A 53,949-nucleotide genomic window follows, 5' to 3' on the forward strand; every position below is an offset into this window, starting at 1 on the left:
CAGCGTTCGTCCTGAGCCAGGATCAAACTCTCCATTAAAGAAAAGCTGATTTGTGCTCATTTTAAAACTTTGGCTTATTCGCTCGTTGTTCAGTTTTCAAAGAACAATTTGTTTCTTTTTTCGTTCGCCGTGTTTCAGCGGCGACTTTTATAATATACCACACTTGCCTACTGCTTTGCAAGTACTTTTTTTTCGCAATCTTTCGTTTCTTTCGAAAGTCCTTGAAGATCGCGGGTTTGGTGCTTCTCATTACGTTGCCGCCTTTTTAAGGGGCGAGAAATAATATAACATCTAGACGGAAATAAAGTCAAGCATTATTCGACATTTTTTTTGCTCCGTTTAAAAAGCCTTTAAAATAAAGGCGATTCCGCAAATACGGAACCGCCTAACCACTTGCTTATTCAATCATCCCTTCGGCCGGACTGCTTGCCGATGCATATCTTTTCTTAGCGATCCTTCCGGCTAAAAATCCTTTTCGCCCCGCTTCCACAGCAAGCTTGAACGCTTCCGCCATTAACGCTGGATCCGTGGCCCCGGAAACCGCGGTATTCAGAAGCACGCCGTCCGCGCCCAGCTCCATCGCCAAAGCCGCATCCGAAGGAGCGCCGATGCCTGCATCAACGATAATCGGTACTTTAGCTTCCTCAATAATGAATCGGAGGTTATTCGGATTTACGATGCCTTGACCTGAACCAATCGGTGAAGCACCGGGCATAACGGCGGCCGCTCCCGCTTCCTGCAGCTTCCGAGCCAATATCGGGTCGTCCGAGGTGTATGGGAGAACGATAAACCCTTCTTGCACTAAAATTTTCGTTGCTTCCAATGTGCCGACCGGGTCAGGCAGCAGTGTCTTCGGATCGCCGATCACTTCGACCTTAATCATATCGCAAAGTCCGGACGCCTTGGCCAGCCGCGCGATCCGAACCGCTTCCTCCACTGTATATGCGCCAGCGGTATTCGGCAGTAGCGTAAATTTTTTTAGATCTAGCCGCTCCAGGAAATTAGCCGCATCCGGATTGTCGAGCGGTAAACGCCGAATGGCGAACGTGAGTACTTCCGCTTCCGAAACTTCAACAGCCTTCCCTTGCACATCCATGGAAGCGAATTTGCCCGTGCCGAGCAGCAGTCTTGATTTAAATTGATACGGTCCGATTTTCAGTAGGTCGCTCATATGTATTCTCTCCTCGAAGATGATATCGTACTCAGCTAAATCCATAAATACTTGCGCACCTTATCCGCCGCCTACAAAGTGGACGATTTCAACGGAATCTCCGTCATTCAGAGCCGTTCCCTCATGCAAAGATTTATCGATAATTTCCCGATTTAGTTCAACGACAACAATTTTGTGTTCGATCTGAAAATGCTCCAGCAGTTCGGAGACGGTGCTTACGCCGTCTATCTCCCGCTTTTCTCCATTAATCGTGAGTACCACCTGTTCATCCCTCCTCTCCGTAATATCACAAAAAAAAGCCATCCGCAGCGGATGGCTTTTGTGGCATAACGAATAAACTCGTTGATGTTGGTCCACTTCCCTACGCTGGCATGATCCAGAGCTTGCGGCATCGACATGCCGGCGAAGCATAACAGGTTCCAAGGGTCAAAGAAAGCTCGTTTCTTTTCTCAGCCGTATCGGCTCCCCTAGTGGTTTAGCTATTCGATTGCCAATCAGTATAACATAAATGGGCGTTAATGCACATATTTAAGCTCAAGTCGGGACAGGTCGTTCGTCGAAGCGACAGCCACTTCCCGAATTAATGATTTCTTGACAAGTTTCTGCAAAATAAGCGCAAGCTCGACATGCGTTTCGGACAGCTCGGGGTGCTGTTTCAGCTCCATCACGCTCCAAGGCTCGGCGCGGCTGTCCAGAATGCGGAACAGGAGCGTACAGCACTCCTCCATCTTGGACATAATTGAAAACTCGCATGCAAGAAGAACGAGCTGAATGCGCTGCTCTATCGTCTCTACGCTCGTCGTCATTTCCTCGAAAAGTTTGTACACGCCGGAATTGATCGATTTAACCTGCTTCCATACCGTTTCCTCCGGCTGGGTGCCCGTTTCGATGATCGCAATGCGTGCCCAATGGTGCAGCGCCTCTAGAATATTGCTATATGCATCGATCGTGTGCCCGTCGTGCAAAAACTGCTTGCAATGCGAATAACAGCGGAAGAACGAGGCAAATTCGGCAAACAGCTTCTGCTCTCGCATCGGCAAGCCGTATTGAAGGAGTTCCTCGCGTAAATTGCTAATATAGAGATCCCGGTCCAACAAAATCTCCCCTTGTATAATCCAATAAATCATGTTGCGGTTCGCCCGTGCCGCGATCTGCTTCTCCAGGCTGGAACGGTCGATGCGACGTTCTTGAATACGCGAGCCGTCTTTTATATAATGGGTGGTGTGATTTGTGGGTTCGGCAGATTCAACGACGATGAACATCAGCGTATCGTATCCGTCAGTCAGCGGGTTGAACGGTTGTTGGTTTTCGACGATAATTACGCTCGTAACGCTCGAATCGCGAGTTAAGTTGTCGGCATATGACGCGGTAATCGGATTCATAACTTCCCCTTCTCTTTGAGAGATGCTGTCTTTATATTTTTAATTGCGATATAATACATTTCTACACTCATGTTGCGGTTTCCTGCCAACTTTGAAGAAAAGAGGATTGCCATGTTTTTTAAATCGAGCAAAATCAACGAATTTCGACTTTGGGGGCTCCTTCTTACGTTAATAGGAATGGGCTTGATGATTCTCGGTACGGCGGGGATCTTGCTGTGGGGAGCAAGCGGTAAAATTTTTGCCGCGATATTCATGGTTTTCGGGATGATCAGCATGCTGATCAGCGTAGGCATTTATTTCTGGGCAGGCATGCTCTCGACGAGCGCCGTCATTCTGCAATGTCCGGAATGTCTCCGTACGACGAAGATACTTGGCAAAACGGACCGGTGCATGTATTGCAAAACGATCCTAACGCTCGACCCGAACCAAGCGACCGTCGATGCGCCGCAAACGACGGAAGCACACTGACCGCCATACATTCAATTCATTGTATAAGAAAAGCTTCTAATCGAAGCCCTTTCGACGAAGATACATTCGTATTTTAAAGGAAGCTTTTCTTGGTAAAGAATATTCTCTTTCGGTCTAACGCTTTACCGAACTTAAACATTCTTTACCGTTAACAAAAGACCCTGACATTTGTCAGGGTCTTTTGTTTAATGTTTCATGGATGACCGGCCAAATATTCGCCGTTTCAAAGCCGCGCCTCCAAGTCGCTACGCCTGCCAAGTCATACTTCTTAGCCAGCTCAACCCTGGCTTGAATGGATGTCGCGTCCTCCAGCCAAATTCGCTGCTTCGCGCCGGCATCCGTATACTCCACGTAGTTTTGTCCGGTTTCCTCGGAGTAAACGGGCTTCAGTTTCTTCTCTTCGATAATTTTGCTCGCGCTGCTCATCGACAGCGTTTTGGACTTCACTTTGGACTTGCCGCCGCTGCTTGTTTCCGTCCATAGCCGTGTGTAATAAGGCATGCCGAGCACAAGCTTGGAAGCCGGTACGCCGTCCTCGCTCAGTATGCGAGCAATCGAATCTTCCGCCCAAGGCAACGAGGAAACGGACCCTGCCACCGGACTTGCCGCCCAGTGTTCGTCGTACGCCATCAGCATCATATAATCTACGACCTCTCCAATGGCCGCGCGATCGAGAAAAGCAGACCACATTTCGCTATTCGACTTCGGCGTTACGTCGATCGATACGACGAGTCCCGCTTCATGCATGAACGGAACCATTTCCCGTACAAATTGCACCAAATTTGCTTTATCCGACGTATATACGTTCTCAAAATCAATATTTATTCCTTGTAGGTCATACATATCCGCAAAGCTGAGCAGTTGACTGATCATGCGGAAACGGCTGTCGAAGGAAGAAAGTGCCTTTGTCGTCATTTTCGGCTCGAAGCTGTTGCTGAAGAGCGCCCAGACTTGCATGTTTCGGGCATGCGCCCATTTGACATAGCTCGGGTCGGCATTGTTTTTAATGTTCCCTTTACTGTCGAGCAAGCTGAACCAGGTCGGGCTGACGACATTCAGCCCCGGTATGCTGCCGATTGTAGACGTGTCCGGATTTTTGGAATAAACCGCTTCCCATGTCATATTGATTTTTTGGCCGATAAGCTTCCACGCTTCAAAAGGTTTCTTCGCCTTGGGAACGGGGATTGTCTCCGTTCCGTTCAACGTAACATCGCCTTTGCGGACATATCCGACGATCCCATCCTCAGCTTGTACGTAATACCAGCCGTCCGTATCACCCCATATCGCTACTCGCGCTCCAGGCTTAAGATCGGCAACGATCGGTGCTTTGACGGTCGCTTTCGTTCGCATCGCTACCGTATCCTCCGGATCCGCTTCCTTCGGCACGATCGCCCACTGCAGCACGTCCGCCGCCTTGTGGATCGTCACGACGCCCGTGCCCGCATCTTCGTTCAGCTTCAAGCCGTAGAAACGCTGCAGCGGCTCGATCGGAATGTAAACCGTCTTTCCTTTTTTATCGATAGGAACATGCAGTTCGAACGGCTTTGCGTTTATCGTTCCGGTCAACTCGTTCGTCTTGAGACGAATGACTTTATCTTCGGTCGTTATAATAACCGATTCAGTCTTTTCCTCATAAGTCATATTCGGGTCAATTAGGTCCTTCACAACGGAAAGCGGCAGTTTCAGCCCTTCCTTCGTGCCGATTGCCGACAGCTTCTGAATCTCGCCCCGGTAATATACAGGCTTCTCCAAGCCTCCGAAATCAGGTTTGACGTGACTATGATTCGGATAAAAGTTTTTGAAGTAGATGACCGCTGCGGCACTCGCAATGATTAGCAAACAAACGAACAGAACCACAAGTATAGGCCGTCGCTCGGTAGCACGTCTCGGCTTTCTTGGCGGCACATACATTGTATTCATTGCTTCTCTCCTTTTTCGGGTGTTTTCTATTATTCTACTCTTGTATTGACTCTAGTATTCTCGAAAAAGTTTAAATATGCAAAAAAACGTGCTGCAAATTCGATATACGAACATGCAACACGTTTTATTATACAGGATGAAACAAGGACTTACTAACGATTTCAGGGATGTTAATGCTTGGTCGTTCCGACACATTCAGGACACACCCCGTAAAGCTCCATACGGTGTCCGCGAATCCGGAATCCGGTTTCTTGCGCGGCAACGTGCTCTACTTCAACAAGCGGCGGATGTTCAAAATCGACCATTTTGCCGCATTGCTCGCAAATAATATGGTAATGGTCGGACGTATCCGCATCAAAGCGGCTGGAATCGTCCCCATAGGTAAGTTCTCGCACTAAACCCGCATCTACGAATAATTTCAAGTTATTGTATATGGTCGCAACGCTCATGCTCGGAAATTGTCGTTCCAACGCTTTGTAAATATCGTCGGCAGTCGGGTGAGTCATCGAATCCATCAAATACGACAGAATAGCATACCTTTGCGGAGTCATCCGAACGCCGGTCGTTTTTAGTTTTTCCAGTGCTTGCTCGGCTCGGGATGCCATGACGTTCACAGCCTTTCATAATCCATTGTTAGCATCATTGTACGTTCCTTCATTCGGATTTGTCAATGCGGACTAGTCGACCATGACGGCAGAAACACCCGGGATCGATTTTAACCCTTCCACGAGCGGGATCACCAAATCCTTTTTGCGCAGCAATACGGTTAATGCTAAAGAAACATTTTTGGAACCCGCTTCCTCTTCATCATTTTGATCCTCTACCGATATTTTGCGCAAATCGGCATCATACCGCTTCAGCACATCTGTCATCGCGCCAAGCAGCCCTTCGCGGTCCGCGGCGGTTACTTTGATGACATGCATTTGTTTTCCGCCGAAAAACCGTTTCTCTATCTTATTGAACACCCACAGGTTAAGCAGCACAAGCAAAGTCGAAGCAATCCCGGCAAAATAAAAACCCGCTCCGATCGCCAAACCGATTGCCGCGACAACCCACAGCGAAGCGGCCGTTGTCAAGCCGGTGATCGATTTGCCGGTAAACAAGATCGTCCCCGCTCCCAAAAAACCGATGCCGGTAATGACGGAGGAAGCGATACGGGACGGATCGACTCGAGCGTTCGGCTCATCGACGAATGCGGAAAAACCGTATATGGAGAGCAGCATAATCAGCGTAGAGCCTAGGCAAACGAGAATATGCGTCCTGAGGCCTGCAGCATGGTGCGAACGCTCGCGCTCCATACCGACAAGCCCGCCCAGCAGCATAGCCGCTAGCAACCGGATCGTAATATGCAGCTCGTCGATAAACCAGGGGCTTGTCATCGGCGCACTCCTTTTTTAGTTCTTATTGTATTTCTCGAATACAACAAGATGCACACCAGGTTCTGGTTCCATTTCCTTCACGATACAGAAGCCCTCTTGCTCATACAAACGAATCGCCGGCGCATTTAGCGCGGACGTCGATACGGTATACTTGGCAGCGTCGGTTTCCAAATGCTGTAAGTGCTGAAGAAGCTGTCGGCCGATGCCTTGACGGAACCGGTCCGGATGGACCATCAGACGGCATATCGTGACTTCCGACGAATCCCGGGTGTAGGCGATCGCGCCGGCAAGCTCGTCGTCGTCATCCTCATCGAAGCAGCCTACAAAGGTTTCGCGGCAGCTTTGCAGCGACTCCACCGTATCCAGCAGCGGCGGGATGCGATCAAAGCCGATCAGCTCAGCTTCTATGCGGTAGGCGGCGTGCTGCAGCCTCCAGACGAGCGCGGCAATATCGGGATCAGCCAAATTTATCGGACGAATCGTCATTAGTATATCCTCCTTGAAAGTCGCCTAAATGCAATGAAAGCACGTCCTCGAATCGAAGACGCGCTTATTGTGGAATTGTTCTATTGGTTGCCCAGACGTTCAAGCAAGAGCTTGTTCGCAAGCCCAGGGTTCGCTTTCCCTTTGGATTCTTTCATCACTTGTCCGACAAGGAAGCCGATCGCTTTGTCTTTGCCTGCCTTGAAATCGGCGACCGATTGCGGGTTGCGTTCGATCACTTGATCGACGATCGCAAGAATCGCACCTTCGTCGCTAATTTGAACGAGACCTTGCTCTTCAACGATCGCTTGCGGGCTTTTGCCGCTTTCGAGCATCGCTTTGAAGACGGTTTTGGCGATTTTGCTGCTGATCGTCCCTTTTTCCATGAGACCGATCATTTCGCCAAGGCCTTTGCCGGTAATTTTAACCGCGTCCATTTCCAGACCGTTGGCGTTCAAATACCCGAGCAAATCGCCCATGATCCAGTTGGAAACGGCTTTGGCGTCTTGCGTATACTTCAAGCTTTCCTCGAAGAGATCGGCAAGCTTGATGGACGAAGTAATGACCTCCGCATCATAGCTTGGCAGACCATATTCTTCGGTATATCTAGCCTTACGAGCATCAGGCAGCTCCGGAATCGATGCGCGGACGCGCGCCTTCCACTCGTCGTCAATGTACACCTCAACAAGATCCGGGTCCGGGAAGTAACGATAGTCGTGCGCCTCTTCCTTGCTGCGCATCGAAATCGTGCGGCCTTGCGCCTCGTCCCAGCGACGCGTTTCCTGTACGACGCGGCCGCCCGAGTCCAGCACCTCGGCTTGACGCTTTTCCTCGTATTCAAGCCCGCGCTGCACGCCGCGGAACGAGTTCATGTTCTTCAGCTCGGTTCTTGTGCCGAACTTCTCTTGCCCGAACGGACGAATACTGATGTTGGCGTCGCAGCGCAGGCTGCCTTCCTCCATCTTCACGTCCGATACGTCGCAATATTGCATGATCGCTTTCAGCTTCTCCAAATACGCCCGCGCTTCTTCCGGCGAGCGAATGTCCGGCTCCGAAACGATCTCGACCAACGGCGTGCCGACCCGGTTCAGGTCGACGAGGGACGCATATCCGCCGTCCACGTGAGTCAGCTTGCCGGCATCTTCCTCGAGATGAAGTCGCGTGATGCCGATCCGCTTCGTTTCGCCGTTCACTTCGATGTCGATCCAGCCGTGCTCGCCGATCGGTTTGTCGTATTGCGAGATTTGATAAGCTTTGGGAGAATCGGGGTAAAAATAGTTTTTCCGGTCGAACTTGCTTTCCGTTGCAATCGTGCAGTTCAGTGCCATCGCGGCTTTCATGGCATATTCGACCGCCTGGCGGTTCAGCACCGGCAGAACGCCCGGATGTCCGAGACAGATCGGGCACGTATGCGTGTTCGGCGGTGCCCCGAAAGAGGTGGAGCAGCCGCAAAAAATTTTCGATTGCGTGTGGAGCTCGACGTGAACCTCCAACCCGACAACCGTTTCATATTGGGTGGACATGATATGGGAAACCTCCTGCAGGCTTTCGTAAGAAAGCCACTTCGTAAGGATTGGCTAAGCTTTCGTGAGAAAGCTACTTCGTAAGGATAAGCTTATTGCTCAGGATTGCGGGCGAAGCTTGTGATGCGCCGTGTTCTGCTCAAAAGCATGGGCGACGCGCAGCACCGTCGATTCATCGAACGCTTTGCCGATAATTTGCAGGCCGACCGGCATACCGTCCGCCAAACCGCATGGAACGCTAATCGCCGGAACGCCCGCAAGGCTAACCGGGATCGTGCAAATATCGTTCAAATACATCGTTAACGGATCGTCCACTTGTTCGCCGATTTTGAATGCCGTAGTCGGCGCCGTAGGACCGATAATGACATCATACGATTCGAAAGCTTTATCGAAATCTTGCTTGATCAAGGTGCGCACTTTTTGAGCTTTCAAATAATACGCATCGTAATATCCGGAGCTCAGCGCGTAAGTACCCAACATGATACGGCGCTTCACTTCCGCGCCGAAGCCTTCGCTGCGCGATTTGCGGTACAAGTCGATCAGATTGTCCGGATTGGCCGTACGGACGCCGTAACGGACACCGTCGAATCGGGCCAGGTTGGAGGAAGCCTCCGAAGACGCGAGCAAGTAATACGTTGCGACCGCATAATCGGTATGCGGCAGCGAAATTTCCTCCCAAGTCGCGCCCAAGCCTTCGAGCACCTTCAGCGCTTCGAGCACCGATTCCTTCACCTTCGGGTCAATGCCTTTGCCCAAATATTCCTTCGGTACGCCGATGCGCAAGCCTTTGACGTCTCCGCTCAACGCGTTGATATAGTCCGGAATATCAACCTTGGCCGAGGTCGAATCCATTACGTCGTAGCCGGCAATCGCCTGGAGCACGTACGCGCTGTCCTCGACGTTCTTCGTGATCGGCCCGATTTGGTCAAGCGACGAAGCAAAGGCGACGAGTCCGAATCGGGATACAAGGCCGTATGTCGGCTTCAATCCGACAACGCCGCAATAAGCAGCCGGTTGGCGGATCGATCCGCCCGTGTCGGAGCCGAGCGAGAAATAGACTTCGCCTGCGGCAACGGATGCCGCCGAGCCGCCGGAGGAACCGCCGGGAACATAATCAAGATTCCATGGATTGCGCGTCGGATAAAAGCTGGAATTTTCATTCGAGCCGCCNTCGCCTGCGGCAACGGATGCCGCCGAGCCGCCGGAGGAACCGCCGGGAACATAATCAAGATTCCATGGATTGCGCGTCGGATAAAAGCTGGAATTTTCATTCGAGCCGCCCATGGCGAACTCGTCCATGTTCAGCTTGCCGATCGTCACCGATTCGGCTTGCTTCAGCTTCTGGATTACGGTTGCATCATAAACCGGGTTAAAATTGCTTAAAAACTGGCTGGCGCATGTCGTACGCAAGCCTTCCGTAACAATATTATCTTTAATGCCCGCCGGCAAGCCGAACAGCAGTCCGCGGGACTCGCCGGTCGTCAGCTTGTCGTCCAGCTTTTTGGCCGTGCTTCGGGCTTGTTCCTCATCCAATGTCAGAAATGCGCGTACGTTCCCGTCGGTTTCGCGGATACGCTCAAAGGCGTGATCAACCAAATCGGAAACGGCAAGTTCTTTTTTTGCAAGCATGTTATGTACATCCTGCAAGCGTGAATCAAATAAAGACAAAACGGGATCCTCCCCTCAAAATGTAACTATTCCAAAACCGCCGGTACTTTGAACTGATCGTCCTCTTCATCCGGCGCGTTCAGCATGACTTTCTCGATCGGCAGCGATGTGCGTACCTGATCCTCGCGCATGACGTTCGTCAGCTTCATCACATGGCTTGTCGGCTCAACACTGTCCGTATCAAGCTCATTCAGCTTTTCGGCATATTTTAAAATGGCGTTCATTTGTACGGTAAAACGCTCTTTTTCTTCGTCGGTCAACGTTAGCCGCGCAAGCTCGGCCACTTTCTCGACATCCTGTTTCGTAACACTCATCGACCCAATTCCTCCTATTCCGACTCATTCTTCATATTATAGCCTAGACCGTTTTCGAACTCAACGATTCCGGCATATACGACTTGCACAAAAAAGCAGCCGTCCCCGAAAGAGTCCGACTGCACTTACGTTCTATTAATTATAACGACAAAAAATCCGAACGATCAAATCCATGCTTTTAAATTGACTTGCCGGATAAATTCTTCTTGGCTCAAAACTTCCTTCGCCGACTCTTCTTCCTCTTCGATCGTCTCGCCATTCATAATGCGTTTGAACAATTCATGATTTCGAGTCGCGAGAGCATAATCGATCAGTGCTTCCTTCTCCACCCGCTCCACTTCCGACTGAATGAGCGTTTCTTCGGTCTCGACATCGGTCTTCGGAACATAGAACGCTTTATTCGCTTTCGGCACGCGGACAACGTAATCGAACACATTATCGGCATTGCGATCATATGCGATAATATATCCGTGCTCCCCTACTGGAAGGTTTTGTTCGAATTGATCGGAAACAATGTATACTTTTTGGCCCAGTCGCAGCATACTTCCCGCCTCCCCAGTCGTTAACTTTTGATAGAGTTTACTTAAAGTATCTCTATCCTACTAAAAAACGAAAGAGAAGTCCAACGGCGTGTCACATATTTTGACAAATTGATGATCAAGCGGCAAGCTCCTGTCTTCGGAATACGCCAACCGCCCCGGCGACTAAAGCGATGATGAGCGCGATCCCTACGATTGCGGGCAGCCACACTTCCGTTCCTGCTTCGCCCGTTTGCAGCAGATTGCCTCCAAAGCCGATCAACCGGCTTGGGCTCCACTGCATATACCGGCTGAACATGCTCGTTGCGACCGAAAGCGCAATGACGAATCCAAGCGATATGAAGGCGATGCCGCCAGCCGCCCTCAGCATGGCGCTGACACAAAGAGTCACCGTGCAGAGGAACAAAAACCATAATCCGCATAAAACAAAGCTTCCGAGCAATCTACCGAACGGCACCTCGCCGATCAATTGCCCCGTGTAATACCAGGAAGCCAAGCTGCCGAGAAGCAGTGAGACCGTCATTAGCGTCGCCATACCCGTCCATTTTGCCGTCACGTAGGATATATAAGATACCGGCTTCACAAGCACAAGACCGGCAACGCCGCTGACGCGCTCTCCCGATAAAATCGTCATGAAAGACAGCACAAGGATCAGCGAGCCTACTGTATTATATTGCGAGTAAGTTTGCATGATCACCTCGGCCGGAGAAGGCAGCGGGATTTGAATGACGGCGCCTTCCGGCATGTTGCCTGCATGCTGCAATATTTGCGGCATGTAATACGAAGTGACGGGCTGCATGACGCCAAGCAAAATGAAGACGAGCGGCACCCAAATCCATTTGAAGTTGCGTCCCATTTCCAGCATTTCTTTACGGTATAAATTCGCCCACTGCATCAGCTTTGCACCACCTTTATGAACAGATCTTCAAGTGTCGTCCGCCCGACTTCAAACCGGTTCAGTGCGATCCCTTGACCGACGATGTCGCGAAGCAGCTCGTTCTTCGCGAGCTCCAAATTCGTAACGATCAATTTGGCACCGTCTTGGCGCAGTTCCACTTCACTCACGTACGGCTTGCTGGACAACTTCGCCAGCCATTCCTTTGCCGACGGTTCGGCGTCGACGTAGATGACAGGCTGCTGGAATTGCTTCCGTACCTCGGCGAGATCGCCTTCAATCGCTTTTTTCCCTTTGGCCATGATGAGCACATCGTCGCTAATTTCTTCCGCATCGTGCAGGACGTGCGTCGAGAACAAGATCGTCGTTTCATTCTTCAACTGCCGCATCAGCTCCAGCACTTCACGCCTTCCAAGCGGGTCCAGAGCGGATACCGGCTCGTCCAAAATCAGCAGCGCAGGGGAATGTATCAACGCTTGCGCGAGACCGAGCCGCTGCTTCATGCCGCCGGAGTATCCTCCGACTTTCCGGTTTTTCGATTCCGACAATCCGACGCGTTCCAGTATTTTTTCCGCGCGCGAAGCCGCTTCTTTGCTTGATAATCGGGCCAACCTGCCCGCATATTCGAGAAATTCCCTGCCGGACATCCAGTTATAAAAAGCCGGGTACTGCGGCAGAAAGCCGATATGTTGACGATGGTCGCCGGCGGACAACCTGGAGTCGAACGCAATCGTTCCCTCCGTTGGCTTCAGCAAACCCGTAAGCATGCGCAGCGTAGTCGTTTTCCCCGCTCCGTTCGGACCAAGCAAAGCCAGGCATCGCCCTTCCTGGATATTGAACGCAAGACCGTCCACAGCGGTATTTCCGCCATAGCGCTTCGTTAATTGTTGTACAGACAGCAGTGCCATTACGTATTTCTCCTTCCGAAGATGAAGAATAATACGGGACCGAAAATGCTGACGAATACGATCAGCACGGCCCACAACCATTTCGGCCCATTCGTTTTCTCGGCGCGTATACATGCGATTAAAGCAACCAGCATAAGAATCGCCTGAATCACAAGAATCGGCGCGATGATCGACCAGTTGATATCCATTTAAACCCCTCCCATGAATGTTGAGCTTCTACTGTTATTTTTTTTTCTTCCACAAATCTTTGCGCACGATCAACAAATATATAACGAGAGGCCACGGGCATTGAATAAGCCCCCATATTCCCCAGAACCACGGGTATCGGCTATGCTGACGCGCATTGAGAAACAACCATGTGCTTTGCGTTAACATGATAAACGCAAGTCCGATCCAGAAGAGCGGATTATATTTTAAATCTTCCATTTCGTCTTCACCTGCTCTTTTCTCCGTAAAATAAAGGCTACGGGAACGGCTGCTGCGACAACGAAAGCTTGCAACGCGGCAAATATATAAACATTGGCGTAAAGAGCTAAAAATACGCCCGTTAGAATAACCATGGCCACAAGCCAGAAAACGGCCAGCTCGGTCCACATTTTTTTGCGCATGCGGGTTTGCTGGTCCGAGACCATTTGCTCCATCCATTGCAGATTCGGCATTTCGTCCGGAACGAGCGCATCCAGCTTGTGCAATCCGTCTCGCATCAGCTCGGCTAACGCTTGATCTTCTTCATCGCGCTTATTCACTCGTCTCAAGCTCCTTTCGAATTTGTTGAATTCCATTAAACACCCTCGACTTTACCGTACCTGCCGGAATGTCGATCATGGCGGCAATTTCGTCATAAGAAAAACCGTAATAATGCTTGAGCAAAATCGGAATGCGAACGTCGTACGGTAAACGGGCGATCGAGTCCAATACGTCCGGCCACTCGTCGTTGCGGCTCGTGAATTGCCAGCGCAGCGAACGAAGCGATTGCTCCTGTTCCTGCCATGAACGCTCCTGCTTCTTGCGGCGCATCAGATCGACGTATTTATTCGTGGCGATCGTCATAAGCCAGGACGAAAACTTCGATTGCCCGTTGTACAGGCGTATTTTTTCGATGCATTTCAGCATCGTTTCTTGAGTGAGATCTTCTGCGGTAGCCTGGTGCATCGTTATCTTGAGCAAATATTTCAGCAGGAACGAATAGTTCATCTGAAGCAGCTGCGCTAAAGCACCGGAGTCGCCGCGCTGAGCCCGCGCAATCAATTCCGTCTCCTCCATCGGCGCGAATGATACCCCCCTTTTGAGAATCAACCATAATACGAACGAGACCGGAAATCGTTCATCGGATTTCAAAAATTTTTTTAAATCAAAGAAAAATGACGCAGGTCCGAAAATCGTCCTTACGTCATCCATCGTTATTATAGTTTGGGCATATTTTTAAATTTGTACCGGTACGTCTTGCAAAATATCGTCATGCCGTTTCATCCATTGCTCTAATGAGGCGGAAAGTCTCGCTATATGACCTGTATGCGCCGGATCGGCGGAAAGATCGTTCGTCTCCCACGGATCGTTCTCCAGGTCGAATAACTGGACAACGTTCGTTCCGGTATTCGTCGCCGGGGATGCATAATAGCGAATGAGCTTCCAGCGTCCGTCCGTCGCCATCCGTTGTATGTCGCGATACACGGAGCACACGATGTCCCGTACGGGTCCGCTTCCCTGCTTCAGATGAGGTGCAAGACTCATCCCGTCCGCCTCTTCGGGAATGGCTACGCCGCACAATTCCGCAACGGTCGGGAAAATATCGATGTTGCTGGACAACGCGAAATGACGTTTGCCTTCCGGAACGCCCGGTCCGCGGAAAATTAACGGAATGCGTATGCTGTGCTCGTGCATATTTTGCTTGCCCATCAAACCGTGCTGCCCGATCGCAATGCCGTGATCCGCCGTGTAGACGATCAGCGTATTCTCGTAGATTCCCTTGTCTTTCAGCGCTTGGACAATGCGTCCGATTTGGTTGTCCATGTGGCTGATCATCGCATAATAATCGGCAATGTGCTGCCGGATTTCCTCTTCGTTCCGCGGCAGTGCCGCAAGGTGTTCGTCACGTACGGTCATATCTCCGTTATCGAACGGATACTCCGGCAGGAAGTTGGCCGGCAGCGGAATATCGGCTTTGTCATACATTGCGGCGTAATCCGCCGGCGCCGTTCTCGGATCGTGCGGCGATGTGTAGGCCACATACAAATAAAAAGGTTTTTCGTCGTCGTAATTATGTATAAAGTCCACTGCCGAATTCGTAAACAGCTCGCTTGAAAATGTTTCTTCTATATATTCGCGCTCCTGCGGGTAAACGCCAGTCGGGTCAAAATCCTGAACCGGAACTTGCGTATGCTCGCTCATGCCGTGGAAGAACAGCTTGTCACCGCTTAAGAAGCTTCTCGCGAAAGCGGGTTTATCATTATGCCATTTGCCGACCGCATGCGTATGGTATCCATTCTCCTTCATGACTTGCGGCATCAAGGAAACGTCTTGGCGAATTGTGATCGCATGATCCCAATTCATCACGTCTTTGCCGATCATCGACCGGAAAATCGACATGCCCGAATTGACGCATGCGCGGCTTGGCGCACAAACCGCTCCGGTTAATCCGCCAAAAATATGCGTATTGCCGAACGACGTTCCGGTATTGGCAAGCCGGTCCAGCACCGGAGTTTGCACGATGGCGTTTCCGAAAGCGCGGATCGATTCGTCGCGATGGTCGTCCGCAATCAGGAATACGACATGGGGTGGGGTCGGCTTGCGACCGTCAGGTTGTTGAGTGCTCATTGTTCGTTCCTTCCTTTCATGAACCGTATTATGTGATTGATAGGAGGTTGAGGATTAGAGTCGATCCGGAAGACGAATGAGTCCGCTAGCGGAACAAGTTAATTTCTCAAAGCCATGTTCTGTAATCGCATACGTATCTTCGATCCCGACGACACCTTGTCCCGGAAACGTAAACTTCGGCTCTACGGCGATGACCATGCCAGGCTGCAGCGGGTAAGCAAAACCTCGGGCGAGTACCGGCAACTCGTCGATTTCAAGGCCGATGCCATGGCCGACGAACTTCACTTGATCGGCACCGTAGCCCATAAAATGCGCTTCGAGTCCGGCCGACTTCGCCTCGGAGAGTGCTGCTGCGTAGATGTCCTGGCAGACCGTGCCCGGCCGCAGCATGTGCTCGATGCTGCGCAAAATCTGCTCCGATGTTTCATATGCGGACAATAGCTGTTGCGGCATCTCACCGATCACAAGCGTACGCGTCTGGTCGATCACATAACCGTCAATGCAGCAGCCGATATCGACCAGAATCGGTTCGCCCGTTCCGATCGGCCTGCGGCTGGCGCTTTGCGGAAATGCCGCCGTCAGCCCTTCGCCCCCGGCCGGACCGTCAAAATAGGTTGGCTGCGCCGCCGAAGAACCCGCTCCGACCATGCCGGTGGTAAGCTCCTGGTTATAGCCGCGCATGCGCATCATGCCGGTATGGCCTTCAAGCCGGATGGATAGTTCGATGAAGCTCATCAACTCCAGCTCCGTCATCCCGCTGCGAACGTGCGCGACGGCTTTTTGCAGCGCTTTATCGATAATATAAGCCGCTTCTTTGATTTTGGCAATCTCCGCCGGCGATTTGATCATCCGCAGCTCGCGAATCATCGTTGAGCCGTCGCTCCATTGGACACTCGGCAGAATAGCCTGCAAACGCTGGTATACGGCGACCGGCAGTACGTCGAATTCCGTTGCGATGGTCGTGCCGCTTTTGCCGAATACCGCAGGAAAATCGGCCGCCAAGCGGCTGCCGAAATCACGGAACGAGCCGAGTGACTCGACGATGACCGCCGACTCGCTTTGCGCGCGTACGACGCTACGGCGGATATAACAAATCGCTTCGCCCTCTGCGGGGACGAAAACATACCCGCTTTGCATCGTTCCGGTTAAATAGTACATATCGACGTTTTGCGTGACAAGAAACCCATCGATCCCATTGCTTCCCATTTGTTGCTGAAGCTTCTCCAGCCTCGAATGATAATTGATCAAGTTCCAACCTCCAGTCCCCGGCGCCGTCTCGCGCTAGGCCATCCATCGTGCTATATGCCTATTATAGCTCAACTTGTTGCGTCGTGCCGTGCATTATATTAAGATGAAACTTGTTGTCTACTCTATTTGAAAATTTTGGACGAGGTGAAAGATGAATACGCTACGCAAGCTACTGCTGGTCGGACTCGTTGCCGTAATATTCATGTTGAATACGGCTTATGCGGAACCGGTCGATTCCGGTCCGGTCTATTACAAAGATAAGGTTATTACATTGATGTACCACGATATGGATGCCAAGAAGGACGGCGACTCGACGATCTTGACATCCCAGTTCGAAGAGCAAATCAAGACGCTCATTTCCGAAGGCTATAACTTCATCTCGATGGAGCAGTACATCGAATATATGGATAACGGCGGCGAGGTTCCGAACAATGCCGTGCTGCTGACGTTTGACGACGGTTATGCGAGCTTCTATACCGAAGCGTTCCCGATTCTATTAAAATATAATATTGTCGCAACCAACTTCCTGATCGTTAATTTTACGGATTTATATTACCCTGATGCGCTGCCGCACCTGACGTGGGACCAAATTCGGATTATGAAGGATAACGGGATGTCGTTCTTCTCCCATACATATAACCAACATTTGTACGGGAAAGCGAACAAAGCCGGTTTCGAGAAGCCGGCGCTTGCGAGCAAGCTGTTCCTGCAGAAAAAAAACCGGGTCGAATCGCTGGCGGAATACCGCAAACGGGTTCTAACCGATTTGACGCTGGCCGAGAAACGTTTGGCGGCCGAGCTCGGCGAGCAGCCCAAAGTTCTTGCCTTCCCTTACGGCGCGTATAATGACGACGTGCTGGATCTGGCTAGCCGAATCGGCATCAACCACTTCTTTACGATCAAAGAAGGCATCAATACGCGAGAAACGAAGGTCGCCTTCCGGATCAACGCAGGGTCGCCTAAAGTCAAACCAGCCGATCTGCTGAAAACGATGCAGAAGTATAATGATTTGCCGGGTGTATAACGCTCGGCTTTTTTCTATTCCAGCGACTTTCGATACCTTACTTGAACCAAATCTATACCCCTGGTAATGATTTGTTCTATCCCATCATGGTTAAAGCCCAGTTTCTCATAAAATCTTCTGGCATTCGTATTTTCTTTAAGTACCCACAGTGAGACGTTGCGATAACCAAGTTCTTGTAACCTATCCGTCCCCCATTGGAGGAGCAGTTTCCCCAAGCCTTTCCCCCAGTGCTCCCTAAGCAAATATATGGCCCGGATTTCACCGCAGGTATCGTTTGTATCAGTGTCTCTGCACTTCCCGATCGTCAAGCAGCCGACAGGCTTATCGTCGACGGTTATCAGTGCTATTTTTTCGCTACCTTCATTTAATACATTTTGATAGTAATTTTGCCGCTGTTCTACTTCAATGATTCCAATCACCCTCTTTCGTTCTATGGAAGAACATCGTGCAAATGCTATTTAAACATTTGAATATACCACATCTGATACCCAAGCTCTTCATAAAAATCGGCAGTTTCCTTCCAGCGCCGATTTGAAGACCCGACCAAAAATCTAGTAATTTGATTGCTCTCCGCTTTTTTATGTATTGTGGATAGAAGAGCTCTACCTATCCCTTGATTTCGATAGCTTGGGTGGATATAGATCTCGAATATTTCCAAGTAGTTCTCATTTTGCGGGATGACCCATTTCCGTTCCTTATTTCGCCGAAAACATATCCTATGACGTCATCATCGACTACTGCTACATAAAAATAGTCGTTTAATCTCGCTGCTAACCCCTCGATCGTGTGGTTGACATTCTTATATCCAACGGTAATGTTTTCCGTTTTCCACGATTCCGATAATTTCAGTACATGTTGAAGCTCTTCCGTACTGCATGGTTTAATACAATACATGTAAAACCTCCCGGTTCCAGTATCAATTCATAAATCATCATAGCACACGACAACTCGAATATGGATAAAAAATCCTCTAAAATCAAGTTTTAGAGGATCCATCCTTACTTTTGGCACGGAGCCGGAAAATACCCCTGTGCGGCTGCTTCCTTCCCACTCGCAAACGTCTCCTCGGGTGTTTCCGAAAAAGAGCAGTCGGCCCTTGTGTAATATTTGATCCCGTATCGCCGGAATCCGTAAATAGAGTGCTTCTTGACGACTCTCCCGCCGCCGAGCGCATAATTATTGTAATAGGTTCTGCCCATCGGAATCCCTTGAATGAATGCCATGATACCGATGTCGTCGATCGTGTTATTCCACTCTTCCTCGCTAATCGTCGGTAGAGTAAACGTATAAGTGATGCCATATTTTCTCGCAAAAACATTGTGACGATTGATCGTCAGCTCCAAGTCGCGCATAATCGAACGAACGATTGTCGATCTTCTCACTTGCTCGAACAACGAAGCATCCTTCAGCAAAGGGACTGCGGTTTCGCCCGCGACCTGCTCCCTCCTTCCCTCGTGCCAAGTCCGGCTTGTCTTATCGAATACGCCAACGCGATCGTCCAGCGTAAACGAGTAGCTGTTGCCGGCTTGATCCGCAAAGGCGTAAGGCTTCGTCCCCCACCATATATGGCGCAGCTCGTTCTCCCCTTTCCCGTTAACGACAGGCCCTACAGCGTAGACGTCATAACCGTCATATCCGATGACAACGATAGCCGGTATATACCCGAGCAGCACCTTTTGTCCGATCGGATCGTCCACGATGCCGAAGTTCACATTCAAGGTGCGTACAAAAGCATCGAGCGAAGCTTCCTTGTTCACGGCAAATCGCTTGGCAGTACGGTACAAAGCCTCATCCTCCTGCCTAGCGTGCAGCATAAGCGCCGTGCTGGCGTCTTGTACGGCCGTATCCAACGCGGCATTGTACCGCTGCTCCGTCCGGACCGCGTTTTTCTGGAATTCCGCATCCCAGCGGGTGATCCAGAATAACGGAAATACGATCAGCGCCAGCAGGAGGGCTGCATTAATCATTTTCATTCCGTACCATGCCTCCGTAAGGAATAAAAATAGCCGCTTGATCGGAATCGCCGCCGCTCAAAAAATTGCGCAGCACCGTCGCGTTCGTCCGATTCGTATTGCGGATCGTGACGGTAAAATAATCACCCATCGCCATTCGGTATTTACGGCTGCCGCTATCAAGCGGCAGGGCATTGTTCGGGAAGAGCACCGCCATAATTTGCGGCGTGAAGAACGCCTCGTAATTCACCCGGTACTCGTTGTTGAACGTTGCCGGATTGGATGGATCGCCGTAAACCGGGTCGTACCTCTTATGCTCGTGCTCCATGACGATGTCGTACGTATTGCCCGTCGAATGCAGCAATCGGAAAAAATCGTTATACATCGTTGGCGTCACGTACCCTTTATCTCTGACGGCATCGACAAACCCGGTAACGGCTTGGAATGCGATCATCGAGGACACATCGTCCTGTCGTTCGTACGATTCCGACAGCGGATACATGAACAGCAGCAGCACGGCGACAATGATGGAAAACAGCTTGCTGACCGTATTGATCACGACTTCCGCAGCCTCCTAGCTAAGATCATGATGATACCAGTAATGTGAAAACGATCTTCATCAAATCACCCTCTCCATTCCTTACCCTCTTGACCGAATACGCTGCGGCCGGCGAGATCCATTCGGCATAGATTTCATCGGTCTCCGCATTACGCGGGAAGTGGATGCCATCGACGACCACATCGTAATCGAATTGCTTCAGTCGATAAATCGTCTGAATGACCTCCGCGCCGGAAACCGAATCGTTCTCCTTCGCCCGCAGAACCATTGACGTATTGCGATCCTGATCGGTACCGGCCCGAAAAGCGGAAGCAACGGCACTTTGGGCGGTTTCGTTCATCCATAGAGCCATCGTTAAAGCACTCATAAAAATAAGAGCCGTAAATCCCATGAGCAATAGATCCGTTGCGGTTTTACCCAGCATTTTATCCTCCTTCCTTCATACCAGCGTTTGGATTGGGCCGTACCCGGCAGTTTCCAGAAGTTTTCAGCTGGGGTTATTGCTGATGAAACACAATCGCGCGGATGGCATTGCTCTTATCTTTGATCAGGCTTGCTTTGAACTTGCCGCTTGGGTTGACATATTCCGTCGTGCTTTCATTTGTAGCATTGCCTAACGTTCCGGTTGGTGTCGTGCCTGTAACCGAGCCGTACTCCACGCTGCCGACTGTCGAGGTGATGTCGATCACTTTGCCGTACCAGGAACCGCCTGGATTTTTGCCGGTAATGATTCGAATGCCGAACTGCTCCTTGTCGGAAAACTTGCGCAGCGCGTTGGTCACTTGACTCCCGGATACGACCGTATTGTCATAAACGGTAAAAGCGGTTTGCGACAGCTCCGTTTGAATGTCTGAAAAATTGTTTTGCGCAGACTTCGTTGCATCTTGTGCTGATATAAACATGACAACCGCGATCGTAATCAAGGCGATCGCAAGAAAAAATCCAGCTGCCATAATTAATGCTCGTTGTGCATTTCCCATACTTTCATCGTCTCCTTATGTAATTTTTCCGATTTGTTCGTAGTAGACGCTCATTTGATTCATGCTCATATAGACGAGCGGCATGACCAGGTATAAGAAAACGAGCGCGTACATCGGCGCAAATCCGATCAGCTTGCCCCAGCTGGCCTTCGACTCGATCGTCTTCTCGTATTGCTGCTTCCGCTGCTCGAAGTAAAATTGACGCTCCGTCTCCAGGTCGTCGAATGCCTGCTTTACCGGAATTTTGTCCGCAGCAGCCAGCAACCGCTCAACGATTCTTGCGAAAGGCAAGAAGGAAGCATCCTCCTTCAATTGCTCCAGCGCCTGCTCCGCTCCGCTTTCGTAATTCAGCAAACAAGTTCTAAACTGCTGCTTGAATTGGACGGAGAAGCGCTCCATCCACTCGACCATGTTTTCTACGGAGATTCGTTCCATCTCGCACAAGATCGCGAGTATCGTATGAAACTCATCCACTTCCCGTTGAAGCTCCATCTGCCGCAGCCGCTTCTGGAAATGTAATATCCATAAAGGCACGTAATATCCGGCGGTGCCGGCCATCATACCTAACAGCAGCTCCCACCATTTCAAATATTCGCTGTTCATTTGATCCAGCTTGGCGGATATTCTTCGAACTGAAGCGATGACCGCTTCTTCGTCCAATTCCGATTCGGCTGTTTGCTCACGGATCACTTCCGCAATCGCGTCCTGCGTACGTACCCCGCGTTCGTTGACTTTATCGATAATCCGGCGGTCGAACTCGGAAGATTTGATCGCTTTCTCCTCTTCCTTCGCCGACATTTGGCCGAACATCGCTTCGTTTTTCGTTGGGGCGAACATAATTCGGTCGACGGTGACCGCGTGCATGTACAACATGAGAGTCAACGCGCCGACACAACATGCGGCGCCGAGGACAAGCCTTCGCAGCATAAACCATTCCGGCGTACACGGCGATTGGGTTATCTTAAGCAGCTCGACAAGTTTGACGTGCGTTTTCGTATGAGCGGCGGGCAACATACGCTGAATAATGAAGGAAATTGGCGGCCAAGCGGCTATTACCTGTTCCCAACGCTTCCTCTTCGCCGCTCCCATGGCCGATTTCCCTTCGTCGTTGTCCTGCATCTTGCGCAGCAGCACGTATGCGATCACTATAATCGCATAGATGATGACTTTCGTTGCCGCGCCTAACTTGCCGCCATAAAAATCGTCCATCGCCGGAAAATTGCCCCTTGCCCAATATTCGATCGGCCTCGCGAACAAAATCGGCGCAACCGCAATGGCGGTAAGTCCTTTCAGCAAATAGTCCAATCTTTCCCGGCGCAATATTTCCAGATGGATTTCCTGCGTCAATCGGTTGAGTGCATTAAGGTACAACGATCCTTTGTCCACGACCTTGTCGCCGAACTCACGGATCAAATGCGAGATGCCGGCAAACCCTTTCAGAAACCGATTCGGGGCAGCTTCATAATATTGCTCCAAACCCGCTTCCGGGTCGGCCGAAACGAGAAGCTCGTAAATGTTGTGCGCATGCAGCGACGCCTCATGGGTGCCGACTTCGGCGGCTTCGTAGATCGCTTCCTCCACCATGCCGTGCTGATGGTAATGGTGCCGTACGTCGGCGAACAAACCGACCAGCTGCCGCAATAAGCGATTTTCCACCCTGTGGATGAATGCGTCAATCAACAACCCGTGAACGACAAGCGCACCAAGCAGAACGGCGATCATAAACGATAGATCACGGCTAACGATAACGAGCGCAACCGCGGATACGAACATAATGCCTAGTGCCATATAAGTCAGCTTCATCGTCTCCAGCCGCATTGTTACTTCGTCGTAGGCATGAATGCGCGCAATGCGCCTTCGGATATTCCGCATGTAGATGCGCAAGGGCGGGATTCGCCACCCCAGCTCGTAGGAATCCCGGCAAAACTTAATGAACCAAAGCCTCGCATTTCCTTGGGCGGGCTGCAGCAGCTCACGAGCATGCTGGTTGTCGTCCTTCGAACCGCGCCGCTGCACCCTCCGGTTCAACAACTGAAGCAGTACGAGCGACAGCAGAAATAAAAATACGGCTGTCGAGCAAACGGCTAGCAAAATCGTATTATGCTCCAATCGCTTCCCCCCAATGCTCGGACAAAAATAACTTAAATTCGGCTTCGTCCGCCTCGGACATATGCTCGATCATTTCCCTCCTGTTCCTGTCGGAAATCGGCTGGACCGCCACGTAAACCCCTTCCCGAAACTCGATCACGTTACGCGCATCGGCGTAAGGCACCCCGTCCGCAATCGGAACGCATTCCGTAATGCGTTCAATATACCGCCGGCCGGACGAATCCTTTTTCAAGTGAATATCAAAATTGACAACGCTGACGACCTGCTGCTCGGCAGCCGTTTCACTCGTGAAAACGCCGGTCTTCAGCAGCGAATTGCGGAGCGATTGGACAAGATCTCGAAACGTCTTCGCATGGTGCGTGAACAAAGTGAACAAACTGGCCACCTGCGCCATCTGAATCATCCACGCCGCCACGGGGTCGGTCGCAACCTCGCCGAGAATGTTGACGGTGCCGTCGGTTTTTTTCTGGATGTCGAGCCCTTGCTGCCCGGAGATCGTCTCCGTTTCGCGGAAGCTCAGGATGTTGCGGTTGCGGTATATTTTCCGCAAATTCAGTTCAAAGGACATCTCCTGTACCCGCAGCGTATACGTTGCGTAAATATGCTTCACCATCGCCATGAGCAAAGTTGTTTTGCCGCTGCCCTGCGCCCCGGTGATCGCGGTAATGCGGCATCCCTTCATCAAATATTGGATCAGCTTGATCGGCAATGCCGCGTTGGCGTCTCGGATCAACTGCTCCAGCGTTGCGTTCGGCACATCGAATTTCCGCACGAAAAAAGCCCACGATTCCGAAAAATTCGGCCGGACGACGACCACGCGCGAACCGTCCTTCATTTCGTTCACCTTATAGCCGTTCGACTCCGACAGCTGTCCGGGATTATTGTACTTGTAGATGTTCTGGCATACCCGTTTCAGCTCCAGCTCCGAGCCAAAGGACAAAAAATCGAGATGAATCGACTTGCCTTTGTAAAACACCCATACGCTATCATAGCTGTACCTCGTATCGCGAATCATCTGATCGGTATAATACGAAGCCCCGAAGCCGATGGCAGCTCCGGATTCGGACACCGGCAAGCCGGATACCCCGCCCGATACGCCGTCAATCTGCATATCCCGGATTTCGTCGATGACGCCGAAGCCCTTGTACTGCTGATAAATCCGCTGAACGACAATGCTCAGCTTGTCCTCGAAAGCCAAAGTTCGGTATTCCCGTTCGAAAATCGTCCGGATTTCATCGCCGGTCACTCGATACGAATCCACGGTCCCATCTTCGATAATCCGCTTCGGGCGATCCAGCCGATACGTTTCGATGAGACGGCCGAGCGCATCGATGCCGTGCCGTTTGCGGTACAAATAAAGCAGAATATCGAATTGATCCTGCTCGCTCAGTGCCCGATTCTCCTCGAATGGTATAACCCAATCGACATTGGTCTCATTGCAGCCGTAATATCCGGCAAGCAAATCGTAAATGAGATTTTTGACGTATGCTTTGTCTCGTGCATCACCGTAAACGCAGCCCTTCAGCGCTTTCTTCAGCTCGATCCGCTGATTTTTGCGGCGTCTGAACTCTTCCTCATGGAGGCCGAGATCATACAAATTGCCGCTTACCATGTCGTGGATCGTTTGCTTTACGTATTGCTGCATCGCTTCGATGGAATAACGGCTCGAGATTTGAGCAGGCTTCGGCGCAGCGACCGGGCGGCTCGTCAATCGCAGATAGATGAGGATCAGGCCGAATAGCGCAAGAATGACGATCAATATCAGGTTAACGGCATAAGCCGAAATCATGAGGTCGCCCCTTTCTTCAAGGAATAACCCATGATCGACATGATAGCCGCAGTCAATCTACGGATTTCTTCCATGAAAAAATAATTGTCGCTCCGTTTCTTGGCATTCCGGTTTCGCATGAAATAATCGACGACGCTGCGGTCGTTGATCGCGTCGATAAAATCAGTATTGTAAGGGATCGAATAAATCGGTTCTTTGTGCTTATACCGGCGGGCGATGTTGACCATCGAATATTTGGAGTGCCGGTCGTAAGGTCCGAGAACGACAAGTCTAGGCTTCGCATGAAGAGCCTCGGGCCAATCCCGCTTGGCAAAATATCGATCCAGCGCCTCCGTATGCTGCGGTAACCGCACGATAACAAGATCCGCGCCATGCAACACGGCGTCCGCTGCGGTTGAATTCACGCCTCCGCCGATACGGCGGCCGTTGCCGGACCAATCAAGAAGCGTCAGCCCGTAATAACGGCTTGCGCAAGTCATCATGGCCGGAAGTAAAGTCGGATCGGCCTCAGCGTGCGTAACTTCTTGCTTCATCGTTCCGCGCAGCAGATCCAGCCTGTCCCTCAGAATCGGAGTGGAATAATCCTGCACCCGTTCCGGGGTCAGTCTTTGACTGCGAGCAAGCCGCTCCAGCGCATCAACGCCGGTATCCGCAAAACGCGCCATCGGATCGGGATCGCCAGACGACCTGTCGCCAAACGCCATTTCCAACATTGAGCCAGCCCTGGACGTATGGGCGAGCAGCGTTCGGACGGAATACTCCAAACCAATCAGTGCTGCGCATGCGATGAAGCATGTCGTCGAAGCGTCCTGACTGTTCGGATCGCCGAAAAATACGACCTGCCCCATGTCAAGCTCTCCTTTCCGCCCGTTTAAACGCTTCTTTGATCGTCCGCCCGTCCAGGCCAGAAATCGTTTGCGATACGCCGACGATCGTTTTTTTGTACGGCTGCGACAATGGCTTTAAACGAAGCCGCCCGTTAAACTGATTGTCGATCTTCGTGGATAAGTCAATCTCGTCATACGAGATGGCATAAGCCGGCTGAGCCCAGGCGATCGGCAGCTTCGACATCGTTGACTCAACATATGCTTCATCGATGCCGCATTCCACCGTTTGGAGGAACACTTGAATGACTTGCTCCGGTGCTTCCTTTCGTCCGTGCCCAAGCATGCGGCTCATTAGCTCTGCGTTTTTGGCGATGGTCGCCTTTTCGTAGTTGGCGACGAGCACCCGATCGCTGATCCCTTTCCAGCCTGCCGCAATGTCCGGGCTGTCCGAATCGATTAAGATCAAATCATAATCGTCAAGCCGTTCGCCTTGCTCGCTCAAATAAGCGTCCAAAGCGGTTTCGTTCAAAAAACCGACGGCAACGTTAAAGCCTTCGTATTGCGCGACGGGGCACCGTTCATCGAGCGCCGCGACCGCGTAGCGGTAATCTTGAGCCAGCGTTGCGTCGACAAGCAGCAGCCGCTGTTCGGCAGAAGCCAGTACTTTGCAAATGTACAGCAGCAGATCTCGTTTGTCGCACGCACCGGCAAACATGATGCGCTTCATGGCGTAACCCCCTTCGATTGACCGAATATATCGTCTTCCTCCATCGGCGCACTCCCGCTCCCGTTCGTTGCATCCGGCACCGTCGAGCCTTCCGTTCCCGTTCGTGCGCCGAAGCCCGGCGAACCGGAGGATGGCGATGCGTCGGAACGGCCCGGAACCTCGGTCCCCGAAGGCGAAGAACCGGTCCCTGCCACGGCCGGATTCGTTCCGGCGCCTCCCGCGCCGCTTCCATTATCTGTAATCGGGGCAGCGGAAACCGTACCGAGCGGGGCACCGGGATAAGGCGCTTGCGGAACTAGCGAATGCGAATCGGACAACCGCTGCAAGTCCCGTTCCAACCGCTCGCGCACCCGTACCTCCAATCCGCGTTTGGCCGCATCGACAACATTGGGATCGCTCTTGATCAAAGCCATGACGTCGGCGTTGATCGGATAGTTCGGAATCGCTTTGTTCTGTACGTACGGATCGACATACGACAAAGAATATAATGTTGCATGGTGCAAATACGCGTCGACGATGGCGCTGGACATTGCCAATATCTCCTGCTCGTCAACCTGATGCCAAACGACGCTTCCCACAAGCTGCTCCACCTTCTTCTTGGCAAGCACAATGTAGTCTTGCCCGGTTGGAAACTTGATCCTCACATCGACGAACTGCCCGATCTTCAAATCGCTCGGCAGCCGCAGTACCGCAAACTCTTCGTTGCGCAGGTCATCGGGCACGACGCCTTCCTCGAACAACATCGATTTAGTTAACGGCGTATTGCGCCGGATATCGATCTTGGCAAACTTCTTAAGCGGATATGCCGCGTCCACGATCATATCGTCCGATACCGCGTCAGCCGGCATTTCAATCACGCTGATCGCCTCCTGTCCGAGCAGTTCTCCTGCGGTTACGTCCTTCCCGGCAGCCAGCACCTTTCGCTTCAATTGCTTGCGTTCTTCCTCAACCTTTACAGCCGACCTCAATTGCCGCTCGTATTCTGCGGCGAGCTTTTCCTTCTCTTCCGCCTGCATCATGCCTTGATAGATGAGCAACGACGATAGCAGCAATCCTGCAATACATGCGCCGATCAAACCCGCTCCGATCAAATGTTTAGTCCGCTGCCGAATGACCGACATAATACAATCCACCTCGCTCTATCAATGAAATATAGAATCGCTATTCCTTTCCTCCTGAGCCGAATAACCGCCAGCGCTTGCGCGGGGCGATGCCGACGGCCGGACCGATCCATTGCTCCATTACGGCATCCGTGTCGCTCTGCCTTCGGAACGGGTCGGGATGAGAAGGCACAGCCGCAACGCGTGTTCCGGGCAGCGCTTTCGCAACATCTCCGATCGTCGTTTTTTCAGCCAATGGGATCGCATAGAGCCAGTTGCTCTGATCGCAATCCGCGTGAGATTCGGCAAAACGGTAAATGTCCGGCTGCCTCCATTCGCAGCCTGCACCGACGACGATCGGCAGATGCGAACGCACGAACTCGTCGAACCAAGGCGATCCCGCCTCGCAGCAGCCGATATCGATCACAACGACTCGATAACCTCCTGCGAATATAGCGGGAAGCTGCTTCGTTCCGCAGCCTTTGTAGAAGTCTATTGTGCCGATGACGAACTTGCCGTGACGCGCAACAGTTTCAGTCCCTTCGTACGCCTCCTCGATCCTCGCGAAGTCACCCGACGCGTTCGCTTCCACGAGGGCGACGGGGTTGCGCCCCCCAAACCAAGCCGCGAGCGTGCCCGCAACAAGCAGTGAAGTATGCGTTGCGCCCGCGCCCGGTCGAACCGACGTCACCGCGACGGATAACGTCCCGACCCACGACGGCGCCGGTGCAGCCGGCACAGAGCCCGTCCCCTGCTTCTGTTCACGCCTCCGCTCCGTACCAGAAGCAGGCGCACGCGGCAAAATCGCTTCCAGCTCCCGCTTCGTCTCCTGTGCGGTCTGGTATCTCTCATTCGGCGCCGATCGAAGCAGCTTCCCCACGAGACGGGTCAGACGCTCCGGTAGCCCTGTTGCCACCTGATCCAACGGTTTCTGCACGGTGTAGAAATATTTGCCCCCGCTGAGCAAGTAGTACAGCAAAGCTCCAAGGCTGTACAAATCGCTTCGACCGTCTGTCTGCTTGCCCAGAAACTGTTCGGGCGACGCAAAGCCGATCGTGCCAAGCTGCAGCGTATCGGACGTCTGGCCCTGCTTGTAGCTACGGGCAACGCCAAAATCAATCAAGCGAATATGGCCGTTCTCGTCGATCATGACATTGGATGGCTTCAAGTCGCGATAGACGACTGGTATTACCTGCTCATGATGCAGGTAATGAAACAAATCGCACAGATGAATCGCGATCCTGACCGCCATCGCCGCGTCCGTCTTCCGTTCCCGCCGCTCGAACCATTCCAGCAGCGTCGTACCTTGAATATAGTCCATCACCAAGTAGCTGTATCCGTCCTCATCCGGCGCAAAATAATCGACGATGCGCGGCAGGCCCGGATGCTCCAATCTCGTCAGCATATCCGCCTCATCGACGAATTGACGGAAGTCGCTCGGCGCATGTATCGTCTCCTTGATCGCCCAACGTTTGCCCGGCAGCTTCGTATCTTCGGCCAAATAAACGGTGCCCATGCCGCCTTGGCCTAACACGGAAACGATCCGATACCGCCTGCCAAGCAAGTCGTTCGGCTGAAGTCTCATCTGACGCGCATTCACTGCCGCACCCCCGTTTCACGAAAATAAAAACAAAAAAGAACGCAACTCAGGCCGATGGCTTTGAGCTTGCGTTCTTCGCAAACGAATGACATATATGCACTTGTTAGACATGTCTATATTACCAAAACATGTTTCGCCTGTCTATACCCTGATATGGAGAATTTAGGATGGCCGTAACATTTCCGGGTTGTTCACTTATGTTCAAGCCCTTCCCCATTCGTTCGATGGCTACTGATTAACTGTAAAACCCACTCTTCGTCAAAACGGAGCTTTTCCAACCGATGCCGGAAAAAGGTCAGAATATATTGCTGTTCCCCGTCCGGAATCCGCTCATCTTTGTTCACATACTCAATTCGTTCTTCCTCATGGCGGATTTCATACCGCAGGTAATCCTTGTACTGGTGCAAAATTAAAAACCGCAACTCCCTACTGATCAGATCAAAATTTTTCAGTTTAATATAAAAGTGCAGCTCGTAATCCGGCGAGTATGGAATCGGCTCTTCCATCAACCGAAAAAAGCGCATTCTGCCTTCTTCGGTAATGCTGTACATTATTTTCTTTTTTCCTCTTCCCTGCCGAGCGCCCTCCGGTTGTTCATCGGGGACCTGCTCGATCAGTCCGTCTGCAAGCAGGCCGTGAATGAGCGGATAAAGCACCCCCCAGCTGATTTTTTGCGTAGGTCCAATTGCCCCGTTCAAGATCTGATGCAACAAATAGCCATGCATCGGGTTATTCATCAATTCGCCGAGTATGAATAATTCGTTCAAGCAAATGGCCCCCCTAATAAGTTAACTGCTCTTATTATATCGAATAGATATAATAAGTAAACAAAACAGTATAGGTTGCGGTTGCCCGAAAAAAGAAAAAGCCGCGGTCGTCGCGACTTTTTCCAGGCCGAATCCGTTTGTGGCCGAATCCGGTTTCTTTCTTTCGTGCCCCCGTCACGCCGACTGCTGCTGCGCCATCAGCTCGCGGTGTTTCGGCAGGAATTGCACGGCGAGCAGGTTCGCAATCGCAATGCCGCACATGAGCAGAAAAACGGTATGCATTCCGGTAGCCAGCTCCGATTTGGAGCCGAGCGATGTCACATGCTGGTTGTAAATCGTGCCGAACACCGCGATGCCGATCGTTTGACCCATTGCGCGCAATAGCATGCTGGAAGCGTTGGCGACGCCGCGTTTTTCCCAGCCGACGGCGGATTGCACAACAACGGTAGAGGGCGTCGCGACAAAGCCCATCCCGAGCCCGATTACGGAGAGAATACCAATCCAGTAAACGTACGGAGAGTTCATCTGAAGCGTGGCAAGCCAAATGGAGCCGGCCACCACCAGACCAGAACCGAACACGATCGACGCCTTCACCCCCATCTGGTACATGAGCCTGCCGGCCATGTTGGAAGCGAGCGGCCATGCCAGTGACATCGGCATGACGATCAGGCCCGAGCTTGTCGCGGAATGGCCAAGCACGGACTGAATCCAGATTGGCGAGTAAATCGTCAAGCCCGTCGTGATGCTGAACGTCAGAAAACCGCTGACATTTGTCACGTTCAATACGCGGATGCGGAAAATCGACAACGGTATCATCGGCTCTTCCGCCCGTTTTTCGATCCAGAGGAATAACTGCAAAAACACGGCCGCTACCGCGAACAGCCCTACAATCAACGGGGAATCCCACGGATGGTCGGACCCGCCGCTCAGCAGCGCGTACAGGAGCGCGGAAAAGGAAACGGTAAAGGTGAGCGCGCCGAGGTAATCGATTTTTTTTGCCCGGCGCTCGATCGGTTGGTGCAAAAATACGGTGAGCAGCAGCAAGGCGGCGGCGCCGATCGGCACGTTGATGTAGAAAATCCAGCGCCACGACACCTGATCGACGAAATAACCGCCGATAAGCGGGCCGAGCAAGCCTGCCACGGACCAAACGGACGAGAAGACGCCCATCATTTTGCCGCGTTGCTTACCTGAGAATAAATCGCCGATAATCGTAAAACACACGGGCGCCAACGCCCCGGCCCCAATTCCTTGCAAGGCCCGGAACCAAATAAGTTCCACCATCGACTGTGCGGCCCCGCACAAAATGGAACCGAGCACGAACAAACCGATGCCGACCGCGAACACGGCTTTGCGCCCGAACAAATCGGCAAGCTTGCCGAAAATAGGCACCGCCACACAGGTGGTCAACGTGTAAACCGCGAATACCCAACTGAACAGGCTCTCACCATGCAAATCCGCGATAATATGCGGCGTGGCGGTGGCGACGATGGTCACGTCCAACGCGCCGATGAACATCGCCGCCAGCAGCCCTATAACAACCATGTTGACGTTTGTTTTTGGTGTCATGAGAAGACTCCTCTTTTCATTGTCCCTTATTCTCTCCTTGGCTTAACGATTACAAACCAAGTAAAGGGTATTACTGTCAGGATCGCTAAAGTGTACGACTTGGGCCGCTTGGCCTTCTACATAATCATGGAATTGAACACCCCGGGATTTCAGTGTCTCGATGGCAGACTCCAATTCCTCTACCTCAAATCCAATAGACATACTACCCGATGTTCCCGGTTTAACACCTTGGTCACCTGAAAGATGTAGGATACCAATCGTCAATCCCGGTGCTTCGATCTGCGCAAAATGCCCGTCCATTTCGTGTTGAAGCTTTAATCCAAGGGTTTCGACATAAAATTTTACTGCCTTTTTGAAATCCGCTACCATGACAGTCGCATTGCCACTCTTAAACATGGTATATTGCCTCCTTTTTATGTTTGATCGTTTTTATTATATCAAAAAGATATAACGTATGAATATATTTTTTCGATATAATGATTTTGTGGTACATTTTTGTTCATAAAAAAAACGACAAGAAACTCCCTAGAAAAAAGAAAAAACCTTGAGTTAACAAGGTTTCTTTTCAGGGTACTATCTTGTCGTTGTATTCCAAGCTTATTTAGCCCGGCGAGCGTTCTTTTATACGTACGGATTATTTTGTTTCTCGTACCCGATCGTCGTTTTGGGTCCATGTCCCGGGTAAACTTGCACGGCATCGTCCAGCTTGAACAACGTTCCGCGGATCGAATCGATTAAATCCCGCTGGTTCCCGCCCGGCAGATCGGTGCGTCCCACTGACATGCGGAACAATACGTCCCCACCGAACAAATGGTTATCGTGCAGCAAGCATACGCTGCCCGGCGAATGGCCCGGCGTATGGAATACCCGGAACTCGGTATCGATCAGCTTCAGCTTCTGTCCATGCGCAAGCGCATATTCGGCCGGATCGGTCGAGATCGGCTCCGTAACCGCAGGCCAGCGAAGCGATCCGTTCAGCTTCGGATTCGTCAGCCATTCCGCTTCAAGATCGTGAACGTAAACCGGACAGCCTTTCAGCTTGCGGATTTCATCCACGCCTGCGATATGGTCGAAATGGGCGTGCGTCAGCACGATCGCTTCGAGCTCGACCGTTTCCAGTCGGCGAACGAGCGCCTTCGGATTTTGCCCCGGGTCGATGACGATCGCTTTATTCGTCTCCGTGTTGGTCAATAAGTATGCGTTGGTCTGCAGTTGTCCTAACGAGAAGGCTTCGATTTTCAGCATGGCTTACAATGACGACAGCAGCTCGCGAAGTTCTTTGACGATAACCGCTTGATATGCCGTTCCTTCCCCGTATTGACGCAATATTTCGGCGCGCGTCGCCGTCAGGTTGTCCTGATAGTCGGACGCTTCGCGGTCCGGATTTTCCTGCTTGAACTTCACCATAACGGCTTGTACGTGAGCCGGCCGCGGTCCCCATGTGCCGAGCACATGGCCGCCCGTGTCCGTGAAGATGACGACCGGAATGGATCGGCCGCCCATCGTCAGAAACTGGTCGATGACGTCGAGATTTTGCTCCATGATGAGCACTTCCACCGGGATGCCGGAATTTTCGAGCGCCTTGAATACGACCGGAATGTTGCGCACGACGTCGCCGCACCAATCCGCAGCCACGATGAGGCAGCGCAAATCGTCGCGATTGTTCAGCGATTCGTAGTACTCGCGATCCTCCTCGCTCGGCCATTCGAATTTGCCGTACCAATCCAGGAACTTGTCCTGGTTCTTCTCCATGCTATCGATAAATTGCTGCGGGCTGATGCCCGTTCTAAGCTTATCGGCTAAATTTTTGCCCATCGTAAGGACCTCGCTTTCATAAAGTTAGTGTGATGCCTCTCCCCGTATACTACACCGATTTGCCGCGGTTCCGCAAATATTTGACGACGAAATAAACAACAAGCAGCGCCAGCGCGATTAACAAAGCAGGCTGAACATACGGCGCAGCCTTCTCGTCGATCTGATCCCAATGCTCTCCAAGAATATTGCCTAAGTATACAAACAGAATTGACCACGGAATCACCGCGAGCGTAGTCAATAACGTGAATTTGCCGAGCGGCATCTTGGTAATGCCCGCTGGAATCGATATCGCATGGCGAACGACCGGAATGAATCGGGCCGTAAAAATAACGCCGGTTCCATAACGGTTGAACCACTGCTCCGACAAATCGATATGCTTCTTATGAATAAAAATATATTTGCCGTACCGTTCCAAAAACGGCCTTCCGCCGTACCTGCCGATCCAGTACACGAAAATTTGGGCGATTACGCCGCCGATCGTGCCGAAGATGACCGCGCCGATAAACGATATTTTTCCTTCATGAACCAAATATCCGCCGTAGGCGAGCACGATTTCACTCGGAATGACCTCGATCATGAGCCCGAGCATAATGCCGAAATACCCTAATTCCCGAATCCAAATAAACAGTTGATTAATCCATTCGTGAATTTGATCCATAAAATGTCCCATGTTCATCTCCTAAAATGATGTTGGCATAATCTATACTATTTTACCATACGGACAGACATTCCAGCCAGTTGATGCGCGGCATGGGCTGCCGATCCGCAGTCTCCTATTACTATGACGATCGGCAGGACGAATAGTTTCTATGAAAAAGTTTCAGAGTAGTTCCCCGAAAAAATGGTTTGGTCCGGTCATGCCTTGACAAGCCTCCGCATACTATGGACTAGGGTCTGTCCGGCATCGGAACGGCATAAACAGCCGGCATGCCGACGGACGACTTTGTCCGGAGGTGGATCGCGTGTCCAAAGTATTCATCGTAAACAAAAACCATGTCAGGCTGTTTCTTACCGTCGTATCGCTTATCGTCATGGTCGCCCTTTACCTGCAAATGAATCAAACCAAAGCCGTTGACGGCGCACCGGTAAAAGAACAAACGATACATCTGGTGACCGGCGAATTTTCTTCGACGTTGCCGAACGGCAAAAAAATCGAAGCTTACCGCTGGGACCCCGGAACGGTATACGTACAGCACGGGCAGCCCGTCGCTTTGCACATTACCGGCATTAACGGCGCAAGCCATCCCTTCGTCATCGAAGGCTTGAACATTAAAGGCGAAGTGACCAAAGGAAAAGAAACGGTCGTGCGGTTTACGGCGCAAGAAGAAGGTATATATCGGATCGTTTGTCTCGCGCATCCGGATATGGCCCATAACGGGCCGATGGTGGGGTATATCGTCGTGGATTGATGCGGTCAAGCCCGCTCTTGTCGCCCGCCTGCCTCTCTCCGCATATGTATAGTGTAGAGAGGAGACGGTGCGCTACATGAAACCGAACCAAGAAAAACATACGCAAAACTTGCCGACCGCTCGCAAAATACGCCGAGCCTGCAGCAAAGAATTGTATCGAACGGTCAAACGGCTGAACGTTTGGATCAAACCGGAACTGATCGAGCAGGCCGAAACCTTGTATTACCAAAAAGTTCTGCTGAACCTACCGTGGATTTCGGAGCATAGCAGCAACCATAAGCTGCTCTCCGACTGGTGGGACGACAACGTCAGCGCCGAGGTCGCCGCCTTGTGGAACGTCGACCGCGTCGCCTTGTCCAAGGCGTTTCGCGACGCATTCGGAGGCTGAACGGATTATTTAAAATATCGGGAGGGCGGGCAGCCCTTATATTTTTTGAACAGCTTCGTCAAATAGGCCGCATTGCCCAAGCCGACCTTTTCCGCAATGAGTTCAAGAGTAAGCGTGGAGCTTCGAAGCAGCTTCTCCGCTTCGTTCATCCGCTGCATGTTGACATATTCGACGAATGTTCTTCCGGTGACTTGCTTGAATTTTTTGCAAAAATAATACGGCGACCAGCCGGCAAGCTCAGCCGCTTGCCCGATGGAAATCGTCTCGCCCAAATGCCGCTCGACATAGTCGATAGCGGTTTTTATTCGTTCGGCGTAAACATTGGCGAGCGCGCCGTTCTTATGCCCATCGCCGGGATCCGCTAAAGTGTTCGCCCGGGTCAAGTTCGTTAGGAACAGCAGCAGCAACGCTTTGACGGACAACTCGTGAGCAGGCTTCTTGGTCTCAAATTCGGCAATGCACATCCGCAGCCAGCCGATAGAGTCGCGGTATGCTTCGGTATCCCGTTCGATCTTGCTCGGCAATCGGGATTGCCCGTCCAACAACGGCCGCAAATATTCGTCGAAGGCCGGATCGGGGTGATGTGGCATAAGCAGGGCGCGGTTGAACACAACCGAAACGTATTCCGTCTCTCCATCCATGGCGGAATAGCCGGTATGCAGTTCCCCGCGATGGACGAACAACAGGTCGCCCGGAGCGACGTCATATGGGCAGCTGTTGATGTAAAAAACGGCACGGCCTTTCACGGTCAGAATGATCTCGAAATGGTCGTGCCAGTGCAAATGCATGACCTGGGAGCCTGTCCGATTGTCGATCGCCCGGTTCCGGAACAGATTGACCGGATAATACGTGCTCGGCAATTTCGTATTTTCACGAAGCCATTGTTGATCATCGGTCATGACGACCTCCGGCCTCCTTTCACTCCAAGACAAGATCGGGCAAATATAGAGCAAGATCGGATAAGGCATGGATATCCGTATTCCGGTTATAATCAGGGTATCAGCTACAAAGGAGGATTACAACATGAGTCGATTCCAAATTGCCGTTGTCGGCTGCGGCGGCATGTCCAATACGTGGGTGCAGTACGCCCTGGAACGGCAGGATGCGGAGATTGTGGCGCTTGTCGACATGGTGGAAACGAATGCGAGAGCGATGGCCGAACGGCACCGGCTTCAAGCTGGAATCTATACAGACCTGAATCAGGCGCTGGCCGAGACGGGAGCCAATCTGGTGTTTGACGTGACGGTCCCCTCCGCTCACGAGAAGGTATGTACGGCGGCCATGAAAGCAGGCTGCGACGTGTTCGGCGAAAAACCGATGGCGGCGACGATGGATGAAGCTTACTCCATCCTGCTAACAGCCCGGGAAACAGGAAGATCGCACGCCGTCATGCAGAACCGCCGGTATATCCGAACGATTCGCGCCTTTCGGGAGCTTGTCCAAGGCGGAGCGATCGGACAGCCGGGATATATCGGCGCCGATTTTTTTCTAGGCCCGCATTTCGGCGGATTCCGCGAAATAATGGACAGCCCACTTATACTCGATATGGCGATTCATACGTTCGACCAAGCGCGGTTCATTCTGGGCGCGGACCCTGTATCGGTATATTGCCACGAGTTTAATCCTCCGGGTTCTTGGTATAAAGGAAATGCGTCCGCCATCTGCATCTTTGAAATGTCCGACGGCTCCGTATTCTGCTATCGCGGCTCCTGGTGCGCGGAAGGCGCGTCGACATCGTGGGAAGCCGATTGGCGCGTAACGGGCAGCAAAGGAACGGCCATCTGGAACGGCACCGATGCGCCGTATGCGGAAGTGATCGCCGCCGTGGAGCAGGAAGGGCGATTCACGCGGGAATACGAGCGGATAGAAGGCGAATTGACTTGGACGGGGCGCGAAGGCCATGCCGGATGCCTGGACGAAATGTTCGCCGCGCTGATCGAGGGCCGCAAAGCCGAAACCGACAGTACCGACAACATCCAGAGCATCGCGATGGTGCTCGGGGCGATCGAAAGCGCAATATCGGGGCAAAAAATCGATTTGTGCGCATACGGAACGAAATAAGGATCTCAACATGCAAAATCCCCTTTCGGAGTAAAGTACACGTTGGAAATGTACCCGCTTCCGGGAAGGGGATTTTCTAAACGATCCGATACGACCGGCTAGTTCGAATATAGGCCAAGATAATATGAAGCTTGCTCCCGCTGCTCGTCATCGCCATCCGCCGCGACGTCGGCGAACAGATGCCGCGCATCCTCGTAATTGCCCATCATATGCATGCTCTGTGCGGCAGCCAGCTTGGCGGCTAACGTCATCCCGAATTCTTTGCCGTTCGGCGTATCGTTCATCCGCTCGACGGTCGCCACAAGATCTGCGTAGCTGTCGTAGGCCTCGATCGCCTGTTCAGCGAGTTCTCTTGCAAGCTGAGGCTTGCCGGTAGACATTTGCCTTTCCGCAGCCTTCGTCAACGTCTCGATAAAACGCGTTTGCTTCTCTTTATCGAAACGATCGACCTGGACGGCCGCCCCCATCCACTTCGCAGCCTCCCCCATCTGCTCCAGATTCGCATAGATTTGGCCAAGCTCCCAATGAAGCTTCACATTGCGCGGCTCAAACGTTAAGCCGTCTTCGAGCACGATTCGGGCATCGACCGGCGAGAGCCGCTTCGCCAGTTGGAGGCGTACGGAGCTGTCATATGGATACAGCCGTACGGCGGCGTCCAAATGCCGCACCCTATCCGCATCGTTCTCCGCCGCTTTTCCGGCGGCAAGCTCCATACGGGACCATTCGCCATGCAGTGCAAACCACCCGCCGGCAACAACAAAGACGACAGCCGCAGCAAGCGCTGCATGCGAGAGCAAGTTCCTTCTGGTGAGCCGTTGCGCAGGTTCAGTCACAAAAACAGCAAGCCCTTCCTTCTCCCCTTCCGCCATACCCGAACCTATCAACCATAACGCCATCAGCCAGAAAAAACCGTAGGACATATCGAAGTCGATGACGCTATGTGCGAATAAAAGCGATAGCGGCGGCAGAGCGAGACGATTCACACGCCATAGCCGCAAAGCCCAAACGATTAGCATCGCCGCAAAAATAATTGCCCCGACAATACCAAGATCGAGCAATACGTCCAAATAACCGCTATGTACCTCGCTGCCGACATAAGGTCCCCGTTCGTAGGAAGTGAACAGCATTTTCCAGCTGTCTCCTCCGTAACCGAACAGCGGAGCATCGCGAAACATAACAAGGGCATCCTTGTAAAACAAAGTCCGCGAAGCCGCCGTATCATAATTGCCCGTGATCCGTTCGCCGGCCGTTCCGGGCAAAAGCAGCAGCAATCCGATCGCTCCCGCCGCCGCCACAGCCACCGAAAGCCCCAGTAACCGTGCAGGATTCGTTGCCGTTAATCGATGCTTCGGCAGTCGATTTATCACGATCCTTAATCCGAACATGGCAGCCGTACCCGCAACGGTAAATAAAATAAGTCCCAATCCCCCAGGATGCTGCACGTGATGTGCATATTCCCGGACGATACCACCGTATGCGACCGCTGCCAAACAACCGGTCAGAGCTGTATATGCTGCATACCGCAGCCTCATCTCCGAACGGAGCAGCACGAAGCCGAGAAGCCATCCAATGAGGAACGAAAGCCATGCCCCACGTGATTCCGTCAGCATGATCGCGGTTCCGTACGGAACAAGCCGCGCGATAAGCAGCAGTGCGGAAGCTGTGCGCAGAAAGCCGCGATCCGTTTCTTGACGCGCCAAATACACCAAATGATATAACAGAAATGCGCCGATCACCGCACCGAACGTATTCGCATACTGAAAAAAACCGGCGAGCCTCATACCTAGGCTGGATAACCGCTCATCCTGCGTAACCTGCACAATATCCTGAAAGTCGATGATTCCGTACATGCCCAGAAACGCCCCGACGCCAACGAACAAACCAACGGTGGCAAACGCATAATGAAGCCAAACCCTGAACGTAAGTTGCCGGGAAAATGCCAGGAACAATACGAAAAACGAGCCGTAGCTGAACCATCGCATCGCCTGCTCGATCGTTCCTTGAACCGACTCCGTCGGTACGGACAAATGCAACAAATATAACGCCCCCATGCCGAATGGGAGCAGAGTATGCCATGGAAGCGGAGCGGAACGGCCGCGCTTCAAGATCGCCGCAAGCAGCCATGCCAAAAACGCGACGTACAGCAGCAAGTGCGGCTTGTACCAATAACGGTCGAAAAAAAGGCCGGAACGGTACGAAGCATACATTAGAAAAACAGCAAAACCTATCGCGGCTCCAATCGAAAGCAATTTTCGCATCATGCGGGAAACGACCTTTTCCGTGTAATAATTTGCCTTCTCATTTTAACAGAAAACAATAGCAAACCCTAGAACGGAACATGTTTACAACGTAGAAAAACGGCAGCCCCTGTTTCGGGACCGCCGCCGCTCGATTGTTCAAGCTATTTCACGTTCACTTTAATGTCTCCCATTTTGCTTACCGCATCAAGCTTCGGATTGCCCTCGCCAATGGTGCCGATCACTTCGGCTTTGCTTTTTGTCGAATAATCGACATCGGAGAACGATTCGGATACAATGCCAAGCTCCGTCTTCAGATTCAGCTTGAGCGAAGCCGGCTTCTCCGGCAGTTCGACGGTCACGTTGCCCAGCTCGGTATTCAAGTTCATATTGTCCTTAAGCTCAGAAAGCGACAGCTCGATATCGCCTGCTTGCGTGTTCAGGTCGAGATCGCCCGACGATTGTTCCAGTTGAATGTCCCCAAGCTGCGTCGAGACACGAAGTTGATCCGCATGAAGGCCTTTGGCCGTTACATCGCCAAGCTCGTTTTCGAGGTGAAACCGTTTCAGCGTTTTTTGCGGCAGCTCAATGGTCAATTTGCGCTGCCCTGTTCCTTTGTTAAAGGATAGGCTACTCTTCCCGTTTTCCTTGGCTTTAATGTGCAAGACGCCGCCTTTTACATCGCCCTCGAAAGTAAAATCATGCTCGATCGCCTCGTCGACCTCAAACTCCGCCTTCAATTCGTTGCCCGTCGTTTCCTTAATGGAAACGGTGGCCGTATTGGTATCGATCTTAATCTCTTCGATATCGTCGATGGAAAAAGCTTTCGAACCTACCGTCCTCAGCTTGCCCGATCCGGAATTTTCGCCCGTGACACCGTCCTTGATGCCGTTCGTCAAGCTTTGCACTGGATTTTCGCAGCCAGTCAGCGCCAAAGCCAAACATAATGCAGCCGTTAAAGCGATCGCCTTTTTGCGCGTAGTTTTTTTCATCGTTGATTTCATCTCGTAACTCTCCCCGTTTTCTCGTTCGTTTGATAGGTTCATTGTAATGGGAAAAAGTCACGTTAAGTAGTCACCCCAGTCATGTGCGAGGTAACATTTTCAAGATGGCGAAATGGCGAAAGTCATGTGCATTCGCAGGATTCCGCTTTTTTCGTCTGCCTGAATTGGTTCGGAGAAACGCCGTACTTCTTCTTGAACACCGTTATGAAATAAGAGCTGTTCAAAAAACCGACCGATTCGCCGATCTCCTTGACGCTAAGCGGCGTAGTGAGCAGCAGCTCTTCCGCCTCTTGGATGCGCAGTCCCGTCACGTAATTCGTAAACGTAATTTTCATATGCTCGTTGAACAGCTTGCTGAAATAAGGAACGGAAATATGCAGCGCCGCCGCGACGGAGTCCGCCGATAGATCGCCGTTCGTGTAGTTCATCTGGATATAAGCGCAAGCATTTTTGACGATGCCGCTGCTGTCCCTGTACCGGTCCTTCTTCAGTTGATGAACGATATACTCCGCAAGCCGCATATAAAATTGCTCCGCTTGCCTAAACGCACGTATCTCTGCAATGGCTTCAGCCATTGACTGAGTGCCCAAGTCCGTGAGGAATTCGGCAAAATCCGCCCCCCCGCGAAACTCGCTTTCAATCCGGTAGAGCAGTTGATGCTGCGTGTTCTGAACATCGCTCATGCTGCAATGTTGCAATTCGCCGAACCATCCCTCGATGATCCGGTGACAAGCCGCCGTATCGTTTAACCTGATCGCATCGAACAGTGCGGACTCCCGCTTGGCGGAATACCGGTACGACTTGTCGATTCGGCTTTGAATCGCCTCGTAATCGAAAACGCGTTCCTCGTTCAGCAGATAATGGTAGGAGAGCGCCTCTTTGGCCGTTTCGTACGAGCGGGACAGATTCGCAAACGAGGACACGCCGATTCCGATGCCGGCCAGCAGCGAAATATTCATCATGCTCTCTACCTTATTTACAAATTCGCTTGTCTTGTCTTCGATCATCAAGTCGGCACGATTATTCATCAGTATGGCAAACGAATGGTTTCCCGTATCCGCCTTTTCCAAATTCTCTTGAAATACGCGAACGGCAAGCTCGGCCATGGCGTCTTTGACAAAAGCGATTCCCGTATCGGGCTGATCCGGCGCGCTCTCGCTCACTCCGACCATCGTAAAGGCAATGACCCGCATATCGGCCGGATTCAATGCGATGCCATACCGCTCGAATGCGGTCGGCAGCTTCTCTTCGTCGATGACTGAGTCGTCGTTCAGTGCATCCTTGATGAAGCTTTCCTTCAATTTCCGACGATCTTTGCTTACGGAATCTTCGAGCGAAGTGACTTTGCCGATCAGCCCTTTAAATACGCCGCTAATATATTCGACCTCGTTCCCCCCCGCCGCGGACGGATTCACGTTATCGGTTCCCCGGATCATTTTGACAACGCTTGCAAAAGGCCCGTAAACTTTCCGGTTCATCAGTACCGTCGCCACGATGCTGACAAGCAGAACAAGCAAGGAAACGGTTATGATGTTGCGCTGCAAAATAAAGCTGTCCCGGGTCAAATAGTCGTAACGGGTCGTATTGATCAAATACCATCCGAGTTTTTCGTTGTAAACGTAGGTGACTAACGATTTGTTTTCGTCGACGGTCTCTATAAAATTATTGTTCGTATCGCTGCTGCGGATGACTTTATCGATATACGGCTGGCTGCCGATGTTGCTCATGAACCAGCCCGGTCTTTCCCCGTGGATGATGTTGACTCCGTTTTTGTCGACGATCATGAAATTGGAGTACGTCGAATTGCCCATCTTGTTGAACAAATCTTGCACGGCGCTCAGTTTTATATTGATAAAGATGGCGTATTCGGTTTTAGCGTCCGAAATTGTGAAGATGAGCGACAATAAATCGTTTTCATAAACTTTGTTATTGTATACGTACAGCTGCTTATGGGGTAAAAATACCATTTTGTGCGCGTTTTTCCGCACGTCGATCAATGCCCGGGCATCCGGATCGATCGTCGGAATGTCGACGTCCTGGGAAATCGTGTGAATAAACTTCCGCGTTTGCCCGTTGTACAGGTAGACCGAATGGATGAAATCGTTGACGATGATCGTGTCGCGCAGCCTCTCGGAGACGGTCATCGAATCCGCCGGATCCAGCGTATTGGAATACAACCCTTTATTGATGTACCTGTCCCTCAGCAGCTGTTCGCCGATTTGGAACGCTCTTTCATATAAAGTCGAAATATTGTAATCCGTTTGCGAGAGCCACTTCTTGTACGTTTCCGATATTTGTTTCTCGGTACTCGTCGTTGTGTAAACATAATTCACGGCGGAAATGAGGAGCAGGGAACTCACGAATACAACGGTGTTCGCAACGATGAGTCGGAAGAGGAAGCTTCCTCTCCTCGCAATCGGCTTCGTCATGAAAGATTTCATCGGACACATACTCCTTTGGCATGTTGCATGGGATGGCGTATGTATTAGTTTGACAAAGGGATAACGATTCCTTTCCGGCGATTTGAAAAAAAGAGGCCCGGTCTTTCTCGCTTTGGAAAAAAGACCGGGTAAATGCTTCGTCCGGAAGCTGTGCCGGAAGACGTTACTTACGGCCGGATCGGATCAATTTGGCGTCCGCCCAATCGCCGTGATCGTTCGCATGTCCGTCGCCCGCATCGGTGACGATCAGCTTCAGCTCGCTTCGGCCGGCGATATTGACGCTTACCGGTTTGGCTGCCGTTTTATTGTCCATGCGTCCGCTGTCGAACAGCTTGACGCCGTCCGCCCAAACCTGGAATATGACGCTGCCACCGCCGGTTTCCTGGTCGATGCCGACAACCGCTTCGAACCGGTCGTAATGTTGTCCGGCGATGTTGTATACGATCTCCGAATTCGCATGGGTGCCGACGCCTTTATCGTAAGAGCGGCTGCCCTTGCCGTCGAACAAGGTGAGCACGTTGCCGTCGGCGGCGGAGTCCTTGTTCACCGTGCTCCATCCCGTCGTTGCCGAAACCCAATCGAGATCGCTCAAATATTGCGGCACTCGTTCATAATCGAACTCGAACCGGTCGCGGTCGTCGAGCTTGATTCGCGCGATGCCTGTGTAGCCGGAAGCGACTGCGATCGGCTTGCGCACAGGGTTCGCTTCGACCCAGCCCGGGAATCCCGGCGGATGGGACCAGATGTTGCGGATATGGAAGCGGATCGTTCCGTCAGCGTTAACCGTCGCTTGAACCGAGCCGGAGCCGTCGCCCTGCGCCGTAATCCGATTGCCTGTTGCGCCGTCGATCAGCGACGCGTAATAGAAGTTCGTCTTGGAAGCTCGGAAATCGGCAGTGCCTTGCCCCGCTTTTTCATCGTCCTTCCAAGCCCAATCCGGCTTGACGCCGTAAGCTTCCTCGCCGTTGCTGCGATGTTTGTAGGCAGTCCCTTCGTTGCGGCCGATCTGGTCGTCCGGATAATACGCCCACTGTCCGTCTCTGACCCACGTCATCCGATCGGCGGAGGCAGCGACGTCGAAGGAGACGCCAACAGCGTCAAAATCCGAAGGCGGGTTCGTTATCGTATACGTCGTCTGGATCAACCCTTTACCGTCAATACGAAGCTGGTAATCGACGACCGTGTTTCCGTATTTGCCGGAAATGGCGACAACTGCCTCTTTGCCGGATTTTGCCCCGTTGATCGAGGTGAATGTCCATGGCGCAAGCCTTGCGGTATAGCCCATATCGAGGAACGGGCCTCCCTTGAGCAGCGACTCGCCGTTATAGATGCCTTCACGGATCAAGCCTGTCGTTTTGCTGAAGGTCAGCTTGAAGTCTTTGCCAGATACGGCTAGCTCGCTGCCGGTTTCTTCGATCTTCGGTGCACTCCCTTGCGGTTCCCATGCTTCCGTGATTTTGTGGCCAACCGTCAGCTCGTATTCGTCGATTGGCTGATCCGCCGCGGTTCGGCCGCTGCGGTAAAACTTCAGGTGGACCGAATCGCCCAGCTTCCAATTCTTCGCCGGTATGACGAGCTCGCCCTTGCTCATCGGCTCGACCGAAGGTCCCGCCATCGTGCCCGACTTGTTGCCGGCATTCCATTCGACCATGATTTCATTCAGGTTCGTATGATTAAACCGGTTTTCGACCGGAATCGAAAGCGGCTTACCCGGCCCGGGTTCGGGCAATTCGTTGTTGACGATGCTGACGGGCGAATACGCCTTCTTCACGTTCCAATATTCCGGCTTTTCCCAGTTCCACTCGTCGAGGATGCCCCAGGTTACTTGGAATCCGGGCCATATGCCGTTCGGACCGTAGAAGACCAGATCCCTGGAATGCCATATCGCTCCGCCAAGCGCGCCCGGCGTTCTGTACAAGTCGTCCCACAGCCGCTTGATCGCTTCGCCGTAAAAATCCCGGTATGCCGGATCATTGTCGATCCAGTCGCCATAATACACGTAATCGTGCGCATACTCGTCGTACAGCTCGGGCTTGTCATGGCTGCCGATTCGTTCGCCGTACGGCGTATAATGGATGCTGAACAAATCGTTGTAATTCGCCGGCGCATTCACCCCGAAGCTGAATTTGACGGGCCGTGACGGATCGATTTGTTTGGCGTAATTATGGGTAGCCGTCAAATTGTTCCCCCAGCTGCTCTCATTGCCGAGCGACCAGATTACGATGCTCGGGTGGCTGCGGTCCTTCTCGATCGTTTCGGAAAATTGGCCCATGTAATTGTTCAGATAACGCGGGTCATCCGTCCGGGAATCATTCACGAACATGATGGAGTTTTCTTGTTCGACATAAAAGCCCAGCTCGTCGGCGATATCGAGAACGTATTCGTATTGCGGCCAATGGGACGCCCGAATGTAGTTGACGTTCGCCGCTTTCAGCTTGACGAGCGATTCTCGGTCATGCTCCCGGTCTGCAGCCACGCCGGTCAGCGGCGTCGATTGATGCCAGTTCACGCCACGGAGCTTCACTTCTTTGCCGTTGACGAACATTTTGTTGCCGACGACCTGGACCATCCGGAAGCCGATCTTGCGGGTAACGGTCTGAACCGTTTCCCCGTTCACCTTCACGGCAGCTTCCAAGGTATACAAATTCGGATGCTCGGCATCCCATTTGCGTGGGTGCGCGACCGGAATGTCCACCCCGGCGTCAGACTGCGCCTCCGACAGCGAAATGACGGACGGCGAAATCGGCACCTCCGTGCCTGCCGGATCGACAAGCCGCAGCGCGACTTCCGCATTCGGGCCGTCATTCGTGAACAGCATGCCGGTATTCACGTGCAGGACGGCATCGGTATACGTTGCGTCGAACGTCGTCTCCGCGTGCAAGCGAGTCATGTAGCTTTTTGGGGTAGCGAACATCTTGACTTCGCCGATCAGCCCGCGCACGTGCTGGTATTCGACGAATCCCGTTTCGGCGGTCAATCCCACCGTAATCCATGCGCTTTCCCCCGGCGTCACGTAATCGGAAATATCGGCGTCAAACGTCGTGAAGCCGCCCCGATGCTCGCGCACCAAATGCCCGTTCACCCATACGCGGGCGTAGTTGAACGCCGCTTCGAAGCGCAGAAGCACTTTTTTGCCTGCATAGTCTTGAGGAATGAATACCGATTTTTTATATGCATTCTCGATATTAACCTTCGGGAACCAGTCGCCGCCTTGCGGACCGCGAATGTCGAAGCCAAGCACCTCCACGTTGGCCGGCACCTTCACGTCCGACCAGACGGAAGCGTCCGTGCTGTTCCGCCAGAAGCCTTGAGCCGGATTTTGCGTGAACTTCCACGTCCCGTTCAAGCTGATAATCGGCTCGGACACGCCCGGAACAGCCGACGGCAGCGGTGCGATGACCGGACGCGGCCAGCCATTTGTCTCGGGGCCAACCGGAACTTGGGGTAATGGAGCACTCTGGCGTCCGCGCACCTCGAATTCCTTGATTCCCGCCTTGCTCCCCAGCTCGAGGCCCGTCACCGTGACCCGCACGTATCTTCTTGACGCTTGCAGGAACGAGTCCTGCTGTTCCGACACGCGATCCGCGATGTTCGTTTTGTCGACGACCGTATACCAATGCAGCGCATCGGAAGATGCTTCGATCCGGTATTTGAAATTTTTGTTCGCTTCGTTCCAAACGATCTTCGTTCCCGACAGATCGTAGCTGCCGCCCAAATCGACCTGCAGCCAATTGCCGGTCGACGTATTGCCGGCAATCCAGGCGGTCGCCTCGTTGCCATCAACCGCGTTCGCCGCAGGACCGGAAGGATCTTCACCGGAAGCGGACGCTGTCTTGTTCAAGGCAATGTTCGTTTCGTCCTGCGATATCGTGTACGGCATCGTAACGACAAGACTCTCCTCCGTCGCCGTGGCGGCATATGCCTTGACGACCATGTCGGAGCCGATTCGGATCGGATCGGCGTAAAGTCGTTTCGTCGGCGAGGTCAGAGGATCTGTGCTATCCGTCGTATAATAGATCGCCGCGCCTTGCACCGTGCTTGCCAGGACGACGTCCGTATCCGCCGCCACGTATCCGGCAGGAGGCGTTGCCGTAATCGGCACAACCTGGTACACGAACGATTTCACTTGGCTGTCCGTCTTGCCCGGTGTCGCGGCATAGGCTTTGATGGCGATCTCCGTACGTATCGCGTTCGCTCCCAGCACGAGAGGCTGCTCATACGTCCGCCGCGTCCCCGACGTCTTCGGATCGCTTCCGTCGGTCGTGTAATAAATCGACGCGCCCTGCTGTGGTGAAGTCAATTTGACCGCGGAGCCGCTGGCCACCGTTCCCGGCGGGACGTCGGCGTCAACCGGAAGCGTCACGGCCGTATTGTATAGCTCAAATTCCCAGATCGCTGCGGCGGAGCCGGTCTTCTCGATTTGATGCAATCGGACGTACCGGGCTTCCGTCGCAGGGAACTTATAGAGCCGGTCCTTCAGATCGTCGTTGGCTTGCTCCTCCGCAACCGTTGTCCAGTTCATGCCGTCATCGGACAGGTCAATGGTAAACTTGCTGATGTAATTGACATGGTCGGGATTTTTGCGCAGCACGGCGTAGTTGACCGGCTGCTTCGTTCCCAGGTCGACGATTAAGTCCCACAGCACGAATTGCTCCGGCTGCGCGTAAGTGCCCCTGTTCCCGTCGATTGCCCGCTGGGCGACGTTGCCCCAGCCCGCCGGCTCCGTCATCGTTGCAGTGGCGCCAAGGGCAAGGTTCGAAAATTGGCCCAGGTCATCCTCGGGCACGGTATAAACGAACGTTTGCACCTCGCTTTTTCCCCCGCCCAGTTCATCCACCGCAATTGCCTTCAATGTGACGTCGAAGTCAACGGCGAGCGGCTCCGCATATTTCAACCTTGTCGGCGACGTTTCCGGATCGCTGCCGTCGATCGTATAATAAATTGATGCCGTGCCGAGCGAGCTGTTTAGCGCCACCTTCGTCCCTTTCGTCACCGTGCCCGGAGCTGGATTCGCCGTCAATTCAGGGGTGATCGTCGCCTGCGAGAACAGCATCAGCTCGTCGATCCGAACCGCGGGCCAATCGACGCCGTCGGCCGTTTTTTTCGTGACGTGCAGCCTTACGTACCTGGCATTCACGGATGAAGGCAAGATGCGGTCCGTAATGTCGTACGGATTGCCGACAACCGTATCGGCCGTTTCCCAAGGGCCATTTTCATTGCCGGTACTGTATTCCAGTTGAAAATCTTTGGTCGACCAATCACCTTGCGCAGCGTGGTAAACGATCCAACGCGATATGTCCTTCGCTTCCCCGAGATCGACCATCGCCCACTCGTCGGCATAGGGACTGCTCCGCCATCCTGTATCGCTTGTCGACCACATCGTATTGTGGCTGCCGTCGGTCATGTAGTTGGGCGGATGCTGCGGCAGCGAGCTGCTTGCCGTTACCGGCTTGCCTTGCGCCAAGTTACCCGTATCCGCAGCATACGCGGTCTGCACCGTCACGCCGGGCCATGCAAAGCTGCTTAACAGAAGTGCAGCGCATAAAACGATCATTAGTGAAAACTTCCCTCTCCCCTTCAAAGAAAACACCTCCGATACGATTGTCAGATGCATGATTTGCGTTGTTTGCACATTATTTCGCTGCTTTTTTCGCCATAAAATCGTTTAATTGGTTTTGCATTTCGGCAATGACTTTATCGATGCCGGCGGATTGCAGCTTGCTCTTGAAATCCGGGAAAAACTTGTCGTAATCGGTAAATCCGGCATACGCCGGGTCGACGTATTCCCGTTCAACCGCATTGATTTGCGACATTTCCGACTTCACGGGATCCGCATTAAACCGGAAGCCGAGCATCGGCGCTTCGACGGCATTTTGATCCCAAGATTTTAAGACGTCAGTGAGCGTCTGGTCGACATTTTTGCTGAAATGCTTCATCCGAATGTCATCCCATGCCCAGTATACTTGGTTGTACGATTGGTTCTCGGCAATGCCTTCGGTCGAAACAGCGGTACCATCCAGCTTATAGTTCACGTCCTTGACGCCGTAGGAGACGAGGTCATAGTTCTCTTGGCTGCTTCGGAACCAGTTGACGAAAGCGACGGCAGCTGCCGGGTTTTTGCTCGTCGAAAATACGGACAATAAGTTGGAAGCGGCTTCGAACACGTATTTGGGATTGCCGGGATTCAGGAACACTTCTTCCAGCTTCCCGTTAGGCATCGTTTTTTTGAAAGCGTCGATTCGTTCGGTCGTTTTCAGCACGTTGGACCAGATCGCGGCGATTTTGCCGTTGTTCAGCGCGGCTTCGGGATCTTTGATCTCCTGCGCGTCCTTCGGCATCCAGCCGTTCGTATACCATTTACGCTTCGTGACGACGATGTTTTTGAAAATGTCCGACTCGTAGAAGTTTTTCACCTTCAGCTCGGGATCGGCGGGATCGATGTAAGCCGGGCCTACGACCATATCGCCTACCGGCAAATAAACGTCCCCGAATTCCCGCAGCAGTCCGCGGTTTCCGTCGTTGGCGATCGGCACCATGTCCGGTTCGTTTTTCTTGACTGCATCCAGGTACGCTTCAAAATCCGCTAACGTTTTGATCTCCGGCAGATTGTATTTCTTTCTCAGATCGGTGCGTACGGCAAAAAAGTTGTTGTTCTCCGCAGTCGGAACAAGCGTCGGAATGCCGTATATTTGCTGGTCGATCGAAGCGCTCAGCCAATTCGCGTTCGGAATGTTTTTCTTCAAATCTTGGCCGTATTTCTCCAGCAATTCGTTTAACGGCGCGACCACGTGCTTCGAAGCGATTTGCGACAACCAGCTGACATGCGTCCAGGCCAAATCGTAATCTTCACCCGAAGCGGCGATCAGATTGAGCTTGTTCGTGTATTGATCCCAGGGGAAATAGGTGAACTCCAGCTTGAGATCGAGCCCGTCGGCGTGCATTTTGTCTTCGATCGCTTTTTGCACGCCTGCCAAATCTTTGGGCGCGTCGCCGGGGAGCACGAACTTGACCGTTCCCGACACTTTGGCTTCCTCTTCCCCCTTGCCCGAATCCGTCGTACTTTGCTCGCTCGGCTTGGAATCGCCTCCGTTCTTCGCAGAATCGCTTTCATTTTTCGAGCATGCCGCCGTCAAGACGATGATCAAAACAAGCGTCATCCAGAGTAGTGCCTTGCTGCATTGTTTCACCACTGCTTAAACCCTCCTTATTTTCCTTATGAATCTATGTTGAACCGGATATCCGGCTGCAACCTAACCTTTGACGGCACCAATCATGATGCCTTTGACGAAATACTTCTGAATGAACGGGTACACAAGCAGAATCGGGCCGATCGTAACCAATACCATCGCCATCTGGGCCGTTTCGGAAGGCAGCATCTGGCTGCCCATCGATTGACCTCCCTGCGAGCTCATATAGTTGATCATCGACTGAATCTTGAACAGGATGAACTGCAGCGGGTACAGTCCTCTGTCGTCGATGAGCCATAACGCCAATCCCCAATCGTTCCAATAAGCGAGCGAATAAAACAACGCAACCGTCGCAATAATAGGCGCCGACAAAGGGAGGATGATGGCCACAAAAATGTAAAAAGGGTTGGCCCCCTCCATCTCGGCCGATTCGATCAAGGCAGGCGGCAGCGATTTGAAGTAGTTCCGGATGAGGAACACATGGAACGGATTGATCAGCATCGGCAAAATTAAAGCTGCGATCGAATTTTTCAGGTGCAAATATTTCGTCATGAATATATACCACGGAACTAGCCCCGCGTTAAAAATCATCGTAATAAAGATGAACAAAGCAATTGCGTTCCGGTATTTCACTTTCTGCACGGCCATCGCGTAAGCGAGCATGGCGCTTAACAAGAGGCCGAGCGCGGTGCCGAGCACGGTAACGAGTGCGGATACCCGGTATCCGCTCGTAATTTCGCTTCCCGAGAAAATGAGCCGGAACGAATCGAAGGAGAACGAATCGGGCACAAAAGAGTACCCGTGCTTCACGACCGACGCCTCGCTCGAAATCGAGACGATCACCGTGAGCAAGAACGGAATTGTCGTAAATATGCAAAACGCGATCGAAACGGCATGGAACAGCGCTTGCGAGATCGATAATTTTTTCGTTTTGACTTTCGTCATCGTATATGCCACCCCATTTTAGAACAACGAGTTTTCCCGATTATATTTTTTGACCGCCCAATTGCACGCCAAGACGAGAAGGAAACCGCAAACCGATTGATACAGCCCGACGGCGGCAGGCATGCTGATGTCTCCGACATTTTTGACCGCTCGAAACACGTATGTATCGATGACGTCGGTTGTCGGGAACAACAGGCCGTTATCGCCGACGATGGAATAAATCGTTTGGAAATCGCCGTAGAAAATTTTGCCCACGGCCAGCAGCGTAACGATGGTCATCGTTGGAACGAGCAGCGGCAATGTAATGTAACGAATTCGCTGCCAACGGTTCGCGCCGTCGAGCGATGCCGCTTCGAACAGTTCTTCGTCGATGCCCACGATGGTGGCCAGGTAGAGGACAACGGCATACCCGGTATTTTTCCAAATGAAGATGCCGACCAGGATGGCGACCCAATATTGAGCGTTCGCGTACCAGTCGACCGGCGGACTGTTCAAGGCCGATAACATTTGATTGACGAGTCCGTATTTCGAGCTGAACATTAAATAAACGAAATTGCCGACGACTATGGCCGAGAAAAAATAAGGCAGAAACATCAGGCTCTGGTATAGACGGCGCGCGAAGCTTTTTCTAATTTCGTTCAGCAGGATGGCGAACGCGACAGCCACAAGCGTCCCGAATACGATGTAATTGGCATTGATGAACAACGTATTGAACGTCGTTCTCCAAGCGTAATCCCCGTTGAAGAAAAACTCGAAGTTTTTCAGTCCGACCCACTTGCTACCGAATATGCCGTCGGCGAAGTTATAATCTTTAAATGCCAGAACGACGCCCGGCAGCGGCATGTAGCTGAATATGAGGAAAAACAAGAGTCCCGGCAGCGCCATCATGTAGTACCATTTATTTTTCCATAGCTCATATCCGATTCCTTTTCTAGACAACCTGATCGCTCCCTCCACTCCAAATCCGTTTGTAAGCGCTTATATCCGAATCATACGGGCTGCGTCGTCAAAAGCCTATTTCCGATTGTTACGAAGGTAATAAAAATTTAATATGGGGGGTTTCAAAATTTTAAGATGATATGAAATTGTTATGGTGGGGGCGCAGAATTAGCGGAATTAGCGCCAAAAAACCCCACAAAGTGGGGTTTGGCTTCGGCATTTCCTTCCATGTTGCTTATTGCTCGTTCCGGTTCAATTGCACGCGTTGCTCCTCGATTTGCTCCAGCCGCTTGCGCGGATCGGGCAAATTCGGATAACGCGACGCAAGGCCGCGAAATAAACGGCGTGCCGGAGCAAGCTTGCCCGCTCTGTAGGCGATTTCGGCGAGCGCTAAATCGGCCTTCCATTCCACGATGTGCGAATCGGCCGAAACCGTGCCCCGGTAAGTAACCGCCGTCTCCTTCGACTGCCGGAGGTTTCGCTCCGCTTGGCTGTGCAGCTCGTGGGCTTGCTTCATCTGAATGTGGGCGAGGTAGAACAACGCATCCGGGAAATTCGGCGCCTTGTCCAGCGCGCGGCGGCAGACGGCTTCGGCCTGCTCGAGGTTGTTTTGGGAGAGATAAACTTTCACGAGCAGCATTTGGATATCGAGGATTCTGCCGAAGCGATGGAAATTTTCCGCCTTGCGTTCGGCTGTTCGAAGCGCCTCGATTACTTCGTCGGATGCGCCAATCCCGATCAGCTCTCGGCCATAAAACAACCACCATCCCGGATTATCCGGCTCCTGTTCGATCATCCTTTTTAATATTTCGATATTTCGATTTTGTTTATTTTTAAAATCAACGATATGCGTTTCATATCCGTCATGGTGTAGTCGGATTCGGACTGCGGTTCTAAAGGTCAGTCCATCATACACGCTCACGGCATCGTCCAAACCAACCTGCTCGTGCACGCTCCCCCAAAACTTAAGCTTGCGTCCCGTGGGGAACATTCGGCTGATCCCGTAGTTCGGAATCGTTTGGCCGTTCTGCTGATTCAGTTGGCAAATATTCAAGACCGGCGGTTGTTCGACTTCATCGAATATACCTGCGATTTCGCGTACTCTGGCCTTATCCTCCGAATGGAGGTATTCATCCGCATCCACCCAGAGCACCCAGTCGCCGGAAATGTGCTGCAATCCTTGATTGCGCGCCGCGGCAAAGTCATCTTCCCACGGAATGCCGATCATGGTGACTTGACCATATTGACCGGCCAACTCTAATGTCCGATCCGTTGACCCCGTGTCGAACAAATAAATGCGGTCAACCGCTCCGATTAAACTTTCGATGCATCGCTGAATGCACCTTTCTTCGTTCTTCGCCAGAATCGCTGCCGAAACAGACACCTTGCGGACCGCCAATAGCTCGTCGATCTCCGTCCTCTCGCTCCCCGCAGGCGCCGCATTCACTTTGGAGAAGACGCCTTGCACCCACTTGGCCTCCGGATCGAGAATCCAAGCTCGCGTAAATGCTTGATGGGCGGCAGCTCCGTCTCCCTGCAAGAGCAAAGCTTCTCCTAAATATACCCAAGCCTGAGCGTCCAGCCGGTTATTTCGAACCCATTGGATGGCGAGTTTCTCGGCAACGTCATATTGGTCAGCCTGCAAGGCGGCAATCAATTCAGCATACTTTGGTTGTTGCGTCATTTCAATCCTCCAAGGCAGTAGAGTAAAGGGCTGAGTAATTCAGCCCCTCCTCATCAAACCGGACGTGAGGTTTTCCCTCATCCGGCTTTCCGATGTTCTTCTTCCTTGTGCATTGCGGTACTTT

General features: G+C 52.2%; 51 protein-coding genes and 1 riboswitch. Of the genes, 5 read left to right on the forward strand and 46 right to left on the reverse strand.

Features of this window, described 5'->3' with window-relative positions; genetic code table 11:
• Positions 1-397 precede the first annotated feature (397 nt).
• The 3 genes from AC0LWM_RS30280 to AC0LWM_RS30290 all read right to left on the reverse strand — a co-directional run bounded on the left by AC0LWM_RS30280 (position 398) and on the right by AC0LWM_RS30290 (position 2,553).
• Complete coding sequence (locus tag AC0LWM_RS30280; RefSeq protein ID WP_474678769.1) at positions 398-1,171, reverse strand: thiazole synthase; 774 nt, start codon at positions 1,169-1,171, stop codon at positions 398-400.
• Between the two features lie 60 nt (positions 1,172-1,231).
• Entirely contained in the window at positions 1,232-1,432 is a 201-nt protein-coding gene (gene thiS / locus AC0LWM_RS30285) for a sulfur carrier protein ThiS (protein WP_474678770.1), read from the reverse strand.
• An 80-nt stretch (positions 1,433-1,512) separates the two neighbouring features.
• Positions 1,513-1,650, reverse strand: a riboswitch (TPP riboswitch).
• 36 nt (positions 1,651-1,686) lie between these two features.
• Positions 1,687-2,553 (reverse strand): nucleotidyltransferase-like protein, encoded by an 867-nt coding sequence (locus AC0LWM_RS30290; RefSeq protein WP_474678771.1) that lies wholly within the window; start codon positions 2,551-2,553, stop codon positions 1,687-1,689.
• Positions 2,554-2,664: 111 nt separating this feature from the next.
• Here AC0LWM_RS30290 and AC0LWM_RS30295 point away from each other — a divergent pair, with 111 nt between their 5' ends.
• Positions 2,665-3,021 carry a YgzB family protein gene (locus AC0LWM_RS30295; RefSeq protein ID WP_474678772.1) on the forward strand — a complete coding sequence of 119 codons (357 nt, stop codon included), beginning with the start codon at positions 2,665-2,667 and terminating at the stop codon, positions 3,019-3,021.
• Positions 3,022-3,192: 171 nt separating this feature from the next.
• On the opposite strand, the gene AC0LWM_RS30300 is transcribed toward AC0LWM_RS30295, so the two are convergent.
• The 16 genes from AC0LWM_RS30300 to AC0LWM_RS30375 form a co-directional block, all read right to left on the reverse strand.
• Positions 3,193-4,941 (reverse strand): glycosyl hydrolase family 18 protein, encoded by a 1,749-nt coding sequence (locus tag AC0LWM_RS30300; protein ID WP_474678773.1) that lies wholly within the window; start codon positions 4,939-4,941, stop codon positions 3,193-3,195.
• 170 nt (positions 4,942-5,111) lie between these two features.
• On the reverse strand, positions 5,112-5,546 hold the full coding sequence (gene perR, locus AC0LWM_RS30305) for a peroxide-responsive transcriptional repressor PerR (protein ID WP_474678774.1): 435 nt from the start codon (positions 5,544-5,546) through the stop codon (positions 5,112-5,114).
• A gap of 72 nt (positions 5,547-5,618) precedes the next feature.
• Positions 5,619-6,320, reverse strand: coding sequence for an MgtC/SapB family protein (locus AC0LWM_RS30310; RefSeq protein WP_474678775.1), 702 nt, complete (start codon positions 6,318-6,320; stop codon positions 5,619-5,621).
• Positions 6,321-6,335: 15 nt separating this feature from the next.
• Entirely contained in the window at positions 6,336-6,806 is a 471-nt protein-coding gene (locus tag AC0LWM_RS30315; protein ID WP_474678776.1) for a GNAT family N-acetyltransferase, read from the reverse strand.
• 80 nt (positions 6,807-6,886) lie between these two features.
• Positions 6,887-8,326: an Asp-tRNA(Asn)/Glu-tRNA(Gln) amidotransferase subunit GatB gene (gatB, locus tag AC0LWM_RS30320; RefSeq protein ID WP_474678777.1), complete on the reverse strand. Its 1,440-nt coding sequence runs from the start codon at positions 8,324-8,326 to the stop codon at positions 6,887-6,889.
• Between the two features lie 99 nt (positions 8,327-8,425).
• Positions 8,426-9,994: an Asp-tRNA(Asn)/Glu-tRNA(Gln) amidotransferase subunit GatA gene (gene gatA / locus AC0LWM_RS30325; protein WP_474678778.1), complete on the reverse strand. Its 1,569-nt coding sequence runs from the start codon at positions 9,992-9,994 to the stop codon at positions 8,426-8,428.
• Between the two features lie 26 nt (positions 9,995-10,020).
• Positions 10,021-10,308 (reverse strand): Asp-tRNA(Asn)/Glu-tRNA(Gln) amidotransferase subunit GatC, encoded by a 288-nt coding sequence (gene gatC, locus AC0LWM_RS30330; protein WP_474678779.1) that lies wholly within the window; start codon positions 10,306-10,308, stop codon positions 10,021-10,023.
• A gap of 164 nt (positions 10,309-10,472) precedes the next feature.
• Complete coding sequence (locus AC0LWM_RS30335; RefSeq protein ID WP_474678780.1) at positions 10,473-10,850, reverse strand: ATPase; 378 nt, start codon at positions 10,848-10,850, stop codon at positions 10,473-10,475.
• Positions 10,851-10,965: 115 nt separating this feature from the next.
• Positions 10,966-11,742 (reverse strand): ABC transporter permease, encoded by a 777-nt coding sequence (locus AC0LWM_RS30340; RefSeq protein ID WP_474678781.1) that lies wholly within the window; start codon positions 11,740-11,742, stop codon positions 10,966-10,968.
• On the reverse strand, positions 11,742-12,650 hold the full coding sequence (locus tag AC0LWM_RS30345; RefSeq protein WP_474678782.1) for an ABC transporter ATP-binding protein: 909 nt from the start codon (positions 12,648-12,650) through the stop codon (positions 11,742-11,744). Before AC0LWM_RS30345 ends, AC0LWM_RS30340 begins: the two co-directional genes overlap by 1 nt.
• Entirely contained in the window at positions 12,650-12,838 is a 189-nt protein-coding gene (locus AC0LWM_RS30350) for a PLD nuclease N-terminal domain-containing protein (protein ID WP_474678783.1), read from the reverse strand. Before AC0LWM_RS30350 ends, AC0LWM_RS30345 begins: the two co-directional genes overlap by 1 nt.
• 34 nt (positions 12,839-12,872) lie before the next feature.
• The gene (locus tag AC0LWM_RS30355; protein ID WP_474678784.1) at positions 12,873-13,076 is read right to left on the reverse strand and encodes a sigmaY antisigma factor component; all 204 of its coding nucleotides are present in this window, start codon (positions 13,074-13,076) and stop codon (positions 12,873-12,875) included.
• Positions 13,064-13,396 (reverse strand): YxlC family protein, encoded by a 333-nt coding sequence (locus tag AC0LWM_RS30360; protein ID WP_474678785.1) that lies wholly within the window; start codon positions 13,394-13,396, stop codon positions 13,064-13,066. Before AC0LWM_RS30360 ends, AC0LWM_RS30355 begins: the two co-directional genes overlap by 13 nt.
• Positions 13,389-13,913 carry an RNA polymerase sigma factor SigY gene (sigY, locus tag AC0LWM_RS30365; protein ID WP_474678786.1) on the reverse strand — a complete coding sequence of 175 codons (525 nt, stop codon included), beginning with the start codon at positions 13,911-13,913 and terminating at the stop codon, positions 13,389-13,391. Before sigY ends, AC0LWM_RS30360 begins: the two co-directional genes overlap by 8 nt.
• A 159-nt stretch (positions 13,914-14,072) precedes the next feature.
• On the reverse strand, positions 14,073-15,464 hold the full coding sequence (locus AC0LWM_RS30370; RefSeq protein WP_474678787.1) for a sulfatase family protein: 1,392 nt from the start codon (positions 15,462-15,464) through the stop codon (positions 14,073-14,075).
• Between the two features lie 54 nt (positions 15,465-15,518).
• The gene (locus AC0LWM_RS30375) at positions 15,519-16,712 is read right to left on the reverse strand and encodes a M24 family metallopeptidase (RefSeq protein WP_474678788.1); all 1,194 of its coding nucleotides are present in this window, start codon (positions 16,710-16,712) and stop codon (positions 15,519-15,521) included.
• A gap of 151 nt (positions 16,713-16,863) precedes the next feature.
• On the opposite strand from AC0LWM_RS30375, the gene AC0LWM_RS30380 reads away from it, so the two are divergent.
• Positions 16,864-17,736 (forward strand): polysaccharide deacetylase family protein, encoded by an 873-nt coding sequence (locus AC0LWM_RS30380; protein WP_474678789.1) that lies wholly within the window; start codon positions 16,864-16,866, stop codon positions 17,734-17,736.
• Positions 17,737-17,750: 14 nt separating this feature from the next.
• Here AC0LWM_RS30380 and AC0LWM_RS30385 read toward each other — a convergent pair whose 3' ends face one another.
• The 18 genes from AC0LWM_RS30385 to uptA form a co-directional block, all read right to left on the reverse strand.
• Positions 17,751-18,155: a GNAT family N-acetyltransferase gene (locus tag AC0LWM_RS30385; protein WP_474678790.1), complete on the reverse strand. Its 405-nt coding sequence runs from the start codon at positions 18,153-18,155 to the stop codon at positions 17,751-17,753.
• Positions 18,156-18,190: 35 nt separating this feature from the next.
• Positions 18,191-18,451 carry a GNAT family N-acetyltransferase gene (locus AC0LWM_RS30390; RefSeq protein ID WP_474678818.1) on the reverse strand — a complete coding sequence of 87 codons (261 nt, stop codon included), beginning with the start codon at positions 18,449-18,451 and terminating at the stop codon, positions 18,191-18,193.
• Between the two features lie 283 nt (positions 18,452-18,734).
• A complete protein-coding gene (locus tag AC0LWM_RS30395; protein WP_474678791.1) occupies positions 18,735-19,709 on the reverse strand; it encodes a 6TM ABC transporter family protein in 975 nt (324 codons plus the stop codon).
• Positions 19,696-20,247 carry a hypothetical protein gene (locus AC0LWM_RS30400; protein WP_474678792.1) on the reverse strand — a complete coding sequence of 184 codons (552 nt, stop codon included), beginning with the start codon at positions 20,245-20,247 and terminating at the stop codon, positions 19,696-19,698. Before AC0LWM_RS30400 ends, AC0LWM_RS30395 begins: the two co-directional genes overlap by 14 nt.
• Before the next feature lie 25 nt (positions 20,248-20,272).
• Positions 20,273-20,671: a hypothetical protein gene (locus tag AC0LWM_RS30405; protein ID WP_474678793.1), complete on the reverse strand. Its 399-nt coding sequence runs from the start codon at positions 20,669-20,671 to the stop codon at positions 20,273-20,275.
• Between the two features lie 73 nt (positions 20,672-20,744).
• Entirely contained in the window at positions 20,745-21,227 is a 483-nt protein-coding gene (locus AC0LWM_RS30410) for an ABC transporter permease (protein ID WP_474678794.1), read from the reverse strand.
• Positions 21,228-21,242: 15 nt separating this feature from the next.
• The gene (locus AC0LWM_RS30415; protein ID WP_474678795.1) at positions 21,243-23,336 is read right to left on the reverse strand and encodes a hypothetical protein; all 2,094 of its coding nucleotides are present in this window, start codon (positions 23,334-23,336) and stop codon (positions 21,243-21,245) included.
• Entirely contained in the window at positions 23,326-25,125 is a 1,800-nt protein-coding gene (locus AC0LWM_RS30420) for a pilus assembly protein CpaF (protein WP_474678796.1), read from the reverse strand. Before AC0LWM_RS30420 ends, AC0LWM_RS30415 begins: the two co-directional genes overlap by 11 nt.
• Entirely contained in the window at positions 25,122-25,973 is an 852-nt protein-coding gene (locus tag AC0LWM_RS30425) for a chromosome partitioning protein ParA (RefSeq protein WP_474678797.1), read from the reverse strand. Before AC0LWM_RS30425 ends, AC0LWM_RS30420 begins: the two co-directional genes overlap by 4 nt.
• Before the next feature lies 1 nt (position 25,974).
• Entirely contained in the window at positions 25,975-26,679 is a 705-nt protein-coding gene (locus AC0LWM_RS30430) for a hypothetical protein (protein ID WP_474678798.1), read from the reverse strand.
• Complete coding sequence (locus tag AC0LWM_RS30435) at positions 26,676-27,800, reverse strand: SAF domain-containing protein (protein ID WP_474678799.1); 1,125 nt, start codon at positions 27,798-27,800, stop codon at positions 26,676-26,678. Before AC0LWM_RS30435 ends, AC0LWM_RS30430 begins: the two co-directional genes overlap by 4 nt.
• A gap of 40 nt (positions 27,801-27,840) precedes the next feature.
• A complete protein-coding gene (locus tag AC0LWM_RS30440; protein ID WP_474678800.1) occupies positions 27,841-29,379 on the reverse strand; it encodes a serine/threonine protein kinase in 1,539 nt (512 codons plus the stop codon).
• Between the two features lie 191 nt (positions 29,380-29,570).
• On the reverse strand, positions 29,571-30,146 hold the full coding sequence (locus AC0LWM_RS30445; protein WP_474678801.1) for a PadR family transcriptional regulator: 576 nt from the start codon (positions 30,144-30,146) through the stop codon (positions 29,571-29,573).
• A 174-nt stretch (positions 30,147-30,320) separates the two neighbouring features.
• Positions 30,321-31,715 carry an MDR family MFS transporter gene (locus AC0LWM_RS30450; protein ID WP_474678802.1) on the reverse strand — a complete coding sequence of 465 codons (1,395 nt, stop codon included), beginning with the start codon at positions 31,713-31,715 and terminating at the stop codon, positions 30,321-30,323.
• A 42-nt stretch (positions 31,716-31,757) separates the two neighbouring features.
• Positions 31,758-32,111, reverse strand: coding sequence for a VOC family protein (locus AC0LWM_RS30455; protein ID WP_474678803.1), 354 nt, complete (start codon positions 32,109-32,111; stop codon positions 31,758-31,760).
• A gap of 225 nt (positions 32,112-32,336) precedes the next feature.
• Positions 32,337-32,960, reverse strand: a complete 624-nt coding sequence (locus AC0LWM_RS30460) for an MBL fold metallo-hydrolase (RefSeq protein ID WP_474678804.1) — start codon at positions 32,958-32,960, stop codon at positions 32,337-32,339.
• A 3-nt stretch (positions 32,961-32,963) separates the two neighbouring features.
• Complete coding sequence (locus tag AC0LWM_RS30465; protein ID WP_474678805.1) at positions 32,964-33,530, reverse strand: thioredoxin family protein; 567 nt, start codon at positions 33,528-33,530, stop codon at positions 32,964-32,966.
• Positions 33,531-33,579: 49 nt separating this feature from the next.
• Positions 33,580-34,188, reverse strand: coding sequence for an undecaprenyl phosphate transporter UptA (gene uptA / locus AC0LWM_RS30470; RefSeq protein WP_474678819.1), 609 nt, complete (start codon positions 34,186-34,188; stop codon positions 33,580-33,582).
• A 304-nt stretch (positions 34,189-34,492) separates the two neighbouring features.
• On the opposite strand from uptA, the gene AC0LWM_RS30475 reads away from it, so the two are divergent.
• Entirely contained in the window at positions 34,493-34,939 is a 447-nt protein-coding gene (locus AC0LWM_RS30475; RefSeq protein WP_474678806.1) for a cupredoxin domain-containing protein, read from the forward strand.
• 76 nt (positions 34,940-35,015) lie between these two features.
• Positions 35,016-35,327, forward strand: a complete 312-nt coding sequence (locus tag AC0LWM_RS30480) for a dehydrogenase (RefSeq protein ID WP_474678807.1) — start codon at positions 35,016-35,018, stop codon at positions 35,325-35,327.
• A gap of 5 nt (positions 35,328-35,332) precedes the next feature.
• Here AC0LWM_RS30480 and AC0LWM_RS30485 read toward each other — a convergent pair whose 3' ends face one another.
• On the reverse strand, positions 35,333-36,226 hold the full coding sequence (locus AC0LWM_RS30485) for an AraC family transcriptional regulator (RefSeq protein WP_474678808.1): 894 nt from the start codon (positions 36,224-36,226) through the stop codon (positions 35,333-35,335).
• A gap of 124 nt (positions 36,227-36,350) precedes the next feature.
• On the opposite strand from AC0LWM_RS30485, the gene AC0LWM_RS30490 reads away from it, so the two are divergent.
• A complete protein-coding gene (locus tag AC0LWM_RS30490; protein ID WP_474678809.1) occupies positions 36,351-37,388 on the forward strand; it encodes a Gfo/Idh/MocA family protein in 1,038 nt (345 codons plus the stop codon).
• A 98-nt stretch (positions 37,389-37,486) separates the two neighbouring features.
• Here AC0LWM_RS30490 and AC0LWM_RS30495 read toward each other — a convergent pair whose 3' ends face one another.
• The 8 genes from AC0LWM_RS30495 to AC0LWM_RS30530 all read right to left on the reverse strand — a co-directional run bounded on the left by AC0LWM_RS30495 (position 37,487) and on the right by AC0LWM_RS30530 (position 53,825).
• Positions 37,487-39,649 carry an O-antigen ligase family protein gene (locus AC0LWM_RS30495; RefSeq protein ID WP_474678810.1) on the reverse strand — a complete coding sequence of 721 codons (2,163 nt, stop codon included), beginning with the start codon at positions 39,647-39,649 and terminating at the stop codon, positions 37,487-37,489.
• A gap of 140 nt (positions 39,650-39,789) precedes the next feature.
• A complete protein-coding gene (locus AC0LWM_RS30500; RefSeq protein WP_474678811.1) occupies positions 39,790-40,629 on the reverse strand; it encodes a DUF4097 family beta strand repeat-containing protein in 840 nt (279 codons plus the stop codon).
• A gap of 122 nt (positions 40,630-40,751) precedes the next feature.
• Positions 40,752-43,070 carry a helix-turn-helix domain-containing protein gene (locus AC0LWM_RS30505; protein WP_474678812.1) on the reverse strand — a complete coding sequence of 773 codons (2,319 nt, stop codon included), beginning with the start codon at positions 43,068-43,070 and terminating at the stop codon, positions 40,752-40,754.
• Positions 43,071-43,233: 163 nt separating this feature from the next.
• Positions 43,234-48,624, reverse strand: coding sequence for a discoidin domain-containing protein (locus AC0LWM_RS30510; RefSeq protein WP_474678813.1), 5,391 nt, complete (start codon positions 48,622-48,624; stop codon positions 43,234-43,236).
• Between the two features lie 79 nt (positions 48,625-48,703).
• The gene (locus tag AC0LWM_RS30515) at positions 48,704-50,260 is read right to left on the reverse strand and encodes an extracellular solute-binding protein (protein ID WP_474678814.1); all 1,557 of its coding nucleotides are present in this window, start codon (positions 50,258-50,260) and stop codon (positions 48,704-48,706) included.
• Positions 50,261-50,320: 60 nt separating this feature from the next.
• Positions 50,321-51,202: a carbohydrate ABC transporter permease gene (locus AC0LWM_RS30520; protein WP_474678815.1), complete on the reverse strand. Its 882-nt coding sequence runs from the start codon at positions 51,200-51,202 to the stop codon at positions 50,321-50,323.
• 18 nt (positions 51,203-51,220) lie between these two features.
• On the reverse strand, positions 51,221-52,141 hold the full coding sequence (locus AC0LWM_RS30525) for an ABC transporter permease (RefSeq protein ID WP_474678816.1): 921 nt from the start codon (positions 52,139-52,141) through the stop codon (positions 51,221-51,223).
• A gap of 235 nt (positions 52,142-52,376) precedes the next feature.
• Positions 52,377-53,825: a tetratricopeptide repeat-containing glycosyltransferase family 2 protein gene (locus AC0LWM_RS30530; RefSeq protein ID WP_474678817.1), complete on the reverse strand. Its 1,449-nt coding sequence runs from the start codon at positions 53,823-53,825 to the stop codon at positions 52,377-52,379.
• Positions 53,826-53,949 lie beyond the last annotated feature (124 nt).

This window comes from Paenibacillus sp. sgz302148, from assembly GCF_056120465.1.

Excerpts from the sequence above, each read along its gene's own strand:
- AC0LWM_RS30485 (WP_474678808.1), bottom strand. The coding sequence starts at position 36,226 with ATGACCGATGATCAACAATGGCTTCGTGAAAATACGAAATTGCCGAGC.
- AC0LWM_RS30340 (WP_474678781.1), bottom strand. The coding sequence starts at position 11,742 with ATGCAGTGGGCGAATTTATACCGTAAAGAAATGCTGGAAATGGGACGC.
- AC0LWM_RS30405 (WP_474678793.1), bottom strand. The coding sequence starts at position 20,671 with ATGCTGGGTAAAACCGCAACGGATCTATTGCTCATGGGATTTACGGCT.
- AC0LWM_RS30420 (WP_474678796.1), bottom strand. The coding sequence starts at position 25,125 with ATGATTTCGGCTTATGCCGTTAACCTGATATTGATCGTCATTCTTGCG.
- AC0LWM_RS30310 (WP_474678775.1), bottom strand. The coding sequence starts at position 6,320 with ATGACAAGCCCCTGGTTTATCGACGAGCTGCATATTACGATCCGGTTG.
- AC0LWM_RS30295 (WP_474678772.1), top strand. The coding sequence starts at position 2,665 with ATGTTTTTTAAATCGAGCAAAATCAACGAATTTCGACTTTGGGGGCTC.
- AC0LWM_RS30345 (WP_474678782.1), bottom strand. The coding sequence starts at position 12,650 with ATGGCACTGCTGTCTGTACAACAATTAACGAAGCGCTATGGCGGAAAT.
- AC0LWM_RS30490 (WP_474678809.1), top strand. The coding sequence starts at position 36,351 with ATGAGTCGATTCCAAATTGCCGTTGTCGGCTGCGGCGGCATGTCCAAT.
- AC0LWM_RS30495 (WP_474678810.1), bottom strand. The coding sequence starts at position 39,649 with ATGATGCGAAAATTGCTTTCGATTGGAGCCGCGATAGGTTTTGCTGTT.
- gatB (WP_474678777.1), bottom strand. The coding sequence starts at position 8,326 with ATGTCCACCCAATATGAAACGGTTGTCGGGTTGGAGGTTCACGTCGAG.
- AC0LWM_RS30505 (WP_474678812.1), bottom strand. The coding sequence starts at position 43,070 with ATGAAATCTTTCATGACGAAGCCGATTGCGAGGAGAGGAAGCTTCCTC.
- AC0LWM_RS30530 (WP_474678817.1), bottom strand. The coding sequence starts at position 53,825 with ATGACGCAACAACCAAAGTATGCTGAATTGATTGCCGCCTTGCAGGCT.
- AC0LWM_RS30435 (WP_474678799.1), bottom strand. The coding sequence starts at position 27,800 with ATGTCGGTCATTCGGCAGCGGACTAAACATTTGATCGGAGCGGGTTTG.
- perR (WP_474678774.1), bottom strand. The coding sequence starts at position 5,546 with ATGGCATCCCGAGCCGAGCAAGCACTGGAAAAACTAAAAACGACCGGC.
- AC0LWM_RS30395 (WP_474678791.1), bottom strand. The coding sequence starts at position 19,709 with ATGAAAATGATTAATGCAGCCCTCCTGCTGGCGCTGATCGTATTTCCG.
- AC0LWM_RS30280 (WP_474678769.1), bottom strand. The coding sequence starts at position 1,171 with ATGAGCGACCTACTGAAAATCGGACCGTATCAATTTAAATCAAGACTG.
- gatC (WP_474678779.1), bottom strand. The coding sequence starts at position 10,308 with ATGAGTGTTACGAAACAGGATGTCGAGAAAGTGGCCGAGCTTGCGCGG.
- AC0LWM_RS30300 (WP_474678773.1), bottom strand. The coding sequence starts at position 4,941 with ATGAATACAATGTATGTGCCGCCAAGAAAGCCGAGACGTGCTACCGAG.
- uptA (WP_474678819.1), bottom strand. The coding sequence starts at position 34,188 with ATGGATCAAATTCACGAATGGATTAATCAACTGTTTATTTGGATTCGG.
- AC0LWM_RS30410 (WP_474678794.1), bottom strand. The coding sequence starts at position 21,227 with ATGGGAAATGCACAACGAGCATTAATTATGGCAGCTGGATTTTTTCTT.
- AC0LWM_RS30315 (WP_474678776.1), bottom strand. The coding sequence starts at position 6,806 with ATGACGATTCGTCCGATAAATTTGGCTGATCCCGATATTGCCGCGCTC.
- AC0LWM_RS30335 (WP_474678780.1), bottom strand. The coding sequence starts at position 10,850 with ATGCTGCGACTGGGCCAAAAAGTATACATTGTTTCCGATCAATTCGAA.
- AC0LWM_RS30425 (WP_474678797.1), bottom strand. The coding sequence starts at position 25,973 with ATGGGGCAGGTCGTATTTTTCGGCGATCCGAACAGTCAGGACGCTTCG.
- AC0LWM_RS30370 (WP_474678787.1), bottom strand. The coding sequence starts at position 15,464 with ATGAGCACTCAACAACCTGACGGTCGCAAGCCGACCCCACCCCATGTC.
- AC0LWM_RS30350 (WP_474678783.1), bottom strand. The coding sequence starts at position 12,838 with ATGGATATCAACTGGTCGATCATCGCGCCGATTCTTGTGATTCAGGCG.
- AC0LWM_RS30520 (WP_474678815.1), bottom strand. The coding sequence starts at position 51,202 with ATGACGAAAGTCAAAACGAAAAAATTATCGATCTCGCAAGCGCTGTTC.
- sigY (WP_474678786.1), bottom strand. The coding sequence starts at position 13,913 with ATGGAGGAGACGGAATTGATTGCGCGGGCTCAGCGCGGCGACTCCGGT.
- AC0LWM_RS30465 (WP_474678805.1), bottom strand. The coding sequence starts at position 33,530 with ATGGGCAAAAATTTAGCCGATAAGCTTAGAACGGGCATCAGCCCGCAG.
- AC0LWM_RS30380 (WP_474678789.1), top strand. The coding sequence starts at position 16,864 with ATGAATACGCTACGCAAGCTACTGCTGGTCGGACTCGTTGCCGTAATA.
- AC0LWM_RS30455 (WP_474678803.1), bottom strand. The coding sequence starts at position 32,111 with ATGTTTAAGAGTGGCAATGCGACTGTCATGGTAGCGGATTTCAAAAAG.
- AC0LWM_RS30430 (WP_474678798.1), bottom strand. The coding sequence starts at position 26,679 with ATGAAGCGCATCATGTTTGCCGGTGCGTGCGACAAACGAGATCTGCTG.
- AC0LWM_RS30480 (WP_474678807.1), top strand. The coding sequence starts at position 35,016 with ATGAAACCGAACCAAGAAAAACATACGCAAAACTTGCCGACCGCTCGC.
- AC0LWM_RS30450 (WP_474678802.1), bottom strand. The coding sequence starts at position 31,715 with ATGACACCAAAAACAAACGTCAACATGGTTGTTATAGGGCTGCTGGCG.
- AC0LWM_RS30290 (WP_474678771.1), bottom strand. The coding sequence starts at position 2,553 with ATGAATCCGATTACCGCGTCATATGCCGACAACTTAACTCGCGATTCG.
- AC0LWM_RS30460 (WP_474678804.1), bottom strand. The coding sequence starts at position 32,960 with ATGCTGAAAATCGAAGCCTTCTCGTTAGGACAACTGCAGACCAACGCA.
- AC0LWM_RS30510 (WP_474678813.1), bottom strand. The coding sequence starts at position 48,624 with ATGATCGTTTTATGCGCTGCACTTCTGTTAAGCAGCTTTGCATGGCCC.
- AC0LWM_RS30355 (WP_474678784.1), bottom strand. The coding sequence starts at position 13,076 with ATGGAAGATTTAAAATATAATCCGCTCTTCTGGATCGGACTTGCGTTT.
- AC0LWM_RS30500 (WP_474678811.1), bottom strand. The coding sequence starts at position 40,629 with ATGAAATCAACGATGAAAAAAACTACGCGCAAAAAGGCGATCGCTTTA.